The sequence below is a fragment of the Agrobacterium vitis genome (assembly GCF_013426735.1).
Classification (GTDB): Bacteria; Pseudomonadota; Alphaproteobacteria; order Rhizobiales; family Rhizobiaceae; genus Allorhizobium; species Allorhizobium vitis_D.
Window position 1 is genome coordinate 1,597,872 of the sequence record NZ_AP023272.1, and the last position, 55,572, is coordinate 1,653,443.

General features: G+C 58.6%; 57 protein-coding genes (2 of these 57 running past the window's edge). 20 read left to right on the forward strand and 37 right to left on the reverse strand.

Annotated features, from left to right (window positions below; translation table 11 throughout):
• Together H1Y61_RS07235 and H1Y61_RS07240 are read right to left on the reverse strand one after the other, a co-directional pair.
• Positions 1–414 carry the 5' portion of an ATP-dependent Clp protease proteolytic subunit gene (locus H1Y61_RS07235; protein WP_015916743.1) on the reverse strand. 168 nt of this gene lie to the left of the window's left edge, so 414 of the gene's 582 nt are visible here — the first part of the coding sequence; the start codon lies at positions 412–414; its stop codon lies off the left edge, out of view.
• A 232-nt stretch (positions 415–646) separates the two neighbouring features.
• Complete coding sequence (locus H1Y61_RS07240) at positions 647–1,555, reverse strand: metallophosphoesterase family protein (RefSeq protein WP_180574176.1); 909 nt, start codon at positions 1,553–1,555, stop codon at positions 647–649.
• Between the two features lie 102 nt (positions 1,556–1,657).
• Here H1Y61_RS07240 and H1Y61_RS07245 point away from each other — a divergent pair, with 102 nt between their 5' ends.
• Positions 1,658–2,098 carry an NUDIX domain-containing protein gene (locus tag H1Y61_RS07245; RefSeq protein ID WP_235680853.1) on the forward strand — a complete coding sequence of 147 codons (441 nt, stop codon included), beginning with the start codon at positions 1,658–1,660 and terminating at the stop codon, positions 2,096–2,098.
• On the opposite strand, the gene H1Y61_RS07250 is transcribed toward H1Y61_RS07245, so the two are convergent.
• Entirely contained in the window at positions 2,080–3,048 is a 969-nt protein-coding gene (locus H1Y61_RS07250; RefSeq protein ID WP_180574178.1) for a glutathione S-transferase family protein, read from the reverse strand. The two genes, H1Y61_RS07245 and H1Y61_RS07250, sit on opposite strands and share 19 nt — an antisense overlap.
• Before the next feature lie 304 nt (positions 3,049–3,352).
• Between H1Y61_RS07250 and H1Y61_RS07255 the strand changes: the two genes are divergently transcribed.
• On the forward strand, positions 3,353–3,925 hold the full coding sequence (locus H1Y61_RS07255) for a GNAT family N-acetyltransferase (protein WP_180574179.1): 573 nt from the start codon (positions 3,353–3,355) through the stop codon (positions 3,923–3,925).
• Between the two features lie 25 nt (positions 3,926–3,950).
• On the opposite strand, the gene H1Y61_RS07260 is transcribed toward H1Y61_RS07255, so the two are convergent.
• From H1Y61_RS07260 to H1Y61_RS07290, 7 genes are read right to left on the reverse strand one after another with little or no spacing between them, the layout of a single operon-like run.
• Positions 3,951–4,400 carry a hypothetical protein gene (locus tag H1Y61_RS07260; protein ID WP_180574180.1) on the reverse strand — a complete coding sequence of 150 codons (450 nt, stop codon included), beginning with the start codon at positions 4,398–4,400 and terminating at the stop codon, positions 3,951–3,953.
• On the reverse strand, positions 4,397–5,248 hold the full coding sequence (locus H1Y61_RS07265; protein ID WP_180574181.1) for an MBL fold metallo-hydrolase: 852 nt from the start codon (positions 5,246–5,248) through the stop codon (positions 4,397–4,399). Before H1Y61_RS07265 ends, H1Y61_RS07260 begins: the two co-directional genes overlap by 4 nt.
• 40 nt (positions 5,249–5,288) lie before the next feature.
• Complete coding sequence (locus tag H1Y61_RS07270) at positions 5,289–5,708, reverse strand: GNAT family N-acetyltransferase (RefSeq protein WP_180574438.1); 420 nt, start codon at positions 5,706–5,708, stop codon at positions 5,289–5,291.
• Positions 5,708–7,777, reverse strand: coding sequence for a hypothetical protein (locus tag H1Y61_RS07275; protein ID WP_180574182.1), 2,070 nt, complete (start codon positions 7,775–7,777; stop codon positions 5,708–5,710). Before H1Y61_RS07275 ends, H1Y61_RS07270 begins: the two co-directional genes overlap by 1 nt.
• Before the next feature lies 1 nt (position 7,778).
• Positions 7,779–10,610 carry a DUF4159 domain-containing protein gene (locus tag H1Y61_RS07280; RefSeq protein WP_180574183.1) on the reverse strand — a complete coding sequence of 944 codons (2,832 nt, stop codon included), beginning with the start codon at positions 10,608–10,610 and terminating at the stop codon, positions 7,779–7,781.
• Positions 10,610–11,572 (reverse strand): DUF58 domain-containing protein, encoded by a 963-nt coding sequence (locus H1Y61_RS07285; RefSeq protein WP_235680854.1) that lies wholly within the window; start codon positions 11,570–11,572, stop codon positions 10,610–10,612. The genes H1Y61_RS07280 and H1Y61_RS07285 overlap by 1 nt, the downstream gene beginning before the upstream one ends.
• 15 nt (positions 11,573–11,587) lie before the next feature.
• Positions 11,588–12,601, reverse strand: coding sequence for an AAA family ATPase (locus H1Y61_RS07290; protein WP_180574184.1), 1,014 nt, complete (start codon positions 12,599–12,601; stop codon positions 11,588–11,590).
• Positions 12,602–12,801: 200 nt separating this feature from the next.
• Here H1Y61_RS07290 and H1Y61_RS07295 point away from each other — a divergent pair, with 200 nt between their 5' ends.
• From H1Y61_RS07295 to H1Y61_RS07305, 3 genes are read left to right on the forward strand one after another with little or no spacing between them, the layout of a single operon-like run.
• Positions 12,802–13,425 (forward strand): DUF1285 domain-containing protein, encoded by a 624-nt coding sequence (locus tag H1Y61_RS07295; protein ID WP_180574185.1) that lies wholly within the window; start codon positions 12,802–12,804, stop codon positions 13,423–13,425.
• Positions 13,422–14,078 (forward strand): CoA pyrophosphatase, encoded by a 657-nt coding sequence (locus tag H1Y61_RS07300; RefSeq protein ID WP_180574186.1) that lies wholly within the window; start codon positions 13,422–13,424, stop codon positions 14,076–14,078. Before H1Y61_RS07295 ends, H1Y61_RS07300 begins: the two co-directional genes overlap by 4 nt.
• Complete coding sequence (locus H1Y61_RS07305; RefSeq protein WP_180574187.1) at positions 14,075–15,337, forward strand: CCA tRNA nucleotidyltransferase; 1,263 nt, start codon at positions 14,075–14,077, stop codon at positions 15,335–15,337. The genes H1Y61_RS07300 and H1Y61_RS07305 overlap by 4 nt, the downstream gene beginning before the upstream one ends.
• A 7-nt stretch (positions 15,338–15,344) precedes the next feature.
• On the opposite strand, the gene H1Y61_RS07310 is transcribed toward H1Y61_RS07305, so the two are convergent.
• The 3 genes from H1Y61_RS07310 to hemF all read right to left on the reverse strand — a co-directional run bounded on the left by H1Y61_RS07310 (position 15,345) and on the right by hemF (position 17,154).
• A complete protein-coding gene (locus H1Y61_RS07310; RefSeq protein WP_174111400.1) occupies positions 15,345–15,563 on the reverse strand; it encodes a DUF1059 domain-containing protein in 219 nt (72 codons plus the stop codon).
• Positions 15,564–15,755: 192 nt separating this feature from the next.
• Positions 15,756–16,043: a hypothetical protein gene (locus H1Y61_RS07315; protein ID WP_156555138.1), complete on the reverse strand. Its 288-nt coding sequence runs from the start codon at positions 16,041–16,043 to the stop codon at positions 15,756–15,758.
• 196 nt (positions 16,044–16,239) lie between these two features.
• A complete protein-coding gene (gene hemF, locus H1Y61_RS07320) occupies positions 16,240–17,154 on the reverse strand; it encodes an oxygen-dependent coproporphyrinogen oxidase (RefSeq protein ID WP_180574188.1) in 915 nt (304 codons plus the stop codon).
• A gap of 187 nt (positions 17,155–17,341) precedes the next feature.
• Between hemF and H1Y61_RS07325 the strand changes: the two genes are divergently transcribed.
• Together H1Y61_RS07325 and H1Y61_RS07330 are read left to right on the forward strand one after the other, a co-directional pair.
• Positions 17,342–17,620, forward strand: coding sequence for a hypothetical protein (locus H1Y61_RS07325; protein WP_180574189.1), 279 nt, complete (start codon positions 17,342–17,344; stop codon positions 17,618–17,620).
• A 185-nt stretch (positions 17,621–17,805) separates the two neighbouring features.
• Positions 17,806–18,765, forward strand: coding sequence for a flagellin N-terminal helical domain-containing protein (locus tag H1Y61_RS07330; protein WP_180574190.1), 960 nt, complete (start codon positions 17,806–17,808; stop codon positions 18,763–18,765).
• A 36-nt stretch (positions 18,766–18,801) separates the two neighbouring features.
• Here H1Y61_RS07330 and H1Y61_RS07335 read toward each other — a convergent pair whose 3' ends face one another.
• Together H1Y61_RS07335 and H1Y61_RS07340 are read right to left on the reverse strand one after the other, a co-directional pair.
• Positions 18,802–20,238, reverse strand: coding sequence for a prolipoprotein diacylglyceryl transferase (locus H1Y61_RS07335; protein WP_180574191.1), 1,437 nt, complete (start codon positions 20,236–20,238; stop codon positions 18,802–18,804).
• Positions 20,239–20,466: 228 nt separating this feature from the next.
• Positions 20,467–20,952 (reverse strand): tRNA (cytidine(34)-2'-O)-methyltransferase, encoded by a 486-nt coding sequence (locus tag H1Y61_RS07340; protein WP_180574440.1) that lies wholly within the window; start codon positions 20,950–20,952, stop codon positions 20,467–20,469.
• Between the two features lie 468 nt (positions 20,953–21,420).
• Between H1Y61_RS07340 and H1Y61_RS07345 the strand changes: the two genes are divergently transcribed.
• Entirely contained in the window at positions 21,421–23,280 is a 1,860-nt protein-coding gene (locus tag H1Y61_RS07345; protein WP_180574192.1) for an ABC transporter ATP-binding protein, read from the forward strand.
• Between the two features lie 143 nt (positions 23,281–23,423).
• Here the strand turns inward: H1Y61_RS07345 and aac(6') are convergent, their stop codons facing one another.
• Complete coding sequence (gene aac(6'), locus H1Y61_RS07350; protein ID WP_180574193.1) at positions 23,424–23,876, reverse strand: aminoglycoside 6'-N-acetyltransferase; 453 nt, start codon at positions 23,874–23,876, stop codon at positions 23,424–23,426.
• 184 nt (positions 23,877–24,060) lie between these two features.
• On the opposite strand from aac(6'), the gene H1Y61_RS07355 reads away from it, so the two are divergent.
• The 3 genes from H1Y61_RS07355 to H1Y61_RS07365 all read left to right on the forward strand — a co-directional run bounded on the left by H1Y61_RS07355 (position 24,061) and on the right by H1Y61_RS07365 (position 26,950).
• A complete protein-coding gene (locus H1Y61_RS07355) occupies positions 24,061–25,959 on the forward strand; it encodes an ABC transporter ATP-binding protein (RefSeq protein WP_235680855.1) in 1,899 nt (632 codons plus the stop codon).
• A gap of 215 nt (positions 25,960–26,174) precedes the next feature.
• Positions 26,175–26,432: a YjhX family toxin gene (locus tag H1Y61_RS07360; RefSeq protein WP_081355544.1), complete on the forward strand. Its 258-nt coding sequence runs from the start codon at positions 26,175–26,177 to the stop codon at positions 26,430–26,432.
• A 56-nt stretch (positions 26,433–26,488) separates the two neighbouring features.
• The gene (locus H1Y61_RS07365; RefSeq protein ID WP_180574442.1) at positions 26,489–26,950 is read left to right on the forward strand and encodes a GNAT family N-acetyltransferase; all 462 of its coding nucleotides are present in this window, start codon (positions 26,489–26,491) and stop codon (positions 26,948–26,950) included.
• 43 nt (positions 26,951–26,993) lie between these two features.
• On the opposite strand, the gene H1Y61_RS07370 is transcribed toward H1Y61_RS07365, so the two are convergent.
• Together H1Y61_RS07370 and H1Y61_RS07375 are read right to left on the reverse strand one after the other, a co-directional pair.
• The gene (locus H1Y61_RS07370; RefSeq protein ID WP_180574194.1) at positions 26,994–27,935 is read right to left on the reverse strand and encodes an endonuclease/exonuclease/phosphatase family protein; all 942 of its coding nucleotides are present in this window, start codon (positions 27,933–27,935) and stop codon (positions 26,994–26,996) included.
• A 279-nt stretch (positions 27,936–28,214) separates the two neighbouring features.
• Positions 28,215–28,472 carry a hypothetical protein gene (locus H1Y61_RS07375; RefSeq protein WP_139191467.1) on the reverse strand — a complete coding sequence of 86 codons (258 nt, stop codon included), beginning with the start codon at positions 28,470–28,472 and terminating at the stop codon, positions 28,215–28,217.
• Between the two features lie 150 nt (positions 28,473–28,622).
• On the opposite strand from H1Y61_RS07375, the gene petA reads away from it, so the two are divergent.
• From petA to H1Y61_RS07395, 4 genes are all read left to right on the forward strand, one after another.
• Complete coding sequence (gene petA, locus H1Y61_RS07380) at positions 28,623–29,219, forward strand: ubiquinol-cytochrome c reductase iron-sulfur subunit (RefSeq protein ID WP_409363962.1); 597 nt, start codon at positions 28,623–28,625, stop codon at positions 29,217–29,219.
• 13 nt (positions 29,220–29,232) lie between these two features.
• Complete coding sequence (locus H1Y61_RS07385) at positions 29,233–30,501, forward strand: cytochrome b (protein ID WP_180574195.1); 1,269 nt, start codon at positions 29,233–29,235, stop codon at positions 30,499–30,501.
• A gap of 25 nt (positions 30,502–30,526) precedes the next feature.
• On the forward strand, positions 30,527–31,381 hold the full coding sequence (locus H1Y61_RS07390; protein WP_180574196.1) for a cytochrome c1: 855 nt from the start codon (positions 30,527–30,529) through the stop codon (positions 31,379–31,381).
• Between the two features lie 196 nt (positions 31,382–31,577).
• Positions 31,578–32,120, forward strand: a complete 543-nt coding sequence (locus H1Y61_RS07395; protein WP_041696913.1) for an adenine phosphoribosyltransferase — start codon at positions 31,578–31,580, stop codon at positions 32,118–32,120.
• Between the two features lie 17 nt (positions 32,121–32,137).
• Here the strand turns inward: H1Y61_RS07395 and H1Y61_RS07400 are convergent, their stop codons facing one another.
• The 7 genes from H1Y61_RS07400 to ychF form a co-directional block, all read right to left on the reverse strand.
• Entirely contained in the window at positions 32,138–32,749 is a 612-nt protein-coding gene (locus H1Y61_RS07400; RefSeq protein WP_174111391.1) for a LysE family translocator, read from the reverse strand.
• An 85-nt stretch (positions 32,750–32,834) separates the two neighbouring features.
• Positions 32,835–33,626 (reverse strand): AraC family transcriptional regulator, encoded by a 792-nt coding sequence (locus tag H1Y61_RS07405; protein ID WP_180574197.1) that lies wholly within the window; start codon positions 33,624–33,626, stop codon positions 32,835–32,837.
• A gap of 14 nt (positions 33,627–33,640) precedes the next feature.
• The gene (locus H1Y61_RS07410; RefSeq protein ID WP_180574198.1) at positions 33,641–34,120 is read right to left on the reverse strand and encodes a glutathione peroxidase; all 480 of its coding nucleotides are present in this window, start codon (positions 34,118–34,120) and stop codon (positions 33,641–33,643) included.
• Complete coding sequence (locus H1Y61_RS07415) at positions 34,107–34,592, reverse strand: MaoC family dehydratase (protein WP_180574199.1); 486 nt, start codon at positions 34,590–34,592, stop codon at positions 34,107–34,109. Before H1Y61_RS07415 ends, H1Y61_RS07410 begins: the two co-directional genes overlap by 14 nt.
• Entirely contained in the window at positions 34,589–35,059 is a 471-nt protein-coding gene (locus tag H1Y61_RS07420) for a MaoC family dehydratase (protein ID WP_180574200.1), read from the reverse strand. Before H1Y61_RS07420 ends, H1Y61_RS07415 begins: the two co-directional genes overlap by 4 nt.
• Positions 35,060–35,107: 48 nt before the next feature.
• Positions 35,108–36,592, reverse strand: a complete 1,485-nt coding sequence (locus H1Y61_RS07425; RefSeq protein WP_180574201.1) for a hypothetical protein — start codon at positions 36,590–36,592, stop codon at positions 35,108–35,110.
• A 154-nt stretch (positions 36,593–36,746) separates the two neighbouring features.
• The gene (ychF, locus tag H1Y61_RS07430; protein ID WP_156638153.1) at positions 36,747–37,850 is read right to left on the reverse strand and encodes a redox-regulated ATPase YchF; all 1,104 of its coding nucleotides are present in this window, start codon (positions 37,848–37,850) and stop codon (positions 36,747–36,749) included.
• A 154-nt stretch (positions 37,851–38,004) separates the two neighbouring features.
• On the opposite strand from ychF, the gene clpS reads away from it, so the two are divergent.
• On the forward strand, positions 38,005–38,316 hold the full coding sequence (gene clpS, locus H1Y61_RS07435) for an ATP-dependent Clp protease adapter ClpS (RefSeq protein WP_015916707.1): 312 nt from the start codon (positions 38,005–38,007) through the stop codon (positions 38,314–38,316).
• A gap of 3 nt (positions 38,317–38,319) precedes the next feature.
• Here the strand turns inward: clpS and H1Y61_RS07440 are convergent, their stop codons facing one another.
• The 6 genes from H1Y61_RS07440 to H1Y61_RS07465 all read right to left on the reverse strand — a co-directional run bounded on the left by H1Y61_RS07440 (position 38,320) and on the right by H1Y61_RS07465 (position 44,457).
• On the reverse strand, positions 38,320–38,769 hold the full coding sequence (locus H1Y61_RS07440) for a GNAT family N-acetyltransferase (protein ID WP_180574202.1): 450 nt from the start codon (positions 38,767–38,769) through the stop codon (positions 38,320–38,322).
• A gap of 16 nt (positions 38,770–38,785) precedes the next feature.
• Positions 38,786–39,349 carry a YcxB family protein gene (locus H1Y61_RS07445; RefSeq protein WP_180574203.1) on the reverse strand — a complete coding sequence of 188 codons (564 nt, stop codon included), beginning with the start codon at positions 39,347–39,349 and terminating at the stop codon, positions 38,786–38,788.
• 3 nt (positions 39,350–39,352) lie between these two features.
• The gene (gene pth / locus H1Y61_RS07450) at positions 39,353–40,066 is read right to left on the reverse strand and encodes an aminoacyl-tRNA hydrolase (protein ID WP_180574204.1); all 714 of its coding nucleotides are present in this window, start codon (positions 40,064–40,066) and stop codon (positions 39,353–39,355) included.
• A gap of 77 nt (positions 40,067–40,143) precedes the next feature.
• On the reverse strand, positions 40,144–40,884 hold the full coding sequence (locus H1Y61_RS07455) for a substrate-binding periplasmic protein (RefSeq protein ID WP_235680856.1): 741 nt from the start codon (positions 40,882–40,884) through the stop codon (positions 40,144–40,146).
• Positions 40,885–41,057: 173 nt separating this feature from the next.
• Positions 41,058–43,460: a putative bifunctional diguanylate cyclase/phosphodiesterase gene (locus H1Y61_RS07460; protein ID WP_180574205.1), complete on the reverse strand. Its 2,403-nt coding sequence runs from the start codon at positions 43,458–43,460 to the stop codon at positions 41,058–41,060.
• Positions 43,461–43,854: 394 nt separating this feature from the next.
• Complete coding sequence (locus tag H1Y61_RS07465) at positions 43,855–44,457, reverse strand: 50S ribosomal protein L25/general stress protein Ctc (RefSeq protein ID WP_174111384.1); 603 nt, start codon at positions 44,455–44,457, stop codon at positions 43,855–43,857.
• A gap of 368 nt (positions 44,458–44,825) precedes the next feature.
• Here H1Y61_RS07465 and H1Y61_RS07470 point away from each other — a divergent pair, with 368 nt between their 5' ends.
• From H1Y61_RS07470 to H1Y61_RS07480, 3 genes are all read left to right on the forward strand, one after another.
• Positions 44,826–45,782, forward strand: coding sequence for a helix-turn-helix domain-containing protein (locus H1Y61_RS07470; protein WP_180574206.1), 957 nt, complete (start codon positions 44,826–44,828; stop codon positions 45,780–45,782).
• Positions 45,783–46,068: 286 nt separating this feature from the next.
• Positions 46,069–47,583, forward strand: a complete 1,515-nt coding sequence (adh, locus tag H1Y61_RS07475) for an aldehyde dehydrogenase (protein WP_156630949.1) — start codon at positions 46,069–46,071, stop codon at positions 47,581–47,583.
• Positions 47,584–47,880: 297 nt separating this feature from the next.
• Positions 47,881–48,246, forward strand: a complete 366-nt coding sequence (locus tag H1Y61_RS07480) for a DUF779 domain-containing protein (RefSeq protein ID WP_180574444.1) — start codon at positions 47,881–47,883, stop codon at positions 48,244–48,246.
• A gap of 29 nt (positions 48,247–48,275) precedes the next feature.
• On the opposite strand, the gene H1Y61_RS07485 is transcribed toward H1Y61_RS07480, so the two are convergent.
• Both H1Y61_RS07485 and H1Y61_RS07490 read right to left on the reverse strand, forming a co-directional pair.
• Positions 48,276–49,166, reverse strand: coding sequence for a hypothetical protein (locus H1Y61_RS07485; RefSeq protein WP_180574207.1), 891 nt, complete (start codon positions 49,164–49,166; stop codon positions 48,276–48,278).
• Positions 49,167–49,480: 314 nt separating this feature from the next.
• Positions 49,481–50,413: a ribose-phosphate pyrophosphokinase gene (locus tag H1Y61_RS07490; protein WP_015916696.1), complete on the reverse strand. Its 933-nt coding sequence runs from the start codon at positions 50,411–50,413 to the stop codon at positions 49,481–49,483.
• Positions 50,414–50,741: 328 nt separating this feature from the next.
• On the opposite strand from H1Y61_RS07490, the gene H1Y61_RS07495 reads away from it, so the two are divergent.
• A complete protein-coding gene (locus tag H1Y61_RS07495) occupies positions 50,742–51,365 on the forward strand; it encodes a class I SAM-dependent DNA methyltransferase (protein ID WP_180574208.1) in 624 nt (207 codons plus the stop codon).
• A 13-nt stretch (positions 51,366–51,378) separates the two neighbouring features.
• Here the strand turns inward: H1Y61_RS07495 and H1Y61_RS07500 are convergent, their stop codons facing one another.
• The 4 genes from H1Y61_RS07500 to H1Y61_RS07515 form a co-directional block, all read right to left on the reverse strand.
• The gene (locus tag H1Y61_RS07500) at positions 51,379–52,311 is read right to left on the reverse strand and encodes a hypothetical protein (protein WP_180574209.1); all 933 of its coding nucleotides are present in this window, start codon (positions 52,309–52,311) and stop codon (positions 51,379–51,381) included.
• A 140-nt stretch (positions 52,312–52,451) separates the two neighbouring features.
• Positions 52,452–53,606: a M24 family metallopeptidase gene (locus H1Y61_RS07505; RefSeq protein ID WP_180574210.1), complete on the reverse strand. Its 1,155-nt coding sequence runs from the start codon at positions 53,604–53,606 to the stop codon at positions 52,452–52,454.
• Complete coding sequence (gene pgeF, locus H1Y61_RS07510; protein ID WP_180574211.1) at positions 53,603–54,433, reverse strand: peptidoglycan editing factor PgeF; 831 nt, start codon at positions 54,431–54,433, stop codon at positions 53,603–53,605. The genes H1Y61_RS07505 and pgeF overlap by 4 nt, the downstream gene beginning before the upstream one ends.
• 178 nt (positions 54,434–54,611) lie before the next feature.
• A protein-coding gene (locus H1Y61_RS07515) for a class I SAM-dependent methyltransferase (RefSeq protein WP_174111868.1) crosses the window boundary here: on the reverse strand, positions 54,612–55,572 show its 3' portion. Its footprint extends 152 nt past the window's final position; the window shows 961 of its 1,113 coding nt (coding positions 153–1,113); its start codon lies beyond the right edge, outside the window; the stop codon is at positions 54,612–54,614.

Here is a 55,572-nt window from a genome sequence, read left to right on the forward strand (position 1 = left end):
GCGGGCCTGGATTTCGATATCCGAGGCCATGCCGCGTGTGCCGCCCGAGGGTTGGTGCAGCAGGAAGCGGGTATTGGGCAGGCAAAGGCGCTGCTCCTTCGGCACCGAAACATAGATCAGCGCGCCAGCGGAGGCGACCCAGCCGGTGCCGATGATCCAGACCTTCGGCTTGATGAACTTGATCATGTCATGGATCGAATCGCCGGATTCGACATGACCGCCTGGAGAATTGACGTAGACGCGAATGTCGTCGTCGCTGGCGGCAGCCAGAGCCACCAGCTGTGTGCAGACCTTCTGCGCCAGTTCCTGGGTGATCCCGCCATAGATGAAGATCGATCGCGACTTGAAAAGATTCGCTTCCGTTTCCTTGCCGAGCGGCAGTTCCTTGCTCTTGTCGTCGTCTTCTTCGTTCATTCGGCAATTCCTCATTTGCGTTTTGCTCACCCGAACCGACCGCGTCCTGAGCCATCGTAATGACCGATAGGCTGCGGACGGGACGCTTACCACTTCCTATGCAAATAGTGCTTATCAAGGCTTAAAACAATGCCGGAAAAAGGCAAGCGTGGACGCGGTGAACAGGAAGTTGATCCTGTATATCGATTTTTCAGCGCCGCGGTTCGGCGATGGGATTGCTGATATCGGCGTTTCAGCCCGACAATCTCTGGTTATGGGTTAGGGATACCTCGCTGGTATCACCCGTCAGCGCATAGCGTTCCCAGTCCAGCACCCACGCCCCTGATGCGCCGGAAATCGAAAACAGATTATAGGCAGCCTGTGGCTTTTTGCTGCCCGGCCCCTGGCTGGCCGAGGCAATGCCCACCACCGGCACGCGGCCATGGCGATTGTGCAGCCAGTTCAACGTATTGAGATGGGTATGGCCATGAAGCACCAGTTCGGCCCCGCCCAGCGAGATCGCTGCGGCAAAGCGGCGGATGCCGATCATCCGCTTGTGCTGCGAGGCGGCACCGCGAACAGGGGGATGGTGGATCAGCACCACCCGGAACAGGCCTTCTTCGCCAGCTTGGCGCAGCAATTGGGCAGTTTCACGGGCCTGGCGCGAGCTGAAGTAGCCGCTGGCGGAAAAGGGCGGGGTGGCGATGGAGGTGGAACAACCGATCAGCCCGACCGGTCCCCGGCGGCGAAAGGTCGGCCAGAGCTTGAAATCCTTGCGCCAGATGTCCGGGTCCGTGTCGCCGCGCACATAGTCATACCAGGCATGCATTGCCTTTTCGTGGGCGCCGGGCACATAGGCATCGTGATTGCCCGGCACGACCGATGTGGTGGCCGGTGGGCCGACCGTGCGCAGCCACTCGGCGGCCTTGTTGATTTCCAGCCCGGATGCCAGATTGACGAGATCGCCGGTCACGGTCAGATGGTCGGGCGCTTTGGCGTGAATATCGTTAACCAACGCCTCCAGCGTGCCGGAGACCATATGTTTCGCCCGGTTGCGGTGCCAGTTGACATAGCCTGTGATGCGCTTTGATGCCAATTCTCGAAAGGTGAGATGCGGCATAGGTCCCAGATGGATATCGGATATATGGGCGAGTTTGAACATGAACCTTATCTATACTTTCCGGGCCGCGGGGCAAGCGCGATGACACTGTATCCATCAGGGTCTCAACCGGATGACAGCCGGTTGAGTTCCGTGAAAAAATTTATGGTGCGGCTGTTACACGTTTATTTCGCCATCACACGCGGTATGACGCTTGGGGTGCGGGCCGCCTGTTTTGATGATCAGGGCCGGATTTTTCTGGTGCGGCACACCTATCTCCCCGGCTGGTACATGCCCGGCGGCGGGGTGGAGCGCGGCGAAACGGCGAACCAAGCGCTGGAAAAGGAATTGCGCGAAGAGGGTAATCTGGTGATGACCGCGTCGCCCGTTCTGTTGCAATCCTACCTGAACCGCACCGCCAGCCGCCGCGATCATGTGTTGTTTTACCGCACCCTCGTGCGCCAGACCGCGCCGCGCCTGCCGGACCGGGAAATTGCCGAATCGGGCTTTTTTCCCCTCGATGCGCTCCCGGAGGGAATCACCCCTGCCACCCGCCGCCGCCTGGCGGAGCTTGTCACGGATGGGCCTTACGCCGATTTCTGGTGAAGAAAGGGAAGGTCCGGGCCAACCGGTATGATTCCCGTCGGGTTAATGGTCTTGTGGCTGCCGTAGTAATGGCCCTTGATATGGTCGATATTGACGGTCTCAGCCACGCCCGGCCATTGGTAAAGCGCCGACAGATACGTCGAGAGCGCCGGATAATCGGCAATGCGGCGGATGTTGCATTTGAAATGGCCGACATAGACCGCATCGAACCGCACCAGCGTGGTGAAAAGCCGCCAGTCCGCCTCGGTCAGCGCATCGCCGATCAGGAACTGGCTGGAGGAAAGTCTTTCCTCGAGCATATCCAGCGTTTCAAACAGCGGGGCGATTGCTTCTTCGTAAGCCTCTTGCGTGGTGGCGAAACCCGCCTTGTAGACGCCGTTATTGACGGTGTCGTAGATGCGGTCGTTTAGCGTATCGATCTCGCCCCGCAGCGGCTCGGGATAGAAGTCCTTGCTATCGCCTGTGAGCGCATTGAAGGCGGAGTTGAACATCCGGATGATGTCGGCGGACTCGTTGGAGACCACCGTATTCAAATGCTTATCCCAAAGGACAGGCACCGTGACCCGGCCGCTATACTGGGGATCGGCCTTGCGATAGACCTGCCAGAGATAATCCGCACCGAACAGATGATCGCCGGTGGCCGCGCTGTCCTGCTGAAATGTCCAGCCGTTTTCCAGCATCAGCGGATGGACGACGGACACCGAGATTAACGCTTCGAGCTTTTTCAATTGGCGGAAAATCAGCGTGCGATGCGCCCAGGGGCAGGCCAGCGACACATAGAGATGGTAGCGCCCGGCTTCAGCCTTGAAACCGCCATCGCCGCTTGGCCCCCGCGCGCCATCAGCGGTCAACCAGTTGCGAAACCGGCTGGCCGAGCGCTGGAAATGCCCTTTGGTGGCTTTCGTATCGTACCAGGTGTCGCTCCAGACGCCATCAACCAGCATGCCCATCGGCTCTTCCTTCCATCGCTGTTTCGAATTTCCGTTATTCTTATATGCGATGCTGGCGAGGAATTGCGATGATTTGGCTGATGAACAGTGTGTTTTGGGATAAAGCATCGGACCGAACGGTGGAAGCCGTTTTTCTACACGATGCTATAGACGGTCGGAAAATTTGTTGTTATGCAAATTGCCATCGAAATTGGACAGTGATCCCATGACCTTCTGCCGGAACCTGCGACGACGCTGATGCTCTCGACCATCCCTGTGATGGTGTGAACACTCCTGCGCAATTCGCTATACGGTTCCGGTCTTCATGCAAAAGCACGATCTCGTCTACCTCACCGAGGATGCGTCTCACGACGCCATTATCGAACTCATCAACGCGGAAGCTTTCGGCCCTGGCCGGTTCACACGAGCCGCTGCCCGTATCCGGGAGCAGGGTCCGCATGATCGCACGCTGTCCTTCGTCTGCGCCGATCAGGGCGAAACCATTGCCTCTGTTCGCATGACCCCGGTGCTGGCCGGAACAGTCAAAGGCCATATGCTCGGCCCGCTTGCCGTGCGCCCCTCCCATAAATGCCTGGGCATTGGCCGGGAACTGGTGCGCATTGCCATTGAAGCCGCTCGGCGGAACGGCTCCGAAGCCGTGATCCTGATCGGTGATCCGCCCTATTACATGCCGCTCGGCTTTGAAAAAATCGCCTATAATGCACTCGCATTCCCGGGTCCGGTCGATCCCGGTCGGGTGCTGGTCGTGCCGCTGGCTGAGGATGTGCATGCCCGGCTAAAGGGCGTGATTGGCTGGCGAAAGGATGAGGCCGAGAGCACCGACGTCGCGGCCGATGACGCGGATTACGAACCGGTGCTGTTGGTCGCTAACGGTTGAAGTAGCTCAGTCTCTGTTGCCAAGCTTAGCGGATAAGATCTGCTGGATTTGGTGCGAAAGGAATGTCGGCCGGGCCGATATGCTGGAACGAGTCCTTCAGTTTTTTCAACACGGCTTCATCGGCTGTGGTGATTTCATAATAGCTGCTGTCTATGGCGCGGATCGTCAGCCAGTTATCATGGGTTGAGTTTAGAAAATACCCGCTGAACTCTCCCCAGATGACCTGTGTCGTTTGTTTGGCAAGGGCTAGCAGCTCCTGGCCTGTAATCACTGCGTCCCGGTTTGCTAGCAGTTCCAGTTTTTCGCCGCCGTTCCCGGTGGCGTCAAACCACTCAAGCTCAGGCAAACCGGATTTGACTGTTGAAACCCGCCAGACTGCTTGCAGCGATCGAGGTGCCAGAAGACGCAGAAGATCGCGCAGATCAAAGGCCAGCACGCCATTCTTCATCACGTCATGGATTCTGATGGTTTTCACGGCATCTCGTCTTTCTTCTGTAGGGTTTCAAACCGATAGGCGGCACCTTCTTTCGTGATGGAACCGACACCCGGAAAGGGCAGGTGCGCGGCGGCAATCAGATAGCCATCGCTTGCGGCCTGTTCGAAAACCTGCGCGCGCGCCTTGGCGGCACTCGGCTGATCATAATCGAAATCGATGGTGATAGAGGGATCGCGGAACTGCACGTTTTCGCCATGGACGATATCGCCGACAAAGACGATTGCGGCACCCTCGCTTTCAAACCAGATCGCCAGATGGCCGGGCGTATGACCGGCACGCAATGTGGCGCTGAAACCGGGGAGGATCGGCCCGTTGTCGTCAAAAATCGTCAGCCGTCCCTCGGCCTCATACGGGTCGAGGCAAAGATGCGCCCGGCCGATCTGGCCCTTGACCCGCTCCGTCACATCAGGCGCATCGGCAGCACCCGGCGATAGCCAGAAACCCGCTTCAGTGCGGCCGGCGTGGACCATGGCGTTGGGGAAAATCGGCGCTCCATCGCGTACCAATCCGCCCGTGTGGTCGGCGTGGATATGGGTGAGAATGATGTCATCGACATCGGCGGGGCTGAGGCCGAGTGCGTTCAGCCCGGCGGAAAGCTTGCCGTGATCCGGCCCGAAGAGCTGGCCGGAGCCAGTGTCGATCAGCACAGTCCGTTCAGGGGTTTTGATGAGGAAGCAGTTGACGGACAGCGAGGTCGCGGCATCTGCAAACCCCTCCGCGACAGGCGCACCATTGCGGCGATAGAGCTTGCCGACATCTGCGGTCAGAATGCCATCCTGAAGGGCGAAGATCTGCGCCGCTCCAAGTGTGAAGTGATAGGGGGACATGGGGAGTTCCTTGGACGGGGGGACAAGCGAATATCGAGGCTTACAGCTGTTTTCTCATCCAGGTGACGCTGTAACCATCGGTAAACTCATCAAGACCGCCGACAATTGAATAACCGTGTTTCTGATAGGTGCGGCGGGCAACGGGATTGATCGTATCGAGATAAACGGCCTTGCAACCGCGCTTGCGGGCTTCCTCTTCGGCGGCGGCGAGAAGTTTTCCGGCAATCCCTTGGCCGCGCCGGTGCTCTGGCACGAAAAGCATGGCGATAAACAACCATTTTCGCCCGGTTTGCCCGACAATGCCACCTTCAACCGCCCCATTTTGATCGTGAAGCGGGATGAAAAGTTTCCGAAGGTTGGCAAGACCGCCGAGCATCTCATCGTGATACTCGGTTAATGCGCGATCTATAGCTTTCTCGTCTTCTTGAGAAATCTCATCGAAAATTTGAAACTCGTCCATCACCGTCCCTCGCGCCACCACATCGCCGAAACCGCAAACAGCAGCAGGGCCAATCCACCAAAACCGGCAAACAACGGCAGGGTGTCCACGCCTTTCAGCAGGGTTTCGCTGGTCATGCGGATGGCCATGCGTTCGCCATCGCTGCTGCGGACCGGGCCGCTGACGGGCAGGATGTCGGGAACCGTGACGCCGCTGGCCCCGTTGTCCAGCCGCCGGATCAGGCCGTGGGTGGTGTCCGACACTGGCTTCATGATGTCAGGGGTGGAGATCATCGCCTTGAATTCCGGCGCATCGACAGCGCCGATATGGACGAGAGTGGAAAATTCGCCATTGGCGATGGTGAACAGGCCGGTTTCCGCCATCCGTTGTTCCGCCGTGAAGCGGCCCGGTTCGGTCTGGGTCAGGGTCACATCCTGCATCTTGCCCGAGGGGCTGGTGATGGTGGCGGGGCCGGGGTCATTGCCGATGGTCTGGCGGATAATGGTCAGCATCCGGCCACTGGCCCGCGCCGTCAGCGCTTCTTCCTCCAGTTCCGGTTCCTTCATCAGCCAATGGGCGATGCGGCGGTAAAGCGCCACATGCGGGCCGCCACCTTCAAAGCCGCGTGCCCAGAGCCAGCCCTGGTCGGACAACAGCATGGCGACGCGGCCTTGGCCGGCGCGGTTCAGCACCAGCAACGGCTTGTCATTGGCGGTCATGACCGTTTCACCCTGCGGCGGATCGACTTCGACGCTGCGGAACCAGCGGCCCCAATGCGGTGGCTCGGATGTGGCGCCATCGAGATCGCGGGTCACGGGGTGTTTCTTGCCAATCTCCGACAGGCGCGGATAAAACCCGCCCTCCTGCATATTGCCTGTGGGCGCTGCTGGCAAAACCGATGCCAGCGGGGTCATAGCGATCGAATCCTGACCGGCATGTTCGGGGCCAGCCGCAATCAGCAGTGCGCCGCCCTTGCGGACATATTCGGCGATGTAATCATAGTAGAGGATCGGCAGCACGCCGCGATGCTGGTAGCGGTCGAAGATGATCAGGTCGAAATCACTGATTTTTTCGACAAATAGCTCGCGGGTTGGAAACGCGATCAGCGACAACTCGTTTATCGGCGTGCCATCCTGCTTTTCCGGTGGCCGCAGGATGGTGAAATGCACCAGATCCACTGAGGCATCGGATTTCAGCAGGTTGCGCCAGGCGCGCTCGCCAGCATGCGGTTCACCTGACACCAGCAGCACCCGCAGGTTCTGGCGGATGCCGTCGATCAGATGCACGGTCTTATTGTTGGTTTCCGTCACTTCGCCGGGCAGGCCGGAGACGGAAAATTCCAGCACATTGCTACCGGCGCGCGGCACGGCAAAGGAATAGGGCGTTTCCGCACCGGGGACGGCGGTAAACGAACCGCCATCCTGGCCATTGATCCGCACGGTCACCGTGGCAGGCTGGCTGCCCTTCACTCCTTCATCGATTACCCGAAGCGACATGTCCTGGTTCTGGCCGACAATGCCAAAACGGGGCGCGCGCACCACTTCGATGCGCCGGTCGAATTCATTGGCCTTGCCGGTCAACAGCGTGTGGACCGGTGCATCCATGCCGAGCGTTTTCAGGTTGGACGGCACATCATGCACCTGACCATCGGTGATGAATATCGCAGCACCAACCCGGGCTGGCGGCACGTCGGATATCGCCGAAGACAGCGCTTCGAACAGCCGGGTCGATGGCGTGTCGGCGTTTTCCGGCGTCGAGGCTTCGACAATGCGCGGCTCGATGTCGGGGAAGCGGGCCAGCTTGTCCTTGACGCCTTGCAGGGCCTGATCGGTCATCGCCTTGCGGCTGGCGATATCGGTCTGGCTCTGGCTGCGGTCAACGATCACAGGCACCACGGTCGAGAGCTTGTCGCGGTTCTCAGACAGAAGCTGCGGATTGGCGAGGGCGGCGATCAAGGCGGCAAAGGCGACCAGCCGGATCGTTGCGCCGCGTATGCCACGGCGAAAGCCGATGGCTGCGACGGCCAGCGCCAGCAAGGCCAGCGCGGCCAGCGCCCAGAGAGGCAGGAAGGGGGAGAAGGATAGGCTCATCTTATTGACCCAGCCTTTCCAGCAGGGCCGGAACATGGACCTGATCGGCTTTGTAATTGCCGGTCAGCATATACATCATGATATTGACCCCGACGCGGTAAGAGATTTCCCGCTGATTTTCATCGGGCGGCACGGTCGGCAGCATGGGCACACCATTGGCGTCGATGGCCCAGGCGGAGAGAAAGTCATTGCCGGTGATGATGATCGGCGACACGCCATCACCGCCCGAGGTCAGGCCGTTCTGGCTGGCGCGGGCCTCCTGTCTTGCCTCGACCCACAGCGGGCTGCCCGTATAGCGGCCCGGATAGGTATGCAGCAGATAGAAGGACCGGTTGATCACATGGTCCTTCGGCACCGGTTCCAGCGGCGGAATATCGATATTGGCAAGGATCTGGCGCAGGCGCTCGCCATTGGCGCTGGCCCCGGCGTCTCCTTGCCCACCCATACTGCCCAATTGGTCGCGGGTGTCGAACAGCACCGTGCCGCCAGAGCGCATATAAGCGTCGATCCGGCTGATGGCCTCGGCGCTTGGCATCGGCGCGCTGGCCGAAATCGGCCAGAAGATGATCGGGTAAAGCGATAGCTCGTCCTTGGCAATGTCCAGCCCGACCGGCGCGCCCGGCTCCAGCGTGGTGCGATAGGTGAGAAATTCGGTCAGCCCGCTTAAGCCCCGTTCCGAAATACTATCGACGTCCTGCTCTCCGGTTTTCACATAGGCCAGATGGGTGGTGTCCAGCCGTTGCAGCAACACGTCATCGCCGGGTTTAGCGTCATTGGCAAAGCTGCGGTCGGCAGGCATCAAGGCCAGCGCTGCGACCAGAACCACGAGCGCGCCCGCGCTTTTGGCGATCCGGGCTTTCGGCGTTCTGGCAAAGGCACCGCCCATGGCCAGCACCACCAGACTGTCAATGATGAACAGCGCCAGTGCGATACCCAGCAACGGCGGCTTCAGCGGTGTAGCACTTGCCCCGGCCAGCGGCTCGCGCACCACCGGAACCGTCACGCCATCAAGGTTTAACGGTTTCAACTCGGCGCCTGCTGGCAGAAGGTTGAGGGCAGAAAATCCATCTTCGGAGCCGTAAAGGCCGGGTGGATTGTCAAATGTTGCGGCAGGCGGGCGGTTGGCTCCCAGCTCCAGCGGTTTGGCATTGCTGGCTTCCGCCGTCAGTCCGCCATGCTCGGTCAGCAGACGGTAGGGCGGTAGGCTGGCAGCTGCGGCGGTGGCGTTGGTACCGCTGGCATTGGCGCCGCTGGCATGGGCCAGCTGCACGACCCGGCGCAGCATTTCCACGAAATCGCCCGAAATTGGCAGATTGGACCAGCTGGCCTCGGCGCTGACATGGAACAGCACGATGCGCCCGGCTCCGCTATCACTGGCGGTCACCAGCGGTGTGCCATCGGCAAGGCTTGCCCAGGTGCGGCTGGCGAGATCAGGGGTCGGCTCGGCCAATACCTGCCGCTTGACCAGCACGCCATCGGGTGGGGCTAGCCCGGCAAACGGGCTGGTGGGCGGGAAGGCGGCAAGCGGTTGCGGCTCCGACCAGGAGAGCGCACCGCCCAATTGGCGCTCACCCTGACGCAACGTGACCGGCACCAGCGGATCATCGGCAGGGGCAGCGGCAAGCCTTGGTCCGGCGAACCGGATCAGCGTGCCGCCGCGTTGCAGCCAGCGTTGCAGCTGTTGCTGCACATCCGGCGGCAGGCGGCCGATATCAGCCATGATCAGGGCCGAGGGGTTTTGCTGCAACAATTCGGGAATGGCCCTGGCCAGATCCTTGTCACTGGATTTGATCAGATCGGCATAGGGTTGCAAAGCCCGCTGGATATAATAGAGCGGCGACAGCAGCGGCTGGAATTCGTCATTGGCGTCACCGGCCAGCAGCGCCACCTTGCGGCGGCGAAAGCCGTCATCCAGCAGCTGGACGGCACCGGCGGTGCCATAACCGGCAAGGCTCAACCGGGCAAAATCATTGCGCAACTCAAAAGGTGCGGCAATCTCCGCCGTGGCAACGCTTTGCCCGGCGGCAAAACTGGCGGTGCCTGACGCAATCGGTCGTCCCTGCTGGTCCTGCGCATCGACGATGACCTGCTGGGGATCGGCAGGCGACAGACGGGTGACTTTGGCGACGAGCTGATCGACGCCATTGGTGGCACCGGTCAGGGCGACACTTGCCTTGCCGTCGTCGGTAATCACCCGCAATTCGGCAGGGGCCAGTGCGGAGAATTGGCTGCCGATTTGTTCGCTTTCGCTGGCCGCGACACCGTCGCTCAGGAAGGCCAGCGTGCCGGGCTTGGTCCCTTTCAACGCTGCCGTCAGCGCGGTGAGGGCGCGGTTGCGGTCCGGTGTCAAAGGCCTTGGCCGGGCGGCGCTTAGTTTTTCGCGGGCGGTGGTGGCATTGACGGGGACGGCATCCTGGGTCAGCTCGGCGGTCAGCACCAGGGAAATCGGCAGATTGCTGCTTTCGGCCTCATCGATCAGGCCGTTTGCCGTCTCGACGCGGCGCTCCCAATCTCCAACGCTGGCCCAGCTGTTGTCGATGACCAGAACCAGCGGCCCACCACCGGCAACCGATGTGCCGTGCGGGTTGAGCACCGGTTCAGCCAAGGCCAGAATGACCAGGGTTGCCATCGCCATGCGCAGGAGTGTCAGCCACCAGGGGCTTCGGGCCGGGGTTTCCTCCCGCTTCAGCACGCGGGCCAGAATGCGCAGTGGTGGAAACACTTCCATCTGCGGGCGCGGCGGCGTCAGTTTCAGCAGAAACCAGATCGCTGGCAGCACGACGAGCGCGCCGAGCAGCGCAGGAGTGACAAAAGCAAGCGGAAGGCCACCCATTACGCGCCTCCACGGTGGGAAAGCTGCGGCGCCCCGGAGAGATGCATATGTACCTTGACCAGCGCTTCAGAGGCCAGCCGGTCGGTGAGATGCGCGGTAAAGCTCCAGCCCAGCCGCCGCAATTCCTCGCTCAAGGCTTCACGGCGCAGAAAATAGGCGCGGCGATAGTCTTCCCGGATGTTTTCGGCGCGACCTGATACCAGCTTTTCGCCGGTTTCCGGGTCGGTAAATTCGGTGCGGCCCGCATAGGGAAACAGTTCTTCCGCCGGATCGGCAACCTCGATGACATGACCGCGCAATCCGCGCCGGGCCAGCGGTGCAATGCCCGCCATAATCGCATCGGGATCGTCGAGAAAATCACCGATCAGCACGATATCGCTGGCATTGCGGATCATGGCGGTATCGGGAAAGCCCTGATTCGGCAGGCCACTCGGCTCCGGCGCATGGATCAGCGCTGCCGCCAGCCGCTCAGAAGCGTTGCGGGCGGACATCGGTTCCATGATGCCGGGGCAGCCGATGCGCTCGCCGGAGCGCGCCAGGACTTCGGCCAGCGCCAGCATCAGCACCAGCGCCCGGCTTTCCTTGGAAACACTGCCGAAGCGGGATTTATACATCATCGAGGGCGACAGATCGGCCCAAAGCCAGATCGTGTGGGCCGCTTCCCATTCGCGGTCGCGGATATAGAGATGATCGTCGCGGGCCGAGCGGCGCCAATCGATTCCCGCCAGGCTTTCGCCCTCGGCATAGGGGCGGAACTGCCAGAAATTCTCGCCAATGCCGCGTTTTCTGCGCCCATGCCAGCCGGAAATCACCGTATTGGCGATGCGCTTGGCTTCCACCATGCAATCGGGAATGAGGGCAGCGCGTTGGCGGGCGCGGGCCAGAACATCCCCGGTCGGGGTTTTCTCGACGATCCGTCCGTCAACAGGCCCTCTGATCGCTTCTGGTGCAAATCCTGCCAAAACGCTACCGCTCCCTCACGCTTTGTTGTGCTTGATGAGGCCCGCAATCACATCACGCACCGCCATGCCTTCGGCGCGGGCCGCAAAGGTCAAGGCCATGCGGTGCTGAAGAACCGGTTCGGCCAGCGCATGCACATCATCGATCGATGGGGCAAGACGGCCTTCGTAAAGCGCCCGGGCGCGGGCACAGAGCATCAAGGCCTGTCCAGCGCGCGGACCGGGACCCCAGGCCACATGCTTGTCGGTTTCCGTATGACCTTGGCCGGGCCGGGCGGCGCGCACCAGCGACAGGATGGCATCGACCACGCTATCAGGCACCGGCATCTGGCGGACCAGCTTCTGGATGTCGAGCAGGCGCGGCGCATCCAGCACGGCGCTGGCATGGCTGTCACTGATACCGGTCGTGTCGAGCAGGATCTGCCGTTCCGCCGCCAGATCCGGATAGCCGACATCGACCTGCAACAGGAACCGGTCAAGCTGGGCTTCCGGCAGCGGATAGGTGCCTTCCTGTTCCAGCGGGTTCTGAGTGGCCAGCACATGGAAAGGGGCGGGCAGGTCATAGCGCTGACCGGCAATGGTAATGTGGTATTCCTGCATGGATTGCAGCAGGGCGGATTGGGTGCGCGGGCTGGCCCGGTTGATTTCATCGGCCATCAGCAACTGCGCAAACACCGGCCCCTTGACGAAGCGGAAGGAGCGACGGCCATGCTCGTCCTGATCCATTACCTCGGTGCCGAGAATGTCTGACGGCATCAGGTCGGGGGTGAACTGGATGCGGTTGGCGTCCAGCCCCAGCACGGTGCCGAGCGTCGTCACCAGCTTGGTTTTGGCCAGGCCCGGCAAGCCGACCAGCAGCGCATGGCCGCCGGAGAGAATGGCCAGCAGGGTGTTTTCCACGACCTTTTCCTGGCCGAAAATCACCTTAGAGACCTCGGCCCGCACGCTGGCAATCTCGGCTAGGGCCTGTTCAGCAAGGGCGACGATGGCTTTTTCATCGAGCGCGGTGTCCGTGGTGTTCATCATGCCCATGGCGGTCTCCGTTGGCTCATGTCGTCTTTGGTAGGTAAGGCAGGCCTGTGCCGATTGCCAGAAGAATCGATCAAAACGTGTATCGGCACAGTTTATCTAACTTATTCCCCAGGGTGCGGCTGACAAGCGGGTTTCAAATGACTATCTCGTGTCCCATGTCTCACTTCGATATCTAATAAGGTTAAAACCGGGACGCAAACATGGCAGGCGATGAAAACAAGCAAGCGGACGATGCGGCTGGATTGGCCGCGATGATTGCCCGCGCCGCCGACCAGACAGCAGGGGGCAAGCCCGGCCTGCCGCCGGTCGAGCGCTGGAACCCGGCGTTTTGCGGCGATATCGACATGGAAATCCTGGCCGATGGCACTTGGTTCTATCTCGGCACGCCGATTGGCCGCGCGCCCTTGGTGCGGTTGTTTTCAACCGTGTTGCGCAAGGACGAGGATGGGAAGACCTATCTGGTCACGCCTGTGGAAAAACTGGGAATCAAGGTCGCAGACGCCCATTTCATCGCCGTGGAAATGACGGTTGGCGCAAGCGATGGCGAACCTGTCTTGACCTTTCGCACCAATGTCGGTGATCTCATTGAGGCCGGGCCGGAGCATGTGTTGCGGTTTGTGATCGAAGGGGAGCACCAGCAATTGAAACCCTATCTTGCCGTGCGCGGACGGCTGGAGGCGCTGGTGTCGCGCGCTGTCACCTATGAGTTGATGGCGCTGGGTGAGGTGATCGACATTGACGGACAGGCGATGTTTGCGATCCGCTCCGGTGGCGAAACATTTGCGGTGATGCCGGCGGCGGATCTGGACGGATTGGCATCATGACGGAAACCGACCGCAACGATTTGACGCTGCCAAGCTTCACCGCCGATGAATTTCGCCGCCGGGCGCAGAGCCAAAGCGGTGCGCCGCTGGAAACGGCTTGGCGCGACCATGGCGATCATGTGCTGAATGCCGAGATATTGCTGAAGCTGGAAGGCCTGCGGCTAAAGGATGCCGCTGTGCTGGTGCCTGTCGTGGATGACGGCGATGATGCGCGCATCATCCTGACCCAGCGCACCGCGACGATGCGCAAGCATTCCGGGCAGATCGCCTTTCCCGGCGGCGGTATCGATGCGGAAGATGCAAGCCCGGAAGCGGCAGCGCTACGTGAGGCGGAAGAGGAAATCGGCCTTGATCCGCGCTTTGTTGAGACTGTCGGTCGGTTGCCGCATTATCTCGCCGGTACCGGTTTTCGCATCACGCCGGTGCTGGCGGTGGTGCAGCCGGGCTTTCACCTGACCATCAACCCGGATGAAGTGGCCGATGTGTTCGAAGTGCCGCTATCCTTCCTGATGGACCCCGATAATCACCGCCGCGACAGCAAGGTCTTTAATGGGACGACCAGGCATTTTTATGTGATGCCCTATGGCGAACGCCAGATCTGGGGCATTACCGCAGGCATTCTGCGCACGCTTTATGAAAGGCTTTATGCATGACGACGGTTGCGGATCAGCCCTGGTTTCAGGATGCGGCGCTGGCCAAGGTCTTTGCCCTGTTGAACGCCGAGGGCGGCGAGGTGCGGGTGGTGGGCGGCGCGGTGCGCAATAGCCTGCTGGGTGAACCGGTAGGCGATATCGATCTCGCCACCACGCTTGTTCCCTCCGAAGTGACGGCCCGGGCCGAGGCGACAGGCATCAAGGCGGTGCCAACAGGCATTGAGCATGGCACAGTGACGCTGGTGATCGGCGGCAAGCCGTTTGAAGTGACGACGCTACGGCGTGACGTGGAAACCAATGGCCGCCACGCCGAGGTGGCGTTCGGCACCGATTGGCAGGTGGACGCCGAGCGGCGGGATTTTACCGTCAACGCGCTTTATGCCACGGCGTCTGGCGAGGTCATCGATCCGGTCGGCGGGCTGGCGGATCTAGAAACTGGCACGCTGCGGTTCATTGGCGATGCCCGCCTGCGGATTACCGAGGATTATCTGCGGGTGCTGCGCTTCTTCCGGTTTTTTGCCTGGTATGGACGCGGACGCCCGGATGCCGACGGCCTGCGGGCCTGTGCGGCGGCGCGTGACGAATTGCACCGGCTGTCTGCCGAGCGGGTCTGGTCGGAGACCAAAAAGCTGCTTTCCGCCAAAGACCCGGGCCGGGCACTGCTGTGGATGCGCCAGTCGGGCGTGTTGACGGCGATCCTGCCGGAAACGGAAAAATGGGGGATCGATGCCATTCCGGGCCTGATTGCTGCGGAAACCGCCCTGAACTGGCAGAGGGAGCCGCTGTTGCGACTGGTGGCAATGGTGCCCAATGACCCTGAGCGAATGAAGGGACTGGCCGAGCGGCTGAAACTGTCGCGAGCCGAGGCGGAGTTTTTGCAGCGCTTTGCCACCGCGCCGAAGATCAAGGACGACATGGCTGACCTCGCGCTCGACCGGCTGCTCTATCGGCAAGACAAGCCGGGAATTATCGCGCAATTGAAGCTGTCGCTGGCGGCAGCACGTGCCAAGGCTGAAGGAGATACCGCCAGCATGGCGGCTTCAGCCCGCTGGTTCAGGCTGCTGAAACGGGCGCAGGCATTCGAAAAGCCGGTCTTTCCCATCACCGGCAGTGATGCCATTGCCGCCGGTCTTACGCCCGGACCGGAGATTGGTCGGGTGCTGACGACGCTGGAAGACAGCTGGGTTCAGGCGAATTTCACCTTCAGCCGGGAAAAGCTTCTCTCCCGGCTTAAAGAGGCGGTCACGCCGTCGGATTGATTTGCGATCAGGCGGCCTGGTCACTGTGCTTGTGAGCGGCGGTGTCGCTGTCGCCCGCATCGGTAATCCGCGCCCGGACATTCTGCACCATATGCTCGCGGATCACGCTTTCCCCATGCACCATGCGCATATGCTCGACAGCGCGATGCACCACCTCGGCTTCTTCATTGGCGCGCGTATGCCATTCGCAACCGGGTACGAGGCTTCCACATTCAAATTGTTTCATGGTTCTTTCCTCCCGAAGCATGGCTGCGGTGAGGCGTCGTTGGCAACGACCCCTCAAAGGTCAGTGCTTCCTGTTATTTAGGAATTATCGCATGAAGCTTGCTAAACGCCGCGCCTGGCGGCTTTTCACTTTCTTGCCATTGTTATGAAGGGACGTTCGATCCCTTCATAAGCTATTGTTTCGCCAGACGATTTATTCCGGCATCGCCCAGGCGTAAAACACCGAGCTTGATCCGTTGACCGTGTTTTTGCTGACCATTTTATGGGCGTCGTTGGCGCGATGTTCGCGGCCATGAAGACCGGCGAGCCGCAATTTTGCCTGTTCGACAAAGTAGCAATGCGGTAGGTTGGCATCGCTGGACGCTTTCAGGTCATGCGCCATGCGATCAATCAGTTCTGCGGTATCGATCAGTCGGTCGCGACCGGTCCGATCTGCGGAACTCGTCATGTCTGCGGGAATAGTCATGCTGTGCGTAGCCATTGCAATCCTCCTCCTCATTCCATAGGCGACAGGATAACACGGGAACGCGACATGCCAATGTTAATTTTCGATTAATGGGCCTGTAATGCAGTTTTTGTTAATCAAGAAAATATGAATTGATCATTCTTCGATCAGAAAACCCCAAAAATAAGGGGGTTTCGGCACGAAATGACTTATTGTGGAACAAAATTTCACCTCAAGGCCATCGAACGAGCGGCGGCAGCGATGACAAAATCGATTCGACATTGCCGCCGGTCTTCAGGCCGAAAATCGTTCCGCGGTCATAGAGGAGATTGAACTCCACATAGCGCCCACGGCGCACCAGCTGTTCTTCCCGGTCTTCTTCGGTCCATGGCGTGTTGAAGTTGCGACGAACCAGATCGGGATAGACGGAGGCGAACTTGCGTCCGACATCCTGCACGAAAGCAAAGTTGGGAGCCCAGAGGTCGAATTTTTCTCCGGCATGCAGCCAGTCGAAGAAAATTCCGCCGATGCCACGCGGTTCCTGGCGGTGCGGCAGAAAGAAATACTCCTCGCACCACGCTTTGTAATGGGGATAATCGGCGACGTCAGGATGGGCCGCACAGGCGGATTCGAGAGCGGCATGAAAGGCCACCGTGTCGGCATCCTCCTGGGTACGGCGACGATCCAGCACCGGGGTCAGGTCCGCCCCGCCGCCGAACCACTGGCTGGTGGTGACCACCATGCGGGTGTTCATATGCACCGCCGGAACATGCGGATTGCAGGGATGGGCGATCAGCGAAATGCCGGAGGCCCAGAACCGTGGATCTTCCTCGGCACCCGGCATTTGCTTGCGAAATTCCGGCGAAAATTCGCCATGCACCGTGGAGGTATGAACGCCGACCTTCTCGAAGACCCTGCCATTCATCATCGACATGCGTCCACCGCCGCCGAGGCCTTCTTCACGCTGCCAGTCCTTAGGCGTGAAGCGTCCAGGTGCACGATCGCTCAACGGACCGGTCAATTCGTCTTCCAGCGCCTCGAAGGACCGGCAGATCTGGTCACGAAGGCTTTCGAACCAGGCGCGGGCGGTGGCTTTCTTCGCCTCGATATCGTCAGGCAAGCCTTTGGGCAGAATGGGCCGTTGCATATGCTCTCCCTGTCGCCGCTTTCATCAGATCCCGGCGTGTTGATCGAAGCACGGTGACTATCAGATCCAGCGCGGTTGTGCCATCGCCGCCAAACCACCTGATACTGGAAAAACCATTTCGCATGGCTTATCATCGGGTCTCGAAAGGCCGGGTCTAGAAAGGCCGGGTTTAGAAAGGATTCTCACCATGACAGGAAAGCGTCCTCTTCCGCCGCTCGACGGACTGAAACGGCAGATTGCCCGCCACCGTGATCGACAGACAAAAGAACGGGGGCAGGCGATACGCGATGCCTCGCCCTTCATTCGGGAAACCTTTCGTCTCAACCGGGAAGAGGCTCGCGCCAAGGCACGGGAATGGTTCGATGCCTTTCCCAAGGCCGCCTACTGGACCGAAATGGAAAGCTGGCGGCAATTGGAGGGCGATGCCATCGAGTTCACCATGCGGCGCTTGTCGTCTGCGGATTGAAGTGGGGTACGATGCCGCACACCTTTCAGCAGCCTGGCGTTGAAAACTTCTTAATCGTTAAAATTGCAATCTTTGCTGAAAGGTGATGGAAATATCTTGTAGATTATAAATCCCTTACATTGTGGGGTATTTTTTTCAAAGCGCCAGTCATGCGGTTTGAAACTCACAGCGTTGAAGGGGGCAGCATGGATTCCGTATCGATCAATTCCACGTCTGCATCGGCCCTGTCTCTGCTGAGCGGGTCTTCGAAGGCGCTTGAAGCGACCCAGACCAAGGTTGCAACGGGCAAGAAGGTCGATGACGCCTCTGATAATGCCGCCTATTGGTCGATTGCCACGACGATGAAATCCGACAGCCTGTCGCTGTCGAGCGCCGAGGACGCCACGGCGCTGTCGGCTGCCGTCTCCGATACCGCCGCACTTGGGCTGGAGCAGGCGACGGGGCTTGTTTCCGACATCCAGGCCAAGCTGATAGCCTCCAAGGCGGCTGGCGCCAACAAAGGCGCGATCAATGACGAGATCAGCCAGCTCAAGGACCAGCTTTCAACTGTAGCGCAGTCCTCCAGCTTCAACGGCCAGAACTGGCTGGCGCTTGATGCCAATCAGTCACCGAAAGTGACATCGATGGTGTCTTCGGTCGGCTCGGACGGCAGCGGCAATCTGGCCGTCAACGTCACCAATTTCGACACGGCGCAAAGCGTGCTGACCAGCAAAAACGATGCAAGCGATGGTATTTTGACGCGCTCGACGCTGACCATTGGCTCCGATGGAAGCGCCAGTGAATATTATCTGATGAATGTCGGTTCCCAGACGTCAGCCGCACCGACCGCCGCGGAAATTGCCATTTCGGATGATACGTCGAATGCGCAGATCGACGCAATGATCGGCGCCACCCAATCGATCCTTTCCAGCATCACCGATGCCAGCGCCGCCGTGGGTGCCACCCAGAACCGGATTTCCAACAGTTCAGACCTGATGAAGGACCTGAAGGATACCGCCACGGTCAGCATTGGTCGCTTGACCGATGCCGATATGGAAGAGGAAGCCACCAAGCTTTCGGCGCAAAGCGCCCAATCCCAGTTGCAGACGGCCAGCCTCAGCATTGCCAACAGCCAGCAGAAGAGCCTTGCACAGCTGTTTATGTGACAGCTGTGCCAAGGTGATGGCTCTTGCAAACACGCCTTACCGCTTGCGCGATCTGTTACGCTTGCGGGTATTGCCTGGTTGATTGCTGGCTTGCTTAACGGGCGCGGGCGTATTGGCGACAGGCTCGGAAATCGTTTGGACAGGCGCTTCGGGAACCAATTCGTCAGGAGCCAGAATCTGCGCAGTGTCTGCATTGTCTTCAGGGGTGACCGGCTCGGAGAGCGGGGCATCGGCTGACTGTGGCGGGATGGCGTCGTGCGTGTTGTCGGCTGCCACCGCGTCGATGGGTTCGACAGATGGCTCCAGCTCCGGTTCCAATGAAACCGGCTCCTCAACGATAACTCTTTCATCATCGTTTCTGTCATTGTCGTTCATTGCGCTGGCCTGGGGGGCGCTAGCTTGGGGGGCGCTGGCTTGCGCGGGCATGTCGTTGGCATCCGCCACGACAGGTGGAACGACCAGAGCCAGAAGCGAAGGAATTGCATTTTCCGCCGGTGCGTCCGCTCTTGCCGTGTCAGAGGCGTTGGCGGGTGACGCCGACAACGTCTGCGCCAAAAGATCGGTGATTTTCAGCGCTCCCGGCAGGGATGTGTTGGTCGAATGGCCAGCGCGTGCGACGCGGACAATGTTGGTTACCTTAGCTGTGGCATTCAATTCGCCGTACCAGTCGAGTTCACCGATGATCGCCAAGGGTGGCGAAAACGGCGCGGGCAGCCCGACACGCGTGCTGAAGTTGATGATCTGTAACCGTTCCGCCAGGATGGTAAGCCGCTCGGGTGCTTCTTTTTCAATGGCGTTCAGCGCTTCAGCAACGATCAGGTTGCCTTTGGAATGGCCAGTGACGAGGTTGAAACGCAGGTCCGGGTGGCACAGCAGCGCCTGGACCGTATCGGCATCGAGACTGGTGCGGCGCGGCGGTTGCGACGGTTTCGGGCGGCGCTGGTAGGCACCGAATTGCGGGCGTCCGACCAAATCGTCGATCATCTCGAAATTGCGGCGCAGAAAGCCCAGCGGGCCAAAGAAGAAAGCGCCGCCCAGGGCCTCCGCGACGACATCGCCCAGTCCATAGCCGGACACCACCGCGCAGACCGGCGCCTCGATAGCGTCGGCGACATTGCGGGCAAAGGCGGCAGCCCCAGCGGCGGAGCCGCCAATGCCGGCCACCGCCATGGCCCGGACCTCGCGGCCACCGCGCAGCAGATATTCATCCACCGTCTCGCACAGCGTCAACATGCCCTGGCCAGTGGGCGGCACGATCATGATCAGCCCTTCGGCGGCCAGCGCGTCGCTGATATAGAAGGCCTCATCCGAGGTCAGCGCCCTGATGTCGTAATAGAGCGCGTCGAGGCTGCTGTTGCGCAAACGCCAGGGCTCCAGCGCGGCATTGCGCAAGGGCCGCTTTTGCAGCCTTTCCGGCAAGGAAAGCGACCGGGCAAATTGGGTCAAGCCAAAGGTGAAGGCTGTCTCGAACATTGGTCTTCTCCCATGTGTTTTGTTGCATTGCAACTTATGGGCGCGCAATTCGATTAGCAACTGTTACTTTATTTTTTTTGCACTAACGGAAAGGCTGGGTTGCCCACGACTGCAAATCCAACCTGGACCATAGCACAGACCGAACCCGCTGGCTTTGCGCAACGCCAAATTTCCATGCACATGTCCGTGTGATGTTTATAGTAATGAAAACTCTGCGAGAAGGAGGGATCAGCGCCGTGTCTGGCGCAATGCCTCACCGGCGATCATTGCTGCCGACATCGCGACATTGATGGAGCGCTGGCCCTCGACCATCGGGATCAGGATGCGGGCATCGGCGCCGTCATGGACATGATCAGGCACGCCAGCGCTTTCGCGGCCAAACAGCAGGATATCGTCGGGCTGGAAGGCAAGTTCGGTATAGGGCATGGCCGCCTTGGTGGAGGCCAGAACCAGCCGGCGCCCGCTGTTCTTGCGCCAATCCTCAAATTGCGCCCAGTTGACATGCCGGGTGAGGGTGACGGCGGCGAGATAGTCCATTCCCGCCCGCTTCAGATTACGATCCGACAGGTCGAAACCGGCAGGCTCGATAATATCGACGCCGAGGCCCAGGCAGGCGGCGAGCCGCAGGATCGTGCCGGTATTGCCGGGAATATCCGGCTGGTAAAGGGCGATGCGGAGCGTGGAGGGGGAGACGCCGGTGATGCTATTGGTCATGGCGTCGTGAATACCGGCTTCGCTGCGGCCTGTCTGTTGTCGATGGGCAACAGTGAGACCGCAAAACAGGGTGCCGTTCCGATTGCGACTTTTCAATTTCCCGCTGCGTCTTTATTGAAAGTGCATCTTCACTCGAGACAGGGAGGCACGCATGACCGATATCCACTGGATGCGCCACCCCGCTGCACGAATTCTCCGGCAGCGCTGAGCCCTCTCGACTTTTCCTTGAACGCACTGAAATGCCATCGCCTGAACTGCGCTCTTGCCCGACCTGTAACCTTTGCAAGAGGCGATGTCTTTCTCAATCCCATGGCTGATTTCGCCTGAATCTTTGCGGTCAGGCGGTCACGCCGCCAATCGGCTGGCCCTTTCGCGGTTGGCCGCCGTTTACCGATTGAGCTTGCCATATCCCGGTTGCTTTGCCGCGATACGCGCTATATCGATCCGGCAAGCTGATGGAGACTGAAAATGTTTACCTGGTTCGAACGCCAACTCAATCCCTATCCGGCCGAGCAACCCAGCCTGCCGCCCAAGGGCCTGTTCCGCTTCATCTGGCATTATACCAGGCCCGCTGCTGGCTGGCTGGGGCTGATGGCCGTGCTGGTGATGATGATTGCCGTGGGCGAGGTGATGCTCTTCCAGTTTCTCGGCGATATCGTCACCTGGCTCTCGCATGCCAACCGCGATACGTTCCTGCAAACCGAGGGCTGGCGGCTGGTGGGCATGGGCGCCTTGGTCCTGGTGTTTCTGCCGGGCATTGCCACGATCAATTCGCTGATCGTGCATCAGACGCTGCTGGGCAATTTCCCGATGATCGCCCGCTGGCAGATGCATCGCTTCCTGCTCAATCATTCCATGACGTTTTTCGCCAACGAGTTTTCTGGCCGGGTCTCGACCAAGGTCATGCAGACCTCGCTGGCGGTGCGCGAAACCGTGGTCAAGGTGCTGGACGTTTTCGTCTATGTCATCACCTATTTCATCTCGATGCTGGTGGTGATCGCCTCTGCCGACCTGCGCCTGCTGGTGCCGATGCTGGTGTGGCTGGGCATCTATATCTCGATCGTCACCTATTACGTGCCGCGGCTGCGCAAGATTGCAGCGCTCCAGGCCGATACCCGCTCGACCATGACCGGGCGGATCGTTGACAGCTATACCAATATCGCCACGGTCAAGCTGTTCTCCCACACACGGCGGGAGGAGGACTATGCCAAGGGCGCGATGGACGAATTCCTGCAATCCGTGCATGCGCAAATGCGCAAGGTGACGCTTTTCCAGGTTCTGGTCTATCTCAACAATTGCACGGTCATCTTCCTGATCGGCGCGCTGTCCGTCTGGCTGTGGCTGACGGCCTCCATCCAGGTCGGTGCTATCGCCATTGCCATCGGGCTTGCCATGCGGGTCAACAGCATGTCGCAATGGGTGATGTGGGAAGTGTCGGCGCTGTTTGAAAATATCGGCACCGTCTATGACGGCATGGAGATGATGACCAAGCCGCATGACATTACCGACAAGCCCGATGCCAAGCCGCTGACCGTGCCGAAGGGCGAGATTGTCTATGACAAGGTCCGCTTCCACTATGGAAAGACGCGCGGCGTGATCGACGATTTCTCGCTGACGATAAAGGCTGGCGAAAAGGTCGGGTTGGTTGGCCGCTCCGGTGCTGGCAAGACGACGCTGATGAACCTGCTGCTGCGGTTCTACGATGTCGAAAAGGGCCACGTCACCATCGACGGGCAGGATATCGGGGCGGTCACTCAAGATAGCCTGCGCGGCCAGATCGGCGTCGTCACCCAGGATACCTCGTTGCTGCATCGGTCGATCCGCGACAACATCGCCTATGGCCGCCCGGATGCCAGCGATGCCGAAGTGGTCGAGGCGGCAAAACGCGCCAATGCCTGGGACTTCATCGAGCACCTCGTCGATATGCAGGGCCGGGTTGGTCTGGATGCGCAGGTGGGCGAGCGGGGCGTGAAACTATCCGGCGGCCAGCGCCAGCGGATTGCCATCGCCCGGGTCTTCCTGAAAAATGCACCGATCCTGGTGCTGGACGAGGCGACCTCGGCGCTTGACTCAGAGGTAGAGGCCGCCATTCAGGAGAGCCTGTTTGCCCTGATGGAGGGCAAGACGGTGATCGCCATCGCCCATCGCCTCTCGACCTTGACCGAAATGGACCGTCTGGTGGTGCTGGACAAAGGCCGGATCATCGAGACCGGCACCCATCACCAGCTCGCCAGCCAGAGCGGCGTCTATGCCGATCTGTGGAACCGCCAGTCTGGCGGATTCTTGGGGGATGAGGCCAACGAGGTGCAGGACACGGCGGCGGAGTGATCCGCCGTTCTTTGCTGACAGACGCTCTCATTCCCGATGTCAGATGCTCGGCCATGTGCCGAGCATCTGACATCGCTGACTATCTTGAATGAAGGTGATGATATGGATCTGGCGGCAGATCCTGGTTGAAAGGCGATACAGGCCTATAGCGGCTTTCGGAAGAAGACGACGCGCTGTGTCTCCTCAAAGCCCAAAGCGGTATGGAGCGCATGGCTGGCTGAATTATCAAGTGGCGCGTCAGAACCAAATTCAACACACCCAAGCGACTTTCCCCAATTGGCAACGGCATTGCAAAGCAATCCAGCGATACCTTGTCGCCTGTCAGCGGGGCGGACATAAATTCCTTCGAGGAATAGAACGGGCGAACTACTGCATCCATTCACATAATCATGTCGCAAGCTGGCCTCAGCAAAGCCGACCGCTTCATTCGCGCTGTTTCGGGCGATGAACGCGATGGCCTTTCCACTTTCCGAGAGAAACGTTCGGACCAGTTCAGCGCGATGATCTTCAATCAGGTGATGCGGCCAGAGCGCGGCACGAAGCTGCACCCACGGCTCTACGTCTTTTATCGTCCCAATCTCAACAGTGGACTTCATATTGGGGTTCCCTTCAGAGCGCTTTCGTCTCGACGTTCGGGTGACACCGCAATCAGGGTGTTACCATCCTGATCACGCAAATATAACCGGCCAATCGACATCTGCACCTTTGTCCCGGTCCGCAATAGCCCTAGTTTGTGAAAGAACCGACTCGTCCCGTTCGGCTCATCCGAGGTCCCGCCCCATGCTGATTGCCGCCATCATCCGCCTGTTCGAACGCTGGGTCGATCCCTTTACCGAGCGTGCGGATCTTTGCCCGCCGAGCGGCACCACGGCGTTCGTGTGGTTTTATGTGCGCCAGGCCAAGTGGGCATTTTTTGCCATGGCGCTGTTTGGCGGCGCGGTGGCGGTGATGGAAGCCAGCATGTTCTGGTTTGTCGGACGGCTGGTGGATCTGATCGATACTGTCCCCAAAGCCGCAGGCTGGCAGGGGCTGTTGGGTGCGCATGGGCTTGAACTGCTGGGCATTGCCGCCGTTGTCGTCTTCGTGCGGTTTGCGGTGATCACGCTGAGCGCGCTGGTCGAAGAACAGGTCGTGGTGCTCAATTTCCTCAATCTGGTGCGCTGGCAAAGCCATGTCCATGTCGCGCGCCAATCGCTGAGCTTCTTCCACAATGATTTTGCCGGACGGATTGCCACCAAGGTCTGGGCCGGTGGGCAGGCGACAGGCGATCTCCTGACCTCGCTGCTGCAAGTCGCCTGGTTCATGGTGATCTACACGATGTCCACCATGGCGCTTTTGGCGCAACTGGACTGGGTGCTGGCAGCGATTATCGGGATCTGGGTGCTGATCTTTGCGGTGCTGGCCCGCTATTTCGTGCCGCGCATCCGCCGCCATGCCCGTGACACAGCCGAAGCTGGCTCGGCGCTAACCGGCAGGCTGGTGGATAGCTATGCCAATATCCAGACCCTGAAACTGTTTGCCCGCGAGCGGCAGAACGACCATTACATCCGGGCCGGTTTCGAGCGTTTCCAGGCGGCGCAAGCGCCCTTTACCCGGCTGATCACAGGCGTGCGTGCCTCGCTGGCACTGCTGTCGGGCGGTATGATCCTGATGATTGCCGCCGTCTGCATCGACCGCTGGTTTTCAGGGGCGATGACGGCGGGTGGCATGGCGTTTACGCTCGGCCTCGTTCTGCGCCTCAGCATGCTGCTAAACCGGATGATGACCCAGTTGAACGGCATGATGCGCAATATCGGCACGATCCAGAACGCCGCCGAGATGATTTCCCAGCCTATCGGTCTGAAGGACCGGCCTGATGCCAAGGTGCTTGCTGTCACCGGCCCGGAAATCCGCTTTGAGGATGTGTCCTTCCATTATGGCAAGCAGAAAGGCGCCATCGATCATCTGTCGCTGACCATCAAGCCCGGCGAGAAGGTCGGTATTGTCGGGCGCTCCGGGGCTGGCAAGACCACGCTGGTCAACCTTCTGCTGCGGTTCTACGATGTCGAGGGCGGCGCGATCCGCATCGATGGCCAGGATTTGCGCGAAGTGACGCAGGAAAGCCTGCGGGGCAAGATCGGCATGGTCACGCAGGATACAGCCCTGCTGCACCGCTCGATCCGTGACAACATCCTGTTTGGCCGCGATGAGGCGAGCGAAGAGCAGCTGCGCGCCGCCGCCGACCAGGCCGAGGCGCTGGGCTTTATCGAAAAACTGGTCGATCAGCGCGGACGAGCCGGCTTTGACGTCCATGTCGGCGAACGTGGCGTGAAGCTCTCCGGCGGCCAGCGCCAGCGGATCGCCATTGCCCGGGTGATGCTGAAAGACGCGCCAATCCTGGTGCTGGATGAGGCAACCTCGGCGCTCGATTCGGAAGTGGAAGCCGCCATCCAGTCCAATCTGGAACAGCTGATGAGCGGCAAAACCGTGCTGGCCATCGCCCACCGCCTCTCCACCATCGCCAGCCTCGACCGCCTCGTGGTGATCGACCAGGGCCGTATCATCGAAGAGGGCAGCCACGACGAACTGGTGGAACGGGGCGGGCTCTACGCCGAGCTTTGGGCGCGTCAATCGGGCGGATTTCTTGGCGGCGAGGAGAGTGACGAGCCTGAGCGCTCAATGCTTGGCGTCCGTCCTTGATCTCGGGCGATAGCAACGTGTAAAACTTGACGGTGGGTTGCCAGGCAATTAGAAAACCTCTTGTCGTCTGCGAAAGATGAGGAATTGTAGATGTTGGAGCTTGTGATCATCCGCTGATTGTCTCGATTCGTCGAGACATCTAGCCGCATCGGCATTCAGGACACGCGCTGTCTTGGATTGCGATGCCGTGTGGATGCTTTTCTCAGGTTCTCATCATGAATATTTCTCGTATTGAGCAGCGCGTTCTTCACGTGCTGGCCCAAGGTGGTGCTGTCCACTATCAACGCTCTGGCAATGGGCGAATTACCGACATCATCTGCTTTACCCGTGACGGTCACGTGTTGACCGACTGTACCTTGGAGATTTTCTCCAAACTCCGGCGCAAGCGTCTCATCGAATCCAGAGCCTCCAGTCCCTATCGGATTTCCGAGAAGGGTCGTCGCTCCGTTCGATCACAACTCGACAATCGATAGGGGATAAAGCGATGGAACTGACATTTCGTCTGGAAGCAGCGTGCGATGTGTAGAGGATACACCAGATCACGCAAGAAGCTTTCAAGTCCAATCGCTACAGCAGCGGAACCGAAGCGGCGATTATTAACGCCCTTCGTGCAGCGGACGCTTTGGCCGTTTCGCTGGTTGCTGTGGCCGATCTGGATGTGGTCGGTCATCTGGCCTTTTCCTCTGTCACGATCGACGGTGTTCATTCTGGTTGGTTCGGCCTCGGTCCGGTCTCAGTCCTACCGGATCGACAGGGGCAGGGGATCGGAAGCGGACTAATTGAAAATGGGCTTTTGCGGCTGAAACGATGTGGAGCAAAGGGATGTGTCGTTCTAGGTGCGCCTAGCCTTTACCGTCGCTTCGGTTTCGAGCACGACAAGGCGCTGGTTCTGCCGGGGGCTGCTCCTGAGCATTTCCTTGCCTTGTCGCTTGATGGATCGGTGACGTCGGGGATCGTCGCCTATCATGAAGGTTTTTCCGCCTCCTCTTGAAAACAAAAGTGGCTCCGGCATCCGGGGCCGCTTTCCTTCAACTTCACCCCTTCGGCAGCAGCAAATCCGTTATCAGTCCATAATGGTTGGAGCCGAAATTCGAGGGAATGCGTGACAGCTTCGCCGCCATCAGCGGGCCGCGAATGTAGATATGGTCGATCGGCACGCCGAAGGCGCCGCCGATGATTGGCCAGGTGGCGGGCTCCAACCCGGTCGTGGTCATGCCGGTGACTTTCAGCAGTTTCTGCATGTCGGGTGCCAGCGTCGAGGCGTTGAAATCGCCGGCCAGCAGCAGAGGGCCATCGATGCCGCTCAAGACATCACCCAGTTCTCCCAGTTCCTCCATGTGGTAGCCGTCGAAATAGGGCTTGCTCAAATGCGCGGCAGCCAGATGCAGGGCGGTGCCGCCGACTTGGATTTTCGCCATGGCGAACCGGTCGCGCCTGAGGTCGCTAAGATTGCCGACATAGACCATATCAAGCGGATATTTCGACAACAGCATCAGGTCGCAGGTCGGCGTATGCTCACCGCAGCCGATTCGGTAGGGATAGGTCTTGGCGAGCCGGTCGAGATGCAGGGAAACCGGGGCCGCCTCCATCACATAGGCGACATCCGCCTCCGATTCGAGAATGTAATCGGTGATCGCGCCACCGTTTTCCAGGTTGTCGCCCAGCACGTTGAAGGACAGGACCCTGAACGGCTGCATGTGCGCCAGATCGATCCGGGGTGTTGGCGGCAGGGTGGCCCAGATCATCCAGACGGCATGACCGGCAATAAAAACTGTAGCGGCCAGAAGCGTCATGGTGAACAGGCCGGGGCGTAGCGCCAGGCAAAACAGCGCCATGAGCAGCATGGCCAGCCCGGCGTGCAGCTGGAGACTATAGATTACCCCCGCACCCCAGAAACTGGTCGTATAGCGTAGGGCAAACAGGCCAAGGGCAAGTACGAGCAGGGTTGCCATGATGTGCAGCAGCATCGATTTCATCTTCTTGCCTTTTGCGGAATTGCAGTGTCATGCAGCCTATAGGGTGCAGACTGCGTTTCTATAACGCTTTCTATTTGTTGCATGATTTATCTTTAAGCCGATTCCGGTTGCCAGCGCCATGCATCCGACCTGTTAGATGGCACAGAACGTGATTTCTGAAAAAGACGATATCCGGCAATCAAGCTTGCACCCTTGGGCTTTATAACGAGACTGCCAAAATCCCGAGGTCAACTCACAACGATTACACATGCAGATCACGAGAATTTTGCAGCGCAACAGTCACTTGCGCATTGCACAAGTCTTGACTTTTTTCAAATCAGGTTCGCAGCCAAAAGCGTGAAAAACAGGGCTCTTCTCGTGTCCTGGCTCTTGATAAAGCGCAAATCCCTGCAATTGCAGGGGAATTTTTATCCCTGGTTTTCCTAAAGTTTTCCGCGACATGTTGCCTCTGATGCGGTTGAACACTGGACAGATTTCACCAGCGCGCATAGAAATTGACTTGGAGGCGGAGAATCCATGGCGATTTTGTGGCGTCATGGATGCCGTCAGGGGGACCGCTGCCGTAGGACCTGCTCGTTGAGCGGGTATTGCGGTGGATGAAAAGTGATCGAGCGTCCTTTGCGGGTGAGAGTGACCCATGGCGCTCCAACGGTTTGTCGCAGGCGATGCGAAGAGGATGGTTTGACCGTGAGCGAACACAATACACAGACTGAAACTGCGGGCGGAGGCATGGGCGCGGGCGAGCCAACGCGCCGCGACTTCCTTTATCTCGCCACCGGCATGGCGGGCACAGTTGGCGCTGCGGCTGTGGCCTGGCCCTTTATCGACCAGATGCGGCCCGATGCCTCGACCCTGGCTTTGGCCTCTATCGAGGTGGATGTCTCGGCGCTTCAGCCGGGCATGTCGCTGACGGTCAAGTGGCGCGGCAAGCCGGTCTTCATTCGCAACCGCACCGACAAGGAAGTGGAAGAGGCCAAGGGCGTGCCGATTGCCCAGTTGAAAGACCCTGTGGCGCGCAACGCCAATGCCGGCGACGACGCCCAGGCGACCGATCTCGCCCGCTCGGCGGGGCAGGGTAAGGAAAACTGGATCGTGATGATCGGTTCCTGCACCCATCTCGGCTGCGTGCCGCTCGGTCAGGCCGGGGAATATGGTGGGTGGTTCTGTCCCTGCCATGGCTCGGTCTACGATACGGCGGGCCGTATCCGCAAAGGTCCGGCGCCGGAAAACCTGCATATTCCAAATTATGGGTTCGTATCCAATACCGTGATCAAGATCGGCTGAGGGGGAGATATTGATGAGTGGGCATTCCAGTTACCAGCCTTCGAGCGGGCTGACACGGTGGATCGATCAGCGGCTACCCTTGCCGCGCTTGGTCTATGACAGTTTCATTGCTTTTCCCGTGCCGCGCAATCTGAACTACGCCTATACATTCGGCGCCATGCTGGCCGTAATGCTGGTTGTGCAGATCCTGACCGGCGTCGTGCTGGCCATGCATTATACCGCTGAAACCACGGTTGCGTTCAATTCCGTCGAAAAGATCATGCGCGACGTCAACCATGGCTGGCTGCTGCGCTACATGCATGCCAATGGCGCGTCCTTCTTCTTCATCGCCGTCTATCTGCATATCGCCCGTGGCCTTTACTACGGCTCCTACAAGGCACCCCGCGAAATCCTCTGGATTCTCGGCGTGGTGATCTTTCTGCTGATGATGGCGACTGCCTTCATGGGCTACGTTCTGCCCTGGGGCCAGATGTCCTTCTGGGGTGCGACTGTCATCACCGGCTTCTTCTCGGCCTTCCCTTGGGTGGGTGAGTGGATCCAGACCTTCCTGCTCGGCGGCTTCGCCGTCGATCAGCCAACGCTGAACCGGTTTTTCTCGCTGCATTACCTGCTGCCCTTCATGATCGCAGGCGTGGTTATCCTGCATATCTGGGCACTGCATGTCACCGGGCAGACCAATCCGACCGGGGTTGAGGTGAAGTCAAAGACCGACACGGTGCCGTTCACGCCCTATGCGACGCTGAAGGATGCGTTCGGCGTGTCGATCTTCCTGATCGCCTATGCCTGGTTCATCTTCTACATGCCGAACTTCCTTGGCCATCCCGACAACTACATCATGGCCGACCCGCTGAAGACCCCGGCGCATATCGTTCCTGAATGGTACTTCCTGCCATTCTACGCCATGCTGCGCGCCATCACCTTCAACGTGCTGTTCATCGATTCCAAGCTGGGTGGCGTGCTTGTCATGTTCGGTGCGATCATCGTCTTGTTCTTCCTGCCCTGGCTGGATACGTCCAAGGTGCGTTCTGCTGTTTACCGTCCCTGGTACAAGCTGTTCTTCTGGATCTTTGTCGCCGATTGTATCCTGCTCGGCTGGCTCGGTTCACGTCAGCCGACGGATACATTCACCACCATGGCGCAGTTCGGTACGCTGTATTACTTCGGCTTTTTCCTGGTAATCATGCCTCTGCTTGGTCTGCTGGAAACGCCACGGCGGGTTCCGAACTCGATTACCGAGGCTGTTCTGGCCAAGAACGGCAAAACAGCCGAAGCGCATGTCTGAGACAGGCAGGGAGAGGATAAACTCAATGAAGAAGCTTGCCACAAGCCTCCTGTCGCTGGCATTCGCCACCGGTCTCGGCTTTTCCGCAGCGCTTGCGCAGGAACATGCGGAAGGCGAAACGCCCCATTACCCCATTCATAAGCCAGCCCCGGTGGAATGGAGTTTTTCCGGGCCTTTCGGCAAATATGACAAGGGACAATTGCAGCGCGGCCTGAAGATCTACAAGGAAGTCTGTTCCGCCTGCCATTCCATGAACCTGGTTTCCTTCCGCACGCTGGAAGACCTGGGCTATTCGGAGGCCCAGGTGAAGTCCTTTGCCGCCGAATACGAAGTGCAGGACGGGCCGAACGCGTCCGGCGAAATGTATACCCGCAAGGCCGTGCCTTCGGATCATTTCCCGTCGCCCTTCCCCAACCATGAAGCCGCCGCCGCCGCCAATAATGGCGCGGCTCCGCCCGACATGTCGCTGCTGGCCAAGGCACGCGGCATCGAGCGTGGTTTCCCGACCTTCATCTTTGATATCTTCACGCAATATCAGGAGGGCGGGCCGGATTATATCCACGCGCTGCTGACCGGCTATCAGGACCCGCCAGCTGGCGTGACGGTGGCCGAAGGCACCCATTATAACCCGTATTTCTCTGCCGCCTCGGCACTTGCCATGGCGCCGCCGCTCAGCGAGGGGCAGGTGACCTATGACGATGGCGCGCCGCAGACGGTTGACCAATATGCCAAGGACGTCTCGGCTTTCCTGATGTGGGCTGCCGAACCGCATCTGGAAGAACGCAAGCGCACTGGCTTCATGGTCATGGTCTTCCTGCTGATCTTCTCCGGCCTGGTCTACCTGACCAAGAAATCGGTTTATGCCAACAAGGAACATTGATTTCTCCTTGGTATGACGCAAATTCGCAAAAGGCGGTCTTCGGGCCGCCTTTTGCTGTTTTTGTGAATGTGTTGATCAAGATAGAGGGTTTGTCTGCGATCACATTGCCTCTGGACAGCGTCTTAAATCCATTTCGATTTCAGGAAGAATGCAGTAGGGTCCGGCGCAACTAGAAATTCCGTCAGCCGGGCAGACCATGACACAGATTTCCCAGGAACTTTCCGCCGCCATCCGCTCCATTCCGGATTATCCCAAGCCCGGCATCGTCTTTCGCGATATCACCACGCTGCTCGGCAATCCACGCGCTTTTCGCCGCGCGGTTGATGAGTTGGTGCAACCCTATGCCGGGTTGAAGATCGACAAGATCGCTGGCATGGAAGCGCGGGGCTTCATTCTGGGCGGGGCGGTGGCGCATCAGCTGTCTGCCGGTTTCGTGCCGATCCGCAAGAAGGGCAAGCTGCCGCACACGACGGTGCGGATCGCCTATAGCCTGGAATATGGCGTGGACGAGATGGAAATGCATGTCGATGCCGTGCAGCCCGGCGAGAAGGTCATTCTGGTCGATGACCTGATCGCCACCGGTGGCACCGCCGTCGGCGCGGTGCAGCTACTGCGTCAGATTGGCGCCGACGTCGTCTCCGCCTGCTTCGTCATCGACCTGCCGGATCTCGGCGGCCGCAAAAAGCTGGAAGCGCTGGGTGTTGAAGTGCGCACGCTGGTGGAATTTTCCGGGCATTGATCGCTGAGCGGGCTTTGTTATCGCTCGGCGAGTGCCAGTCTAATACTCATCAACAGGAATGCAGCGGAAAAGCTCCTGTAGAGGCTCTTTACCGCTCTGGGCTTTGAGATGATGTGATCGCGCAGTCTGCTTGCCAGGCCGCCATAGATGGCGAAGACGACGAATGTCATCGCCATGAAAATGCTTGAGCAGAGGGCAAACTGCCTGACAGCGAACGGGTCGTTGCCGTGAACGAATTGCGGCAGAAATGCCAGGAAGAACAGAGATAGTTTTGGGTTCAGCAAGTTGATCAGGACTGCTTTTCCTATAATCCGCCCGGCGCGGTCATGCCGGTGCGGCTCCTGGCTCATATTGATGTCGCTTACGCGCCAAAGGCCAATCGCCATGTACAGCAGATAGGCGACACCGGCGATCTTGACGGACTGGAATAGGGTTTCATTGGTCGCAAGGATTGCTGCGAGCCCAAGGCTGGCTGCTGCCATATGGGGCAGAATGCCGAGCGTGCAGCCGAAGGCGGCAATGGTTGCAGCTCGCCATCCGCCGGACAGCGCCACACTCAGGGTGTAAAGCGCCCCGGTGCCGGGTGTTGCGACGATGATGAAGGATGTCAGATAAAAATCCAAGGGCATGATGGACGAGACCGGGTTGTGTTGATCCTTCCGCTTTTTTAGCTGTCGCCTGGGCTTTTGGTCTTGAATGGAATTGCAGAGGTTCTCAGACGCGAAATGCGGCAGGCGTCAGCCCGTAGCGGCGTTTGAATTCCCGCGTCATGTGGCTTTGATCAGCATAGCCGCAGGCTGCGGCGATATCGGCCAGGCTGTTCCTGCTCGACAGGATCAGGCGGCGAGCCTGGTTGGCGCGCTGTTGTAGAATGAAGGCATGGGGAGTCAGGCCAGTCATTGCCTGGAATGCCCGTAGAGTTTGAAAGCGGCTGGCATCGGCAACCTTGGCCAGATCATGCAGCGACGGGTTTGCCGTTGGATCGTCGCAGATCATTTGCCGTACCCGCTGCATCGAGGGGTGGTCTTTCGGTCGAGGCTGGTTGTTTCGCCAAGCGATCAGCGGTGCAAGCAAACACAGCAACGATTCTTCAAGGACCATTTCTGCCACGGGATCACTACCTACGCTCATGGCTTGAAAGGCGCGTTGAAAACGAACGGCCAAACCCGGATTGTCGAAGACGGGTTTCTCGAATTCGACCTGTCCGGTCTCCTGTAAATCCGCCTGCATCTCTTCGAGATACTCTGGCTCCATATAGATCATCAACCACTGCCTGCCATGCTCTCCGATCGGAGCGCCGTCATGCACTTCGCCAGGATTGACGGTGATGATATTCCCGGGTTCAGCCATGACCTGCCCCCGGCCTGAGGCCGAAACTTGCGCGCCCTTGACGATCAGCCCGATGCCGAATTCATCATGCGTATGGCGGGGAAATTTGTGGCTACTATGGGCGCAAACGGCGCGAAGCCGTGGATTGGTGGGCCGGAATGCCTGAAAGTCCTGCATCCGGCCCATCCTTGTTAACCCTTCACCGCCTTGGCAATATCGTCAGCAATTTCCTCCGGCTTGGTGATCGGCGCATAGCGAGCGATTGGCGTGCCGTCGCGCCCAACAAGGAATTTGGTGAAATTCCATTTGATCGCTTCGGTGCCGAGAATGCCGCGCACTTCGTGGGTCAGGTATTTGTAGAGCGGGTGGGCCTCGTTGCCCTTCACATCAATCTTGGCGAACATCGGGAAGCTGACCTTGAAATTCAGGTCGCAGAAGCTGGCGATTTCGGCTTCTGATCCCGGTTCCTGGCCGCCAAACTGGTTGCAGGGAAATCCGATGATGACGAGATCTTCCTTGAATCGCTTTTGCAATGTCTCCAGGCCCTCATATTGCGGTGTGAAGCCGCATTTGCTGGCGGTGTTGACGATCAAAAGCAGTTTTCCGGCAAATTCCGCAAGCTTGCGCTCCCGACCGGTAATATCCTTGGCTGAAAAGTCATGAACGTTCATTGTCATTCTCCTGTTCAAGAACGGTGCTGACGAAACGCAGTACCGGCTCGCCCTGTTGGTTCATGCCCTCGGCAACGCTGGCGTGGAGGTGCCAGCCGGGACGCGATCTCAGCGCACGGCTGTTTTGTGCCGTCAGGCTATAGGTAATGTCGTCCCCGGCATAGACCGGTTTCAGCCATTTCAGGTCGGTAAAGCCGGGCGAGGGGCCAAGCCGTGGCGGTGTCACGCCTTCGGCAATGGCTTTGGCGTTGGCTTCGCCCATGAAGTCGAGAAAGGTCCGCATCCACACCGAACAGGTATGCCATCCCGAGGCGCAGAGACCGCCGAAGACGTAGGACTTCGCCGCTTCCGCATCGACATGGAAGGGTTGCGGATCGAATTTTTTGGCAAAGCGGATGATGTCCTCCGCGTTGAAATGGCGGGTGCCGAGCACGACTTTTTGCTCGAAGGGAAACAGGTCAACCATTCTCATGCCGCATCTCCTGCCGGTTGGCGCTGGCGTATCATGGCCGCGTTGCGCGCGACGATGACGGTTTCGCCCTTTTGGTTGACCAGCTCATGGCGGCTGGTGACGACACCGATCCCCGGGCGCGAGCGCAATGGCCGAGCCTCTTCAACCAGGGAAAAGCCGCTCAGGGTATCACCCGCCAGGACCGGCGTTTTCCACTGCACGAAGTCGATGCCCGGCGCGCCTTCGGAATAGGAGCGCAGGATATAGCTGTCGATCATCATACGCATCAAAAGCCCGCAGGTATGCCAGCCGGAGGCCGCCAAGCCGCCGAGAATGCTGGCTTCTCCGGCTTCCGCATCGAGATGCATCGGCTGCGGATCGAACTCTGTGGCAAACTCGATAATGTCGTTTAAATCCACCGTAACGGGGCCAAGCGGCAGGCGTGTACCAACCGGAAAATCTTCAAAATATAATTTGTCTGTCTGCATAATATCCTCTCTGGGCGTATCCGAACCCTAATAGCACAGATACAAGAATTACGGTGCCGGAGGCGTGCCTGGAGCGGTGCCCGGAATACTGAAAGCATTGCCGTTGACCTTGATCTGGCCGGTGCGATCCGTTTCCACGTGCCAAAGCAGTTGGCCATCCTCCTGTGTCTTGGCAAAGCCTTTCGCCATCAACAGGAAAAATGCTGTCTGGCCAAGCTCTGGCGTTTGCTTGGCATTGGCCTGGAGATAGGCAATGGTCTTGTCGAAATCGCGTGCTGTTATTGTCACGTCGGCCAGCGGTTTGTCGTTGCCTGTCAGGGCAAACGTAGTTTTGCCGTTGATTGTTACATCATAGAGCGAAGATGTCAGGCGGGTGCCGTCATAGGTGATGGTGGCGGTGCCGTCTGGAAAGAAGCGACGGCTGATTTCGCTCTTCTGCGGCGGTGTCAGCGGATGGGCGGGATCGTAATCGACATTGTCCATCAGGTAATTGATGCCATCCGCCGCGTTGACGGTGGGCACCTTCACCTTGATCGTCGAGGTCTGCGGAATGAGCGGCACATAGGCCGCTGGCACAAGGCCCGCTACCATCTGCGGCTCGACGAGATCAAGGCCGAAGCCGAATCTGGCGCCATTGCTGATGCCGTCGATCATGGTCTCTATGCCGAAACGCTTGGCGGTGAACGGCCCTTGCGGGGTCTCGATCTGTATGTCGCGATAGACAACGCTCTGGGACATGGTCTTGAAAAGGGGAAAATTCGAGCGGAACAGCTGGATCAAAAGGTTCTTGTCAGCCTCATCCATTGGCGGCTTGTTCCAGTTCCGGACCAGGATCGGGATCATTTTCTGGAGCGGCCCGTAGGCAAGGCCCTCAATCTTGACGGAGCTTTCGCCTGAGCCGACGCGGACACCGACAGGGTCTGCTTTCGGACCCTTTATGGTTTCGACGAGGTTGGAATAGGAACCGATGCTGGCAATCGTGATCGTATTATCACCGTCCTTCGTCCCTTGAACTGTGGAATTGACTGCGTCCAGGCGTATGTCCGTCGAGCTGTCGCCCGTCTGCAATCGCAGCCGCATGTCCTCGGTCTTGTAGGTGCCGGACTGTAGATAGGTGATGGTTGGATCGTAGATGCCCGTCATACTGTAGGAATCGACCGAAAAGAGAAAGTTGGACTTGGGGCCTTTCTCCTTGGTCTGTCCTTTGACATCGATCCCGCCTGCCTGGTCGATTTGCCACAGGCCGCCGTCCAGCGGCCGAATGAGGGAAACGACCGGGCTGATGCCCACGGCCTTGGTGAATTTGATCGCCTCGATACCGAAGAGCGCAATGGTATTGACCCGGACCTCATAGGCGTTCTTGCGCGCCCGCACCGTCATGGCGCTCGCATCCTTGACCATGCCGTCTGGCAGGGTGGACAAAAGCTGCTGCTTGAGGTCCTTGGCGCCCTTAGGGGTAACATCGGCGGCGTTTGCCTGCCCATGCACCAGGACAGCGGATAGAAACAACACAGGCACAGACATCGAACGCATGCTTACTCCCCTCGTTTCAGGAGGCGGCAACCCACACCGCTCCAACGCATTGATATTGCCCAGTTGACCGGCGTTTTAAAGGGCAAAATAAAAGCGGGATGCTTTTGAATGAGCATCCCGCTTGTGATTGATTGTTAGACCGTCGCAATATGGATCAGGTGTTGAAGCGGAAGTGGATGACGTCGCCGTCATGCACGACATATTCCTTGCCTTCGTCGCGGCCCTTGCCAGCTTCCTTGGCGCCGACTTCACCCTTGTAGGTGATGTAATCGTCATAGGCGATGGTGAAGGCGCGGATGAAGCCGCGTTCGAAATCCGTGTGGATGACACCGGCTGCGGCAGGTGCCTTGGTGCCGCGCGGAATGGTCCAGGCACGGGTTTCCTTGGGGCCGACGGTGAAATAGGTGATCAGGTCGAGCAGGTGATAACCGGCACGAATCAGCCGGTCGAGACCTGCTTCTTCCAGCCCGAGTGCCGACAGGAATTCCGCCGCTTCCTCGTCCGGCAATTGCGCTACTTCGGCTTCGATGGCCGCCGAAATGATTACGGTTTCCGCCCCTTGTGCCTTGGCCATGTCCTCGACGGCTTTGGTATGGGCATTGCCGGTTACGGCATCGGCTTCGGCGACATTGCAGACGTAGAGGACCGGATGGGAGGTCAGCAGGTTCAGGCTTTTCAGCACCTCGCGTTCCTCGGCATCAAGGCTTGCCAACAGCAGGCGGGCGGGCTTGCCCTCTTGCAGCAGCTTCAGAGCACCATCCATGACAGGCAGCAGTGTCATCGATTCCTTGTCCTTGGAGGCGGCGCGCTTGCGGGTCTGCTCGGTGCGGCGCTCCAGGCTTTCCAGATCGGCCAGCATCAGCTCTGTTTCGATGGTCTCGGCGTCGCCAACTGGATCGATCCGGCCTTCGACATGGGTGATGTCGTCATCTTCGAAGCAGCGCAGCACATGCACGACGGCATCGACTTCGCGGATATTGGCAAGAAATTTGTTGCCCAGGCCTTCGCCCTTGGAAGCGCCACGCACCAGACCGGCAATATCCACGAAGGAAATCCGGGTGGGGATGATTTCCTTGGAGCCAGCAACGGTGGCAAGCGTCTGCATGCGCGGATCGGGCACGGCCACTTCGCCGGTATTCGGCTCGATGGTGCAGAACGGATAGTTGGCCGCCTGGGCTGCCGCCGTCCTGGTCAGCGCGTTGAAAAGGGTGGACTTGCCGACATTCGGCAGTCCCACGATACCGCATTTGAAGCCCATGGGTGTTTTCCGTGCTCAGTAAAGGTTTTGTTGCCTTGCCTATGGGGGAATGGAACGGCCCGGTCAAGGCTTTGCCGCTTCCTGACGTCAATTGCTTGAAGCCGGGAGCGGTTCGCATTATGGTAACGCGAGCGTGTGCCGATGGGAGTAGCCAATGCCTCAAAAAGTCATTGTCGGGCAGCCAAAGGTCAAAACCCGGCCGAAGCTGGAACAGCCCAGGCTCTACAAGGTCATCCTGACCAATGATGACTACACCCCGCGCGAATTCGTCACCATCGTGCTGAAAGCCGTGTTCCGCATGAGCGAAGAAACCGGCAACCGGGTGATGATGACCGCTCACCGTTTCGGCTCTGCGGTGGTGGTGGTTTGCACCAGGGATATCGCCGAGACCAAATCCACCGAGGCCAATGATCTCGCCAAGGAAGCGGGGTTTCCGCTCCTATTCACGATTGAGCCGGAGGAATAGTCTTCACGCGCGGCGGATCTGATAGCCGGTCTTGTTCTGGACAAAGCCGCAGGCTTCATAGAAGCGGTGGATTTCGGGACGTGTGCTGCCTGTCAGCAGCATGACCTTGTAGCAGTCAGCATTCCAGGCGGCATCGATGGCATGGAGAACGACCGCTCGGCCATAGCCCTGGCCTCTATGCGTCGCAGCGCTGACGACATTCTCGATCAGAGCATAAGGTCGGCAACCGCGCGTCAGGTTGGGGGTTATCAGCAAACTAGCCGTTGCTATGGGTCTTTCACGGTCGAGAGCCATGAAAACCGTCAGGCCAGGGTGGGAGAGAATCGCTGCATAGGTGTTATGCACCCGTTCAACGTCGGTAAAATCGTTGTTGCTGCTTAAGTCCTTGTAGAGTGCCAGCAAGGCCTCCAGATCATCGAACGTTGCGGGGCGGACGGTAATCGCATTGGACATCGGATACCCCTCGATCTCAAATCGGAAACAATTTGGCTCTCGGCAAGGTTGACGCCTGAATATGAGCCTTGAGTTCTGCCAGTTGCTGGTCTGTCAGGGCGCGTTTCGGCAACGGGATTATCATTGGCGCCGCAAACAGTAGCGCGAGGACCGTTTTGTCTTCGGCCCAGGACTGGAAATCGCTCCAGGGATAGAAAATCCGACTCGTTGCAGTGGCGATGTAGAATCCATCCGCGTCCCAGCCCAATTTGGCGGGACGGTTGGCAGAGGGCATTGCGCGAAAATAGGCTTTCACTCTTCGATGACCTGCTATCCTTACGATGGATAATAGAAAAAAGATGAATCCAAGATTTATAAAAATAAAGCTGACGAAATCGAAATCGTTTTGCTCGCCGTTAATCAAAATTCCCGCGACATAATACAATGCACTATAGCAGAAAAAATATATTAATATTTTTCTGATTTTAATTTTACTTCTCGAATAAAGCTTGTATCCCGATTCAATGTCTTTTTCAAAAAATTGACATTCGACTGTCAGAGTATCGAAAATATCCCAGTCTACCTGCTCCTGAACAGACATTGCCTAATCCTTCTTCGGCCCAAACATCTTCTTCAACATCTCAGCCATCGGGCCGGTTTCCGGCAGCTTTTTCGGCTGCACGCCATTGCGAGCCTGATGAATGTGGGATTTGGCCGGTTTGGCGGGCTTGGGCTTTTCCTCGTCTGCTTTGCTGCCTGTCGCAAGCGCCAGTTTGTTCATCAACTGGCTGTCTTCACCGCGCACCAGCATGTCAGCGTTTTCGGCCAGCGTCTCCAGCAGTGGATCCAGCCATTCAGCGTCGAGCTTGCCGAAATCGCCCAGCACATGCGCCTGGACCCGAGATTTATCGCCGGGATGGCCGATGCCGAGCCGCAGGCGGCGGTAGTTCAGGCCGCAATGGGCATCCAGCGATTTGATGCCATTATGGCCGCCATGGCCGCCGCCCAGCTTGATGCGGGCCTTGCCGGGCAGAAGATCCAGCTCGTCATAGATCGCCACCAGCTGTTCCGCTCCAAGCTTGTAGAAGCGCAGCGCCTCGCCGACCGATTCGCCTGACAGGTTCATGAAGGTCTGCGGCTTGATCAGCAGCACTTTCTCGCCCGCCAGCGTGCCATCGGCAATATCGGCCTTGAATTTCTTCGACCAGGGCGAAAAGCTGTGGCGGCGATGGATGGCGTCGAGCGCCATGAAGCCGATATTGTGGCGGTTGCCGGCATATTGGGAGCCGGGATTGCCAAGCCCTGCAAGAACGATCATCGCATTTTCCACGAACGGTATTTCGGTTGGTCTTCACGACAGCGAAATGCGGGCCATGTCAACCCCGATTGCGCGTGCTATTGAGGCTGCAACAGGCCATATTCTCGCGAAAGCCTGGCTTGCGTGCCGTCGGCAATCAGACGATCGAGCCCGTCCTGCATGCGCGCCATCAGGGCATCAGGCATGGATTTATTGCAGGCAATGGCGAATTTCTGCTCGGTCAGCACGAATTGCTGTTCCAGAGGATGTCCTTCGTCCACCAGCTTGTGATAGAATTTTTCCGAGACCGGCATAAGGTCGATCCGGCCGCTTTCCAGCTTCTTGATGGTCAGATCGAGGTTGGCGGCGAGGTCGATCCTGGGAAAATCATGCCGTTCCAGAAGGGCCTGAGTGTAGTCGTCGCGCTGGGTGCCGACAATATACTTACGGGCTTCTTCGACATTGTGCACCTGAATGCCGGAGCCCTTGCGGCTCATGATGATATTGCGATCGATGGCCAGCGGCTCGACCCATTTGAAGCGGCCTTCGCGCTCGGGGATATGGGCTGCGGTAAACACGCAGGTCATCGGTTCGGTTTCGGCCATCGCGATGGCGCGGGCCCAGGGCATCATCTCGATGGTATAAGGGATCGACAGACCCTTCATGATCATTTCGACCTGTTCGTAGCCGACGCCCTTGTCCACCCCGTTTTCCCTGAAATTGTAAGGTGGGTAATCTTCCGTGGTAAAGACGATGCTGTCTTGCGCCATGGCTGTGGCGGTCATGAACACCATGGAGGACAGGACAGCAAGGCGGAATGCACTTCTTCGACAGCCCATTTTCGGCCTCCTCACGTTGCGTTTGGTTGTGCTTGTCCTGCTGAAATGGCAGCCTAGTGCATCGATCCAAACGGAGGCTTCAGCCGAGTTTGGAAAAATCGATGCATAAACAAAAAATGAGTGCACGAAAGCATGAATGAAGTGAATGCGTCAGTGCACTAGGTTGTCTCGTCCTACCCCGTTGTCCGCTGTCCAATCCTGGCAATGGGCGTGGATTTCGGCGACGTCGCGCTATTGTCTCCGAACCGGGCTTGCAGATCTTCGAAGGACAATGGACGATCGAACAGATAGCCTTGGCCGTAATCTACACCGATTGCCTGTAGCGTCCGCCATTGTTCCTTGGTCTCGATGCCCTCGGCCACCACGGTGCATTTCATCTTGTGCGAAATAGCGGCAATGCCTTCGATCAACATGCGGCTGCGCTCGCGCAGATCCAGGGTGTCGCCGGTCATGGAGCGGATGAAGGACTGGTCGATCTTGATGATATTGACCGGGAAGCGGCTGAGATAGCTGAGCGAGGAATATCCGGTGCCGAAATCGTCCAGCGCAATGCGGCAGCCAAAATCGCCGATTTTTTGGAGGACGGTCTGGATATGCGGGCTGTCGTGCAGCAACGTCGCCTCGGTGATCTCGATGATGATCCGCGATGGGTCGATGTTGAAAAGATGCACCGCGCTGGCCAGCCAGACCAGCAGGCTGGCATCGATCTGCGTGGGTGAAACATTTAGCGCCAGATAGGAGGTGGTGTCGCCACTGAGGGCGGAAAGCCGCGTGAAGTGATCGAGAGCCTTATCGAAAACCTGCTTGCCGATATCGTGAATGGTACCGGTTTCCTCGGCCAGACTGATGATTTCGGTCGGCGCCATGATGCCGTGGACGGGGTGGCGCAGGCGCATCAAGGCCTCGTAGCCGACCGTCTTGCCGCTTTGCAGGTCGATGATCGGCTGCAAGAAGGCATCGAGCCAGTCATTGCGCAATGCCTGCTCGATCATCTGCTCGATCTCGGCGCGACGGCGGGTGGTATTGCCAATGCTGTCGTCGAAGATCTGGAAACCGTTCTTTCCGTCGCGCTTGCGATTATACATGGCCATGTCGGCCTTTTGCAGCAGTTCTGTCGCTGTCTCGGCGTGTTGCGGATACAGCGCGATCCCGATGCTGGCGCTCAGTCTTGTGGCGGTCCCCTTGACGATGAAGGGGGTTTCGAAAATTCCGCAAATATCGTTGGCCACGGCGCGGGCGGCTGTTTCGCAATCGTTGGCACGCAGCAGGATGGCGAATTCGTCGCCGCCAATGCGGGCGGCCACCGAGTTTTCCGGCAGGAGGTGGACGATCATGTCCACCAGAATTTTCAGGGTCGTGTCGCCGGCATGATGGCCGAGATTGTCATTGATCCATTTGAACCGGTCGAGATCGACAAACAGGCAGGCAAGGGAACCGCCCTGGCGGTCGGTTGCCTCGATCTGCACATCCAGTTCGTTCTCGAAACCTTGACGATTGAGAAGCCCGGTCAGATGATCGGTCATTGCCTGGCGCCGGTTGCGTGCCTCCGATTGTTTGAGGGCGGTGATGTCAGTCATGACGCTCAGCGAAAGGTTGGACTGCGCCATCGGTGTGGCATTGCCGGATTCGACGACCAGGACATCCATGATCCGTCCATCGGCACAGACGAATTTGGTGGTATATTGCTGTTGCAGGCCAGCCTCACCACTCTGTTTGACTTGGCGGTAGGCCTGACGGGCCTCAATTGTGATCAGGCTTTCAAAACTGAGACCGATGATATCTTCGCGGTGATAGCCTGTCACCGATGTCCAGTAGTCGCTGATGCCGGTAATCCGGTCATCGGCATCGACAGAAAACAGCATGGCGGGCGTCGCATGATAGATGTCGGTTGCCAGCCGGTGCGCCTGTTTTAGCTCGATTTCTTCCTGCTGAAGCTTGGATTGCATGGCGTTGAAGCTCTGCGCCAGCCGGCCCATTTCATCGTTTGAATGCCAGTCTACCGAACGTCGCGAACCCAGACGTCGCGTGGCTTCGATGGCGGCGGTCAACTGCGTCAGCGGTCTCATGACCATCATCCGGTTGCCGACGATGGCGGCCAGAATCACCACCAGCATGGACAGGATGAAGATGGCGATAAACACGCCTTCGGTCCGGCGAATGCTGGCAAACAGGCCATGCTTTTGAAAGGAAAGCGTAATGGTGCCAACGGTTTTCGGTCCGTCCTGATGCTGGTAGATGATGGTTTGCGATAGGGAGGAAAATGTCTTTGCAGGGACAAATGTTTGCGGCATGTCAATGTGGATATTGCCGGTCGGGTCGGAAACTTCGACCCTGATGACCTCGCCACCGGAGACCAGCGCTGCACTGATCTGGCGTACACTCTCAGCATCGAAATCCCAAAGTGGCTTGGCGAGTGCCTGGGCATTGGCAGCCAACAGGACAGCTATACTATTTTGCTGATCGGTTTCGGCCCGTTGTGACGACAGCCAGAGAAACAGCAGAAACAGCGGCACCACACAGACGAACACTGTTCCAGCCACCAGCGCAAGGAAACGCTGTTCCACGGACCGGGTCATGGATCGCATCCGACAGTGTGCAAACTCAGATAGCAACCAATAGATGTAATATTAAACATTTTTCCATCGTATTTGGTGAGCGGTGCTGAAAAATGAATAGGGATGAAACAATACAACCCCACGGCCCCTGGTTCTTCTCTTATTTGGGAGCAGGATTCCATGCGATACGTTAACGATGACTGAAGTCGTAAAGGAGATTTGCAACTTTACGCAAAGTTATTTGCGACTTTTGTGCAATGCTACCCGTTATGGACGAAAAGAACACGGTTCGATGGGCCGTGCCGATGTCATAGCTTTTGCCGTAAAGTTTTATCATGAACCGGATATCTGAAGGCACAAAAAAACCCGCCCGGTAAGGGGCGGGTTTATCGATCGCTCCAACGGAATGGAGCAATTATTCTTCGGTTGCTTCTTCTTCGTCGGCAACGTCAACGTCTGGAGCAACGAGAGTTGCAATCGTGAAGTCGCGGTCGGTGATCACAGGGGTCACACCAGAAGGCAGCTTCACGGCAGAGATATGCACGCTGTCGCCGATCTTCAGGCCTTCCAGATCGAAGGTGAGGGCTTCCGGAATGTTGTTGGCCGGAACCTGCAACTCGACATCGTGGCGCACGATGTTGAGGACAGCGCCGGTCTTGACGGCGGACTTGTCTTCATTGACGAAACGGACAGGCACGGCAACCGTGACCTGGCTGTTTGCCGAAACGCGCAGGAAGTCGATATGCATGGTGAAGTCGCGGACTGGATCCAGCTGGTAGTCCTTGGGCAGGACGCGGATCTTTTCGCCGTTGACTTCAATGGTCGCCACCGTGGTCATGAAACCGCCAGCGTGAATACGCTTGGTGACTTCATTGGTGTTCAGGGTGATGGCAATGGGAGCCTGCTTGTCACCATAGATGACAGCGGGAATGAGACCGTTGCGGCGAAGTTCACGGGAGGACCCCTTACCAACCCGTTCGCGCGTTTCGGCCTTGAGCTCGTAAGATGCGTGGCTCATGGCATTTCCTTTCGATGTTACTGGAGAGTTTCAGCCGGTTTTTCTTGCTATCATCCGGGCATGAAACTGGAAACGGTGCCGGTTTTTAAATCTGCCGCATCATTTCACTCCAACCGTTCAGGATTGAAGGAAACATATAGCAGCCGTCACAATTTCATCCGCATTGCCTCCAAGGGTGTCTGCGCGGACGGGGGCGCTATAGTATGAAAGTGCCGTGGATGCAAGCTTTCTCGGGCTTTTTTCGAGCATAGGATTGAACCGGACCACCGGTTTTTGCTGCAAGGCGCGTCAATCCTGCCGATTGCCATCCTGCCCGCAAAGGTCCATGATATCCAAAGAGGGATGTGAATTTGCTTTGGGAGGAGCATATGAGCGTCGGTTATAAACATGCCGATACGGTCTATTCGACCGCGTTGCAGGGATCGAAGGCGGCCAGTTCGCCGATTGCCGCCTCCTGGCGGCGCTGCCTTGATGTCCATGGGCTAGACCCTGAACAGGCGGCCATGCCGCGGACCCTGGACGCGGCGGCTTTCCGTGATGTGCGCCAGCGTATGGATCACCTGATTGCCGCCAGCGCCGAGGAATTGGACCGGCTGTTTTCGACGGTCGGGCGCTCCGGCTGTTGCCTGGTGCTGGCTGACAGCCATGGTGTGGTGCTGGAACGCCGCAGTGCTGCGGGCGATGACGGTGATTTTCGCAGGCTTGGCCTTTGGCAGCAGACGGAATGGAGTGAGGCCAGCGTCGGCACCAATGGCATCGGCACGGCGCTGGCTGACGAGCGCCCGGTCATCATTCACCGCGACCAGCATTTTCTCTCTGCCAATATCGCGCTGAGTTGCACCACGGCGCCAATCCGCGACCATCGCGGCCAGATTGCCGCCGCACTCGACATTTCCACCTGCCGCCATGATGTGACGGATCTGTCGATGACCATCCTCGCCCAAGCGGTGCGTGATGCAGCACTCCGTGTTGAGGTCAACCTCTTTCGCATGGCCTTTGCGGGTGCGCGCATCGTCATGATCCCCACGGTCGCCAATCCCACGGCACTTTTGGCCGTTGACGGTGACGATCTGGTGTTGGGCGCGACGCGAGCAGCGCGGTTGGCGTTGCAGATCGACGATCAGGCCATCGCCGCCGGCCTGCCCGCCGCTGATGCCCTGAAGGAAAAACGCGGGGAAGAGGGGGATGATCTGCATGAAGCCGAACGGGCGGCGTTGCGCCGGGTTCTGTCGCGTACCAAAGGCAATGTCTCCCAGGCAGCGCAATTGCTGGGCATCAGCCGGGCGACCCTGCATCGCAAGATGAAGCGTTTTAATATCCACTAGAGTCTGCCAGGTTCAGATTGAACCAGCCATCCTCTAGATCCTTTTGTGTTCGTTTGTCTTTTCGGGAAAACCGGATTCCACTTTTCCCTGACAAACTCTAATGCACGTATCACTGTCGCAGGGATGCGACACTGTGCGCTGCGGCATTGCGAAGCGCGGCTGGTATCCGGCCCCGGCCCGGCGCATCTTCCAAATACGGTTCTGGAGTTTGTCAGGGAAAAGTGGAGGACCGGTTTTCCCCAAAGACAAACATCACCAAGGGAACCTTCATCAGGGAGGATGAGAGATGAACATTCAGGTTCAAACCACGGCAAGCACCCCGTTCAAGCTTAAATACGGCAACTTCATCGGTGGCGACTGGCGTGAGCCGGTGGGCGGCCGGTATTTTGAAAACACCACGCCGGTCACCGGCGGCAAGCTGTGCGATATCGCCCGCTCCGACGAGCGCGACATCAATCTGGCGCTGGACGCCGCCCATGCTGCCAAGGACAAATGGGGCAAGACCCCCGTTGCCGAGCGCGCCAATATGCTCAACCGAATTGCCGACCGGATGGAAAGCAATCTGGAGCTCCTGGCCCGAGCCGAAACCTGGGACAATGGCAAGCCGCTGCGTGAAACCATGGCTGCCGATATTCCGCTGGCCGTCGATCATTTCCGCTATTTTGCCGCCTGCGTGCGCGCCCAGGAAGGCTCGATTGGCGAAATCGACCACGATACGGTCGCCTATCACTTCCACGAGCCGCTTGGCGTCGTCGGCCAGATCATTCCCTGGAATTTCCCGATCCTGATGGCCGCCTGGAAGCTGGCGCCCGCTCTTGCCGCTGGCAATTGCGTCGTGCTGAAGCCTGCCGAGCAGACCCCGGCGTCGATTCTCGTCTGGGCTGAGTTGATCGGCGACATCCTGCCGCCCGGCGTGCTCAATATCGTCAACGGCTTTGGCCTGGAAGCTGGCAAGCCGCTGGCATCCAGTCCGCGCATCGCCAAGATCGCCTTTACCGGCGAGACCTCGACGGGCCGGCTGATCATGCAATATGCCAGCCAGAACCTCATTCCGGTGACGCTGGAACTGGGCGGAAAATCGCCGAATATCTTCTTCGAGGACGTGCTGCGCGAAGATGACGATTATCTCGACAAGGCTCTGGAAGGCTTTGCGATGTTTGCTCTTAACCAGGGCGAAGTCTGCACCTGCCCAAGCCGGGCGCTCGTCCATGAAAAGATTTATGACCGTTTCATGGAAAAAGCCATCAAGCGCGTCGAGGCCATCGTTCAGGGCGATCCGCTGGATATGGGCACGATGATCGGGGCGCAGGCCTCCAGTGAACAGCTCGAAAAGATCCTGTCCTATATGGATATCGGTCGCCAGGAAGGCGCCGAAATCCTGACCGGCGGCCATCGCAATACCCTGTCCGGTGATCTCGCGGGCGGCTATTACGTCAAGCCGACCGTGTTCAAGGGCCATAACAAGATGCGGGTATTCCAGGAGGAAATCTTCGGCCCGGTCGTTTCCGTTACCACTTTCAAGGACGAGGCCGAGGCGCTGGAAATCGCCAATGACACCCTTTACGGCCTGGGGGCGGGCGTCTGGAGCCGCGATGCCAATACATGCTACCGCTTCGGTCGCAATATCCAGGCTGGGCGCGTCTGGACCAATTGCTACCACGCCTATCCCGCTCACGCAGCCTTCGGCGGCTACAAGCAATCGGGCATTGGCCGCGAGACCCATAAGATGATGCTGGACCATTATCAGCAGACCAAGAACATGCTGGTGAGTTACAGCCCCAAGGCCCTCGGCTTCTTCTAAACCCGTCGATATTCACGTCTGGAGGGGCTGCAAATGGCAATGCGCTGCGCTTCCGGTGCTCACGTACTATAGTACGCTCCGCTCCGGTTCTCGCGCATCACCATTTTCGCCGCCTCCAGCCGCGAATCTCGACGGGTTTAGCCGTCGAGTTCGTCGTTTTAATAGATTGATGCGAATTCGCAGGGCTCGCGGTTCTTGCATTCTTCTCCCCAGCGGGGAGAAGGTGGCGGAAGACGCAAGAGGGGGCGAAGCCAAGACGGACTTCTTTCATTTTGAAACGAGGCAGTTATGGACACGATTTTGGATGGTGAACCAAGGGTCGTCGCCACACAGGCGGCCATCGATTTGATCGGCGAGATCCGCCGGGATCATCCGCAGATCCTGTTTCATCAGTCCGGGGGCTGTTGCGATGGGTCATCGCCGATGTGTTATCCGGTGGATGATTATATCGTCGGGGATACCGATGTGAAGCTCGGCGAGATTGATGGCGTGCCCTTCTATATCCATCAAAGCCAATATGAAGTCTGGAAACACACTCAGTTGATTATCGATGTCGTGCCGGGGCGAGGGGGTATGTTTTCGTTGGATAATGGCCGCGAAAAGCGCTTTCTGACCCGCTCTAAGCTGTTTGGGGGTGAGGTCTGCGCCTTGCCTGCCCGCTAATAATTTAGCCGAAGCGTTGACATCTCGCTCTATAGCAAGCCGCATTTGGCGCAGGCGGCGTCGATAATCTCGAGCTTCACGGTTTGCGCCCTTTCATATTCTCGCCGGAATTGGTTGGAAACCCAGAGTTCCGAGCGCCCGCGCCGTCCTTTCCAGCCGATGGTCCCGACGTTTGCTGCATCCAGCAGTTTGCGGGTGAGGTGTGAGCGAGACAGGTGGAATGTCTCGGCCATGGCCTGGATCGATACGGTGCCGATTAAAATCTGCTCAGCGTCGGCCTCGGTGTCCTGGCTCTTGGCCATCAGCCAGTCGATGATGATATTGCCGTTATTCAACCAGACGAAGGGATCAAAAATCTTCGGCTGCTCGCGCAGTTCAGGGGTTTGCATGAAAGCCGAGGCGACAAGCGGATGCAGCTTGCTCATGTCCCGGCCATTGGCCTCGAAGTTTTGCAGCCGTGCGCCGTCGTCAAACCCGTCCAGGCTTCGCAGATGGATTTCCATCCAGCCCGCCGCACTGGCGAGACTGGCCTCGCTCGGCACAAGCGGCCTGCTGCGCCGGTCGGTGGTGGTTGTTTCGCGGGCGATGCCGTAGGTTTCCATTTCCTTCAGAAATGCATCCGCCGTATTGCGGCTGGCCACGCCATTGGCTTCGATAAAGTCGAAATAGCGGGCAGGCAGGATCTGGCCCGCCTCAAAATATTGCATCAGGGCAATCTGTCCGAGAAGCCAGCGCTGGTGACTGGCAAAAACCCTGGCGATCTGAGGGTGCTCCTCGAACCGTTTCAGAAAGGCCTCTGCCTGCAGGCGGATGATCGGATGAATCCGCGGGTGGGATAGCATGGCGCTGGATGTGAAAGGCATGGCCCGGTGCTTCGGTTGCTGTACAGGAATATCGTCTTGAGCTTGCGTGCAGGTCATGGTGTCCGAGCCATTTTTTCAATGCAAATAGAAAGGTATCCGAAGCTCAACCTTTCATCAATGGAATAGCGGCCTGCAACCATTCTGTTTTGATCCTAGGTGTTTTGTGTAGAATGTCACATAGACTCGATGCTCAATTCCCGCTCGACCGAAAAGCTATGCATGGACGTGAAAAAGCGGTCCTTCACACACCGAAGGAAATAAGGCGCGATCGCAAAACGCGCAGAGCGTTTTCGTTTGTCATCGAAATGTGAAAACGCTCTATTTTTTTGTTTTTCACATTTCTGAATGGAAATGCAGTCGTGTCGCGACGATCAATCGAACAGGCTGGAAACCGAGGCTTCGGCGCTGGTCCGGTTGATGGCTTCGCCAAGCAGGGTGGCGGTGCTCAATACCCGGATATTATGGGCTGATTGCACTGCGACTGTCGGCTGGATGGAATCTGTGATCACCAGTTCGCGCAGCTTGGAGGAGGTGACGCGGGTGACAGCACCGCCCGAAAGCACGCCATGGGTAATATAGGCGGTAACGCTGGCTGCGCCCATGTTCAGCATCGCTTCCGCCGCGTTGCAGAGCGTGCCGCCGCTATCGACGATGTCGTCGATCAGAATACAGTCCTTGCCCTCGACATCGCCGATGATGTTCATCACTTCGGATTCGCCTGGGCGATCGCGACGCTTGTCAACGATGGCCAGAAGACAGTCCAGACGCTTGGCAAGCGCACGCGCACGCACCACGCCGCCGACATCAGGTGAAACGACCATGAGATTGGCAAGGTCGTAGTGCTCCTTGACGTCACGGGCGAGGACGGGTGCTGCAAAAAGATTGTCGGTCGGGATATCGAAAAATCCCTGGATCTGGCCGGCATGCAGGTCAAGCGTCAACACGCGGTCGGCGCCTGCCTCGGTGATCAGGTTGGCAACCAGCTTTGCCGAGATCGGTGTGCGGCCCGAGGCGCGACGATCCTGGCGGGCATAGCCGAAATAGGGAATGACGGCTGTGATCCGCCGCGCCGAGGAGCGGCGGAAGGCGTCGATCATGATCAGCAGTTCCATCAGGTGGTCATTTGTGGGAAAGGACGTTGACTGGACGATGAAGATATCCTCGCCACGGACGTTTTCCTGGATTTCCACGAAGATTTCCTGGTCCGCAAAGCGGCGAACGCTGGCTTTTCCAAGGGGAACATTGAGATATTTACAGACCGCTTCAGCAAGTTGCCGGTTCGAATTACCTGCGAAGACCTTCATTTGTGCCCGCCTGTTTGCATCCCGATGCGCGACCCCGCCTGGGCATCACACACCGGATTAAAACTGTTACAACCGACCCCAGCACACTTGTTTCATGCGCGGCGCTGCAATGCGGGCTTTTTAGCGCCCTTGCCCCTGAATGCAAGTGGTTTGCGACAGTTCTCACGGAAATTCGTAAACGAAGTGATTTTCCTGCAGGTGGTGTTCCGAATCCATCTAGGTTCTGTGCGAAAAACAGCGGATTTAATGAACAGGGCGACTATGCGCCAAAAGCGGATGTCGATATCGTCTGGGTATCTGATGAGAGTTGGCCGGTGTATAAGACAGGATGTCCTCAATTATTGCAGATAGCGTTATCGACCTCTATCAGGAAAACGCCGTCGCTTGGACAAAACTGCGCGGACGAGACTTAGTCGAGCGTTCTTGGCTTGATATCTTCCTATCCACTATGACGCGGGACGGATCGGACGTCATTGACATCGGTTGTGGATCAGGTGAACCAATAGCGCGCTATCTGATTGATAACGGCTGCCGTGTCACTGGCGTGGATGGTGCTGCTGCGTTGATCGAAGTCGCGAAGACGAATTTCTTTGATCATCTATGGATTACTGCTGACATGCGTAACCTGCCCTCGCTAGGCAAGTTTCATGGTCTTATTGCCTGGCACAGTCTATTTCACCTGAAACCAGAAGATCAGCGTCCAATGTTCGCTACGTTCAGTCATCTCGCTCTTCCGGGTGCCGTTATGCTATTTACCAGTGGTACAACATATGGCGAGGCGATTGGCACCTTTGAAGGCAAGCCTTTGTATCACGGGAGTTTGGATCGCGCCGAGTATGAAGAGTTGTTGCACCCTAACGGCTTCGAAGTTGTACAGTATGTCGAGAACGATCTTTCATGCGGCGGTGCGACGATCTGGCTTGCACGAAAACGCCCCACCAAACGACCTTGATCGTTTTCCACCGTCATCCCGTATTTTTCGCCCGCCAGTCAACATATTCCTCAAGCGTCTTGTTGGCGATGATCTGCATGACGGAGGCGGGGACGGCGGCCCAGGGGTCTTGGGCTTTGCCCGGCACGGTCTGCTGGCCTTGGATGCGGTGTAGGCGGTTGCCGCTGGCGTCGAGAATATCCCATACATAGACGACGGTGATCTTGCCGCCTTCGCCATAGGCGGAGAAATAGCCTTTGAGAATATGGCGGGCCTGTTCGCCGCTGGAGCTGCGCATCATCAGGCCTTTGGCGCGGGCCTCGGCCCCCAACTGGCGTGAAAGCGGGGTCACGGCCTCAACCGGTGCGCCGATGATGGGCAGGAACCGGATCGAGTCCGGTCCGGCATCGCCAGCCGGTGCAAGCGAGGCTTGCTGTGAGGGTGCGGGCGAGGCGGGGGCGGCGGCCTCCTCATCGGTTTGCGACGCGAGAGCGGTCTGTTCTTCAGGCTCCGACTGGCTGACCGATGACCCGGCCTGTTCTTGCATCCGGTTCTGTTGTCGTTCGGGCTGCTGCCAGCTTTGCTGGCGGCGGGGCTGGCCGTCCAGAGGTTCGGAGGCAACCGGATTATAGCCGTTTTGCAGGGCTTGCGCCTGGGCTTCCAGCGAATTTTGCGGCTGCGACTGGCTTTCCTGCTGCGGATAGGGGGAGTAGGCCTGTTCCGGTGCTTGCTCACGCATCGTGCGATGCGGGCGGCGCGGGACATCGTCATTCTGGCGCATGGCCGTCTGCATGTCTTCACCGGTCAGCGGTTTGCTGATCGAGCCGCTGGTGCCGACATCGACGGGTGGCGTCAGCGTGTCGGAGACGCTGCAACCGGCCAGACCCGTACTGGCCAAGCCAGCGCTGGCCAGACCACCAAGGGCCAGAACGAGCGCGGAGCCGATGCTGGAAGCGGGACGTCTCATTGGCTGCCTCCTTAACGGCTGCGTTCGTATGAGAATCCCGCGATTATCTTCCTAAAACGTTAAATTTTGCTTCAAACGCGACGCATCTGTCGCCTTTTATCGACAGAATCGCATCTTTGATGTCAGGGCATCGAAGATGCTCACGCCTTGACGATCAGATCCAGCGGATGACGCGACAGCGCGCGTGGCGCCCCTTCGGTGGTGAGATAAGTGTGGCCGAGCGTCATCGCGGTCTCGCGTTCGGAATCCATGATGATCATGTGGATGAACAGCGACATATTGGGCAGGATTTGCTGCGGATTGCCGATGTGGAACATCTGGTGCTCCATCCAGGACGGGGAGAAGCGGGCACCCAGCGAATAACCGCAGGCATTCAGCCGGTGGCGGGTCAGGCCTCGTTCGTCAAGAACTCTGGCATGGGTCTCGAATACATCGCCGAATGTATGGCCGGGCCGCAGCACGGTTTCGATTTCCTGGATCGCCTCCCGGCAGGCGGCATAAAGCTCGCGGTGGCGAGGCGATGGTTCGCCGACCAGCACGGTGCGCATCATCGCCGCATGGTAATGGGCGGAAGCACCGGCCCATTCCAGTGTCAGCTGGTCATTGGCCGACAGCGTCCGGCGGCCTGCCTTGTAGCGGCACAGCAGCGCATCCTGGCCGGAGCCGATAATGAATTCATTAGCCGGATAATCACCGCCACCTGCAAAAACCGCACCCTGCATGGCAGCGAGAATGGCAGCTTCATCGCCCCCGGCTGAAATCAGCGGCAGGGCGGCATCCAGCGCGTCATCGGCAAGGCTGGCGGCCTTTTCGACATAAGCGATTTCTTCTGGACTCTTGATCAGCCGCAATTCGCTGACCAGCATCGACGCGTCGATCAATTCACCGAAGCTCAGCAATTGATTGTCCAGCAGCCGAGCGACCCGTCCGGTCATGCCATGGGTGTCGTATTCGATGCCCAGCCGGCAGCCGAGCAGGTCGAGGTCGTTGAGCAGATCCTTCAGGTCGCTGGTCGGATCGGCGTTGGTACGGTCAACCCAGATCAGGATATTATCGATGGTTGAGGTCTGGCGGGCCTGGCGCAGATCCGCCGAACGGGTCAGAAGCGTCATCGAGCCATCGGCCTTGACCACCAGTGTCTGGAAGAAGCAATAGCCAAACGTGTCATAGCCGGTCAGCCAATACATGCTTTCCTGGGCAAACAGCAGCATGGCATCCAGCTTCTGTTCGCGCATCCTGTCGGTCAGGCGGTCCAGCCGGGCGGCGTATTCGGCAGTTGAAAAATGCAATGTCATACACGAGGCCCCTGAAGCATGATGGCGGAAATCTGGCGGCCGTAGTCCGGCTCGCTGGCGTGGGTGGTGCGGCGATAGGAGAAAAACTGATCCGGGTCGCCATATGTGCAGATGCCAAGCATGTCGGCGGCAATCCCGGCATCCGTCAGCCGCTTCACAGTCAGTCCCGGCAGGTCGAACATCGCGTGGCCGGGTTTGGTCGAAGGCGTGAAGAACCGTTGATAGGCCGGATCATGGGCCAGAAACCGCTCGACGAATTCCGGGCCGACCTCATAAGCTTTGGCGCTGATCGATGGGCCAAGCGTGGCGACGATGCTGGCGCGGGCAGCGCCAAGCGCGATCATTGCCTCGATGGTGTTTTCCAGTACGCCGGTCAGGGCGCCCTTCCATCCGGCATGGGCAGCCCCGATGATCCGGTTAACCGGATCGGCAAACAGGATCGGTCCGCAATCGGCGGCAAGCGCGCCAAGAATGAGACCGGGTTGGTTTGTGACCATGGCATCCACCTGTGGCCGATTCGAACCGAAAGGCGCGGTTACCGTCACCACATCGGGGGAATGGACTTGATGAACGGTAACAAGATCCGCTTCGGTGCCGCCAAACCAGCCAGCGACGCGGGCGCGGTTTTCATGCACATGCGCCGGACTGTCATTTGATCCGAGCCCGATATTCAGCCCGGCGTAAATGCCGGTGGAGACGCCGCCATGCCGGGTGAAAAAGCCGTGAACGATTCCGTCCGATCCGCAGGGAGCCAGAAGGGTACTCTGCAAGGGGGATGGTTTGGTTTCGGGTTGAAGGTGGGCCACATCGTGTGTCGAGGACGGCATCGGTGTCCCTTTCGCATGTCTTAATCCGAATCAATCGGCATTATGTCCAGGATTTTGCCCGCAGCGTGGTCAGATCCGGCGATTTGGCCGGATGTGACCATCACTGCGGTAATCTGTCAATCCAGGGTCAAAGCTTGGCCAGGGTCAAAGCTCGGCCTAGGTCAAAGCTCGGCCTGAGCTAAAGATCCGTCTGGGGCAGGGGCCGGAACGGGGCGAGCGACAGGGTGGGGCTGGAGAGGGCGAGCACCTTGAACAATTCGCCCATCCGTCCGACGCCGGCACCGGCCAGCCGGTTGACGGCCTCGGCCAGTTCAAGCTGGGTGGCCTCATCCTTGCCGCGTCCCAGAATTCCGGCCCGTTCCTTGATGCCGAGTCCAAGCAGGAAATCCCCCTGGCGCAGGCAGCCGCTTGGCGTGACCCCGGCGGCAAGGGCGGTGCGGGCCAGATCCTCGAAATCGACATGGCTGGTTAGGTCGGCAATGCCGGGATTGGCCAGCGGCGGATCGTAATCATGGGCGCGCAAGGCTTGCAGCGTATCGCCGAAGCCGGTGGAGATATGGCCGTAATCGATGATCAGTGCCGCCCCGCCTTCGGCTTTCAGCCGCTCGCACATGGCCGCCATCACCGCGCGGCGGGCGGGTGAAAACTCAAACACCGTACCGTCAGGCTGGGTGCTGGCGCCCGGCGGCAGAAGAGCCGGATCGAGTGTCGCAATCCCGGTCGAGAAGATCAGCTCGTCGTCTAAGCCGAGACTGACCATGCGTTCGCGGTAATGCGGGCCGAGCTTGACGAACTGGCGGATGGGAATGGCGTCGAACAGCTCATTGGCCACCACCAGCACGAAGCCTTCCGGCACATCGCCAAAGCTGTCATGCCAGTCAATCTTTTCGATATGCGGTTCCAGGCTGTTGCGCTGGATCTGGCGCAGCCGGTCGCTGGTTTCCACCAGATGCACGGTGGAATCCCGGTAGAGATCAGGGGCAAGCCGGGCGATCACCCGCAGCATGTCGCTCATCATCGTGCCGCGTCCGGGGCCAACCTCTGCCAGCCGTACCGGGGCGGGCAGGCCATGGCGCTGCCAGGCATGGACAATGAAAACGCCGATCATCTCCCCGAAGATCTGGCTGATTTCCGGCCCG

Coding starts and splice junctions, on each gene's coding strand:
- H1Y61_RS07240 (WP_180574176.1), bottom strand. CDS start 1,555: ATGTTCAAACTCGCCCATATATCCGATATCCATCTGGGACCTATGCCG.
- H1Y61_RS07245 (WP_235680853.1), top strand. CDS start 1,658: ATGGTGCGGCTGTTACACGTTTATTTCGCCATCACACGCGGTATGACG.
- H1Y61_RS07250 (WP_180574178.1), bottom strand. CDS start 3,048: ATGGGCATGCTGGTTGATGGCGTCTGGAGCGACACCTGGTACGATACG.
- H1Y61_RS07255 (WP_180574179.1), top strand. CDS start 3,353: ATGCAAAAGCACGATCTCGTCTACCTCACCGAGGATGCGTCTCACGAC.
- H1Y61_RS07265 (WP_180574181.1), bottom strand. CDS start 5,248: ATGTCCCCCTATCACTTCACACTTGGAGCGGCGCAGATCTTCGCCCTT.
- H1Y61_RS07270 (WP_180574438.1), bottom strand. CDS start 5,708: ATGGACGAGTTTCAAATTTTCGATGAGATTTCTCAAGAAGACGAGAAA.
- H1Y61_RS07275 (WP_180574182.1), bottom strand. CDS start 7,777: ATGAGCCTATCCTTCTCCCCCTTCCTGCCTCTCTGGGCGCTGGCCGCG.
- H1Y61_RS07280 (WP_180574183.1), bottom strand. CDS start 10,610: ATGGGTGGCCTTCCGCTTGCTTTTGTCACTCCTGCGCTGCTCGGCGCG.
- H1Y61_RS07290 (WP_180574184.1), bottom strand. CDS start 12,601: ATGGGCATGATGAACACCACGGACACCGCGCTCGATGAAAAAGCCATC.
- H1Y61_RS07295 (WP_180574185.1), top strand. CDS start 12,802: ATGGCAGGCGATGAAAACAAGCAAGCGGACGATGCGGCTGGATTGGCC.
- H1Y61_RS07300 (WP_180574186.1), top strand. CDS start 13,422: ATGACGGAAACCGACCGCAACGATTTGACGCTGCCAAGCTTCACCGCC.
- H1Y61_RS07305 (WP_180574187.1), top strand. CDS start 14,075: ATGACGACGGTTGCGGATCAGCCCTGGTTTCAGGATGCGGCGCTGGCC.
- H1Y61_RS07310 (WP_174111400.1), bottom strand. CDS start 15,563: ATGAAACAATTTGAATGTGGAAGCCTCGTACCCGGTTGCGAATGGCAT.
- H1Y61_RS07315 (WP_156555138.1), bottom strand. CDS start 16,043: ATGGCTACGCACAGCATGACTATTCCCGCAGACATGACGAGTTCCGCA.
- hemF (WP_180574188.1), bottom strand. CDS start 17,154: ATGCAACGGCCCATTCTGCCCAAAGGCTTGCCTGACGATATCGAGGCG.
- H1Y61_RS07325 (WP_180574189.1), top strand. CDS start 17,342: ATGACAGGAAAGCGTCCTCTTCCGCCGCTCGACGGACTGAAACGGCAG.
- H1Y61_RS07330 (WP_180574190.1), top strand. CDS start 17,806: ATGGATTCCGTATCGATCAATTCCACGTCTGCATCGGCCCTGTCTCTG.
- H1Y61_RS07335 (WP_180574191.1), bottom strand. CDS start 20,238: ATGTTCGAGACAGCCTTCACCTTTGGCTTGACCCAATTTGCCCGGTCG.
- H1Y61_RS07340 (WP_180574440.1), bottom strand. CDS start 20,952: ATGACCAATAGCATCACCGGCGTCTCCCCCTCCACGCTCCGCATCGCC.
- H1Y61_RS07345 (WP_180574192.1), top strand. CDS start 21,421: ATGTTTACCTGGTTCGAACGCCAACTCAATCCCTATCCGGCCGAGCAA.
- H1Y61_RS07355 (WP_235680855.1), top strand. CDS start 24,061: ATGCTGATTGCCGCCATCATCCGCCTGTTCGAACGCTGGGTCGATCCC.
- H1Y61_RS07360 (WP_081355544.1), top strand. CDS start 26,175: ATGAATATTTCTCGTATTGAGCAGCGCGTTCTTCACGTGCTGGCCCAA.
- H1Y61_RS07370 (WP_180574194.1), bottom strand. CDS start 27,935: ATGAAATCGATGCTGCTGCACATCATGGCAACCCTGCTCGTACTTGCC.
- H1Y61_RS07375 (WP_139191467.1), bottom strand. CDS start 28,472: ATGACGCCACAAAATCGCCATGGATTCTCCGCCTCCAAGTCAATTTCT.
- H1Y61_RS07385 (WP_180574195.1), top strand. CDS start 29,233: ATGAGTGGGCATTCCAGTTACCAGCCTTCGAGCGGGCTGACACGGTGG.
- H1Y61_RS07390 (WP_180574196.1), top strand. CDS start 30,527: ATGAAGAAGCTTGCCACAAGCCTCCTGTCGCTGGCATTCGCCACCGGT.
- H1Y61_RS07395 (WP_041696913.1), top strand. CDS start 31,578: ATGACACAGATTTCCCAGGAACTTTCCGCCGCCATCCGCTCCATTCCG.
- H1Y61_RS07400 (WP_174111391.1), bottom strand. CDS start 32,749: ATGCCCTTGGATTTTTATCTGACATCCTTCATCATCGTCGCAACACCC.
- H1Y61_RS07405 (WP_180574197.1), bottom strand. CDS start 33,626: ATGCAGGACTTTCAGGCATTCCGGCCCACCAATCCACGGCTTCGCGCC.
- H1Y61_RS07410 (WP_180574198.1), bottom strand. CDS start 34,120: ATGAACGTTCATGACTTTTCAGCCAAGGATATTACCGGTCGGGAGCGC.
- H1Y61_RS07415 (WP_180574199.1), bottom strand. CDS start 34,592: ATGAGAATGGTTGACCTGTTTCCCTTCGAGCAAAAAGTCGTGCTCGGC.
- H1Y61_RS07420 (WP_180574200.1), bottom strand. CDS start 35,059: ATGCAGACAGACAAATTATATTTTGAAGATTTTCCGGTTGGTACACGC.
- H1Y61_RS07425 (WP_180574201.1), bottom strand. CDS start 36,592: ATGCGTTCGATGTCTGTGCCTGTGTTGTTTCTATCCGCTGTCCTGGTG.
- ychF (WP_156638153.1), bottom strand. CDS start 37,850: ATGGGCTTCAAATGCGGTATCGTGGGACTGCCGAATGTCGGCAAGTCC.
- clpS (WP_015916707.1), top strand. CDS start 38,005: ATGCCTCAAAAAGTCATTGTCGGGCAGCCAAAGGTCAAAACCCGGCCG.
- H1Y61_RS07440 (WP_180574202.1), bottom strand. CDS start 38,769: ATGTCCAATGCGATTACCGTCCGCCCCGCAACGTTCGATGATCTGGAG.
- H1Y61_RS07445 (WP_180574203.1), bottom strand. CDS start 39,349: ATGTCTGTTCAGGAGCAGGTAGACTGGGATATTTTCGATACTCTGACA.
- pth (WP_180574204.1), bottom strand. CDS start 40,066: ATGATCGTTCTTGCAGGGCTTGGCAATCCCGGCTCCCAATATGCCGGC.
- H1Y61_RS07455 (WP_235680856.1), bottom strand. CDS start 40,884: ATGGGCTGTCGAAGAAGTGCATTCCGCCTTGCTGTCCTGTCCTCCATG.
- H1Y61_RS07460 (WP_180574205.1), bottom strand. CDS start 43,460: ATGACCCGGTCCGTGGAACAGCGTTTCCTTGCGCTGGTGGCTGGAACA.
- H1Y61_RS07465 (WP_174111384.1), bottom strand. CDS start 44,457: ATGAGCCACGCATCTTACGAGCTCAAGGCCGAAACGCGCGAACGGGTT.
- H1Y61_RS07470 (WP_180574206.1), top strand. CDS start 44,826: ATGAGCGTCGGTTATAAACATGCCGATACGGTCTATTCGACCGCGTTG.
- adh (WP_156630949.1), top strand. CDS start 46,069: ATGAACATTCAGGTTCAAACCACGGCAAGCACCCCGTTCAAGCTTAAA.
- H1Y61_RS07485 (WP_180574207.1), bottom strand. CDS start 49,166: ATGACCTGCACGCAAGCTCAAGACGATATTCCTGTACAGCAACCGAAG.
- H1Y61_RS07490 (WP_015916696.1), bottom strand. CDS start 50,413: ATGAAGGTCTTCGCAGGTAATTCGAACCGGCAACTTGCTGAAGCGGTC.
- H1Y61_RS07495 (WP_180574208.1), top strand. CDS start 50,742: ATGTCCTCAATTATTGCAGATAGCGTTATCGACCTCTATCAGGAAAAC.
- H1Y61_RS07500 (WP_180574209.1), bottom strand. CDS start 52,311: ATGAGACGTCCCGCTTCCAGCATCGGCTCCGCGCTCGTTCTGGCCCTT.
- H1Y61_RS07505 (WP_180574210.1), bottom strand. CDS start 53,606: ATGACATTGCATTTTTCAACTGCCGAATACGCCGCCCGGCTGGACCGC.
- pgeF (WP_180574211.1), bottom strand. CDS start 54,433: ATGCCGTCCTCGACACACGATGTGGCCCACCTTCAACCCGAAACCAAA.